The following is a 57,671-nucleotide window of genomic DNA, read 5'->3' on the forward strand; positions in this document are numbered from 1 at the left end:
CCCGTCCCCGGGGCGCCCCCCGCGGGGGGCGCCGCCGCGGGCCCGGGGGGCGGGGGGGGCCCCCCCCCCCCGCCCCCCGCCCGGGGGGGGGGGCGGGGGCCGGGGGGGGCGGGGCCGCCCCCCCCCCCCCCTTCCGTGTGCGACGGAGCAGCCCGCCTACAGCTTCTCGACGGGGGCGTACCGCAGCAGCAGCTTCTTGGGCCGCTCGTCGCCGAAGTCGACGGTGGCCTTCGCCTGGTCGCCGAAGCCGTCCACCGCGGTCACGGTGCCCAGGCCGAACTGGTCGTGCGTGACCCGGTCTCCCACCACCAGCGTGACCACCGGCTTGTCGCCGGTGCGCCGGGTCGCGAAGCCGGAGGGGCCGGAGCGGGCGCGGGACGAGGAGAGCGACGAGGTGATCCCCGAGGTGGGTCCGGCCGAGGCCGCCATCGGCCCCTTCCGCTTCCACTCCAGGTGCTGGTCCGGGATCTCCTCCAGGAACCGCGACGGCGGGTTGTACGAGGGCTGGCCCCAGGCGCTCCGCATGGACGCGCGGGTCAGGTAGAGGCGCTCGCGGGCGCGGGTGATCCCGACGTACGCGAGGCGGCGCTCCTCCTCCAGCTCCTTGACCTGGCCGAGTGCCCGCATGTGCGGGAAGACGCCGTCCTCCATGCCGGTGAGGAAGACGACCGGGAACTCCAGACCCTTGGCGGTGTGCAGCGTCATCAGCGTGATGACGCCGGAGCCGTCCTCGTCCTCGTCGGGGATCTGGTCGGAGTCGGCGACCAGGGCCACCTTCTCCAGGAACTCCGCGAGCGTCCCGGACGGGCCGGCCACGTCCGGGTCGTCGGCGCCGGCCCCGGCAGCGGTACCGGCCCCCACGGCGGCGCCGTCCTCGGCCGCCGCACCGGCGCCCGTGTCGACGCCGTCCGGCTCGGCCGCCGCGCGGGCCTGGTCCTGCTCGAACTCCAGGGCGACGGCGGCGAGTTCCTGGAGGTTCTCGATGCGGGTCTCGTCCTGCGGGTCGGTGGACGCCTGGAGTTCGGCGAGGTAGCCGGTGCGTTCCATGACGGCTTCCAGCACGACCGCGGGGCCCGCGCCGGATTCCACGACGGTGCGCAGCTCTTCCATCAGGGTGTTGAACCGCTTCACGGCGTTCGTCGAGCGGGCCGCCATCCCGTACGCCTCGTCCACACGGCGCAGCGCCTGCGCGAAGGAGATCTTCTCGCGCTGGGAGAGGGCGTCGATCATCGCTTCGGCACGGTCGCCGATGCCGCGCTTGGGCACGTTGAGGATGCGGCGCAGCGGGACGGTGTCCTCGGGATTGGCGAGCACCCGGAGGTAGGCCAGGATGTCCCGGACTTCCTTGCGCTCGTAGAAGCGGACGCCGCCGACGACCTTGTAGGGCAGGCCGACGCGGATGAAGATCTCTTCAAAGACGCGGGACTGGGCGTTGGTGCGGTAGAACACCGCGACGTCGCCCGCCTTGGCGTCGCCCGCGTCGGTGAGCCGGTCGATCTCGTCGGCGACGAACTGCGCCTCGTCGTGCTCGGTGTCGGCGACGTACCCGGCGATGCGGGTGCCGGTTCCGGCGTTGGTCCAGAGGTTCTTGGGCCGGCGGCTCTCGTTGCGCTCGATGACGGCGTTGGCGGCCGAGAGGATTGTCTGCGTGGAGCGGTAATTCTGCTCCAGCAGGATCGTGGTGGCGTCCGGGTAGTCCTCCTCGAACTGGAGGATGTTGCGGATCGTCGCGCCCCGGAAGGCGTAGATCGACTGGTCCGCGTCACCGACGACGCACAGCTCGCCGGGGGCGTCCTGCGCGCCCGCCGGTCCGACCAGCTCGCGCACCAGGGTGTACTGGGCGTGGTTGGTGTCCTGGTACTCGTCGACCAGGACGTGCCGGAAGCGGCGGCGGTAGTGCTCGGCGACGTCGGGGAACGCCTGGAGCAGGTGGACCGTCGTCATGATGATGTCGTCGAAGTCGAGGGCGTTGGCCTCGCGCAGTCGCGCCTGGTAGAGCGCGTACGCCTGGGCGAGGGTCTTCTCGAAGCCGTCGGCGGCCTGGCCGGCGAAGGTCTCCTCGTCGATGAGCTCGTTCTTGAGGTTGGAGACCTTGGCGGTGAAGGACTTCGGCGGGTAGCGCTTGGGGTCGAGGTCCAGGTCACGGCAGACCAGGGCCATCAGTCGCTTGGAGTCGGCCGCGTCGTAGATCGAGAACGACGAGGTGAAGCCGAGCCGCTTCGACTCGCGGCGCAGGATGCGCACGCACGCGCTGTGGAAGGTCATGACCCACATGGCGTTGGCGCGAGGGCCGACGAGTTGCTCGACGCGCTCCTTCATCTCGCCGGCGGCCTTGTTGGTGAAGGTGATCGCCAGGATCTGCCCGGGGTGCACTCCGCGCTCGGCGAGGAGGTGGGCGATGCGGTGGGTGAGCACCCGGGTCTTGCCGGAACCGGCGCCCGCGACGATGAGCAGGGGGGACCCGGCGTGCACCACGGCGGCGCGCTGCTCGGTGTTGAGCCCGTCGAGCAGCGCCGCCGAATCGATGACCGGCCGCGGGGCGCCGTCGCGGTAATAGCCGTCCCGGGGCGGCGGAGGCGCGTCGAAGACGCCTTCGAAGAGGCCCTCGGCCTCCTCCTCGGGCGCGTGGTGCTCGGGGGGCGGCGGGGGCCCCTCCTCCACAGGCTGGAGGCCGGTCAGGAAACTGTCGTCAAAGAGGCTGCTCATCGCTAGTCGAGTTTAGAGGGCCGCGCGGACAGTCCGGGCGGCCTTGGCGGAACCGCGGCCCGTACCGTCACCCGGCGTCAGGGTGCGTACGCGACGCGCGAGGGAAACGTCCCCTCGCGCACCCCTGCGACCAAGGTCACGAAAATGTATCGGGCATATCGCACATTGCTCTTCCCAGTCGCCCCGCGGCTTGGCTACCGTCTCAGCCGGGCGACCCGTATCCCCTGACAGGCGAACCACGCCACACGGACGCCCCCGCCGAATCCGGCCCGCTCTCGGCGGTCCTGAACCGGGGACCCACACGTCCCACCGGGGTGAATCGGGCCGTACTCCGTCCCTACGGATACGGGCCGTAGGGCAGCCTTCCGTTCCGCCCGAACCCGTCAGCTCACTCGTAGGCGGTCCATGGAAGGAGATGCCGGTCGTGGCATCGCATCGCAAACCGCGCACCCCGCTGCGCGTGACGTCCCCCGCTGTGGGGTTCACCACGGTGGCGCTGGCCTCGGTGACCCTGCTCTCGGCGCAGAGCGCGACGGCCGCTCCCTCGGCACCCAAGCCGAGCATCGAGGACGTACGGAAGAAGGTCGACGACCTCTACCGTCAAGCCGGCTCCGCGACCCAGGAGTACAACCGGGCCAAGGACGCGTCGGCCGAGCAGCAGGACAAGGTGGACGCCCTGCTGCAGGAGGCGGCCGAGCGGGCGGAGAAGGTCAACGAGGCCCGGCGCGCGCTCGGGAACTACGCGGCCGCCCAGTACCGCACCGGTGGCCTGGCGTCGTCGTCGATGACATTCTTCCTGGCGGACGACCCGCAGTCGTACTTCGACCAGGACCAGCTGATGAAGCGCCGCAGCGGGCGGCAGGAGAAGGCGGTGGCCGACTTCCGCACCCAGCAGCTGGCGGCCGCCGAGAAGCGCACCGAGGCCACCGAGAGCCTTCAGGCGCTGACCGCGTCGCAGGCGGATCTGCGCAGCAGCAGGAAGACCGTGCAGAACAAGCTGGCCGAGGCGCGCACGCTGCTCTCGGAGCTGACCGCCGAGGAGAAGGCGCGCCTCGCCGAGCTGGAGCGGAAGAAGGAAGCCGAGGCGAAGAAGAAGGCGGAGAAGCTCGCCGCCGAGCAGGCCGAAGCCGCGAAGGCCGCGGCCGACAAGACGGCCGCCGAGGCCGCCTCGGGCACAGCGGCCTCCGGCACCGGCACGACGGGCACCACCGGCACCACGACCGGCTCGACCGGATCGGCCGGCTCGACGGGGTCCGCCTCCACCAAGGGCGCCCAGGCGCTGGCGTTCGCCGAGTCCCAGATCGGCAAGCCGTACGTATGGGGTGCCACCGGCCCCTCGTCGTACGACTGCTCCGGCCTGACGCAGGCGGCCTGGCGGGAGGCGGGCGTCGACCTGCCGCGCACCACCTGGGACCAGGTCGACGCGGGTACGCGGATCGCGACGGCCGACCTCCAGCCCGGCGACCTGATCTTCTTCTACGACGACATCAGCCACGTGGGCATCTACAAGGGCGACGGGATGATGGTGCACGCGCCGAAGCCCGGCGCGTACGTGCGCGAGGAGTCGATCTACTACATGCCGATCTACGGGAGCGTCCGCCCGGCATGAGCGGTGTCCGGCCGGGCGGGTGGTCCGCCGGGCCGGATCAGGTCCAGAGGGTGGCGATGAAGATGTTGGTGACGGTCAGTCCGCCCACGGCGGCGAAGGCGCCCTTCGACACCCTCTCCTCGTCGCGCTTGAGGTAGATGAGGGCCAGGATCACCACGAGGATCAGCAGCTTGATGCCGATCTTGACGTTGTTCACCGGGTTGTCGTCGGCCTGGTGGAAGCCGACGAGGGCGACGCCGGTGACGAGCATGGTGAGGGCGCCGTGCAGCATCGCGGGGACGAACCGGGCGGTGCCGGCACCCATCGCCTTCATCTGCGTCAGGAAGCCGCCCAGCAGGGAGGCGATGCCGATGATGTGCAGGGCGACGAAGACATGGATGAGTACAGACATGTCGGCAGCCTAACGACGGCGGTATCACCCCCTGACGGTCAGGTGGGGCTTACTCGTCAGGTGGGGCTTACTCGTCAGGTGGGGCTTACTCGGTGCCGTCGGCGGCCTTTTCCGAAGCTGCCCGAATATGACCGGGTCACCCTCCACCGCCCCGGTCACGCTCCGAAGGTGAAAGGTCACGGCAGGTCAATTCCGATCATGACGCCTTCTGGGTCTGCCCCGGGGTTAGCGTCCCTCCCAGGTGACCGGCCCGCCTTGCCGCCCCCTGACGGGTGGCACCGGTCACCTGGCCGGAAGATCCCGGTGACGCCCGCCCTCCTTGTGCGGCGCGCGCCGCCGGGGTCCGCCGGGCCCGCCGGTATCCCCCGGGCGGGCAGCCGACAGGAAGGATGCAGCCCTCGTGGCCGCGCACCGGAAATCAGCTCACCGCAAGCCCAGGCAGCGCCTCCTCACCGGCTCTGCTGCCCGTTCCGCCGCCGCCCTGGCCCTCGCCGGGGCGGCCACCGCGACCGCCGCGACCGGTTCCGCCCACGCGGAGCCCCGGCTCACCGCGGCCCAGGTCAAGTCCACGGTGGACCAGCTCTACCGGGAGGCCGAGGTCGCCACCGAGCGGTACGACGGGGCCGAGGAGAAGGCCGGCGATGCCGCCCGTGCCCTGTCGGCGCTGCGGGACGAGGCCGCCCGCCGCACGGATCTCCTCAACGAGTCCCGCCACGCGCTGGGTTCACTCGCCGCCGCGCAGTACCGCTCGGGAGGGCTGGACCCCGCGCTCCAGCTGCTGCTCACCTCCGACCCCGACGAGTACCTGGAGCGCTCCTCTTACGTCGAGAGGGCGGGCGACCGCCAGGCGGGGGCCATCAGCGGCATCCGGCGCCAGATCACCGGGATCGACCAGGTCCGGGACCGCGCCGAGGACGAGTCCGCCGTACTCGCCGCCCGCGAGGCCGAACTCGCGCGGCACAAGAAGAAGATCACCCGCAGCCTCGCCGACGCCCGGCGGCTCCTGCACACCCTCACCGCCGCCGAACGCGCCGCCTACGAACCGGACCGTAGCGGCGGTACCGAAAGCGCTACCGCCTCCGGCGCCGCGAGCGGTGTCCCCGGTGCGGTGGCCGCCCCGAACTCCCGTGCCGCGCAGGCCGTCGCCTTCGCGTACGGGGCGCTCGGCAAGCCGTACGTCTGGGGCGCCACCGGCCCGTCAGGGTACGACTGCTCCGGCCTCACGCAGGCGGCCTGGCAGGCGGCGGGCGTCTCGCTCCCCCGCACCACCTACACCCAGATCAACGCCGGGCAGCGGGTTTCCCGCTCCCAGCTCGCCCCCGGTGACCTGGTGTTCTTCTACTCCGGGATCAGCCACGTCGGCCTCTACGTCGGCGACGGCAAGATGATCCACGCACCGCACCCGGGAGCACCGATCCGGATCGCCCCGATCGACGAGATGCCGTTCGCGGGGGCGACCCGGGTGGCGTGACGGCCGCGGGGGCCGTCAGACCAGGCGGCGGGCCGTCGCCCAGCGGGTCAGCTCGTGACGGTTCGACAACTGGAGCTTGCGCAGCACCGCCGAAACGTGCGACTCCACCGTCTTCACCGAGATGAAGAGCTGCTTCGCGATCTCCTTGTACGCGTAGCCCCGGGCGATCAGCCGGAGCACCTCGCGCTCGCGCTGGGTGAGCCGGTCCAGGTCCTCGTCCACCGGCGGGGCGTCCGTGGAGGCGAAGGCGTCCAGGACGAAGCCGGCCAGGCGGGGCGAGAAGACCGCGTCGCCCTCCTGGACCCGGAAGACGGAGTCGACCAGGTCGGCGCCGGTGATCGTCTTGGTGACGTAGCCGCGGGCGCCGCCGCGGATGACCCCGATGACGTCCTCGGCCGCGTCGGAGACGGAGAGCGCGAGGAAGCGGACCGGGTTCTCGGCGGCCGACATCATCGGCGCGCAGCGGCGCAGCACCTCGACCCCGCCGCCGCCGGGGAGGTGGACGTCGAGGAGGACGACCTCGGGGCGGGTCGCCGTGATGACGGTGACGGCCTGGTCGACGTCGGCGGCCTCGCCGACGACCTCCACGCCGGTCTCCTCGGTGCGGCCGATCTCGGCCTGGACGCCCGTGCGGAACATCCGGTGGTCGTCCACGAGGACGACCCGTACCCGGCGCTCCGGTCCCTGGGTCGTCGCTTCGGTGTTCTCGGTCATTCGCCCGCCCTCTCCATCTCCAGCTCGACTTCCGTGCCGCCGCCGGGCACCGACCGGAGCCGGGCCGTACCGCCGTTGCGCCGCATCCGGCCGACGATCGATTCTCTTACGCCCATGCGGTCTTCGGGGACCGAATCCAGGTCGAACCCGGGCCCCCGGTCGCGTACGGAGACGAAGACCGTCCGGCCCTCGACCTCCGCGTAGACCTGGACCGCGCCGCCCTCGCCACCGTACTTGGCGGCGTTCACCATCGCTTCGCGCGCGGCCTGGAGCTGGGCGGTGATCTTCTCGTCCAGCGGGCAGTCGCCGACCACGACGACCTCCAGCGGGACGCCGTGCTTGTCCTCGACCTCGGCGGCGGCGCGTTTCACGGCCTCGGCGAGGGTGGCCGGTTCGTCGTCGGCGTCCTTGCCGGTGCCGCCGGGGTCGTACAGCCAGTTCCGCAGCTCGCGCTCCTGGGCGCGGGCCAGTCTGCGGACCTCTCCCGCGTCGTCGGCGTTGCGCTGGATCAGGGTGAGGGTGTGCAGCACCGAGTCGTGGACGTGGGCCGCGACCTCGGCGCGTTCCTGGGCGCGGATGCGCATCAGCCGTTCCTCGTTGAGGTCCTGGGTCATCCGTACGAGATAGGGGCCGGCGAGCAGCGCGATGCCGGTGAGGACCGCGATGGCGGCGGTGAGGACGTTGCCGAGCTGGGCGGCCGAGCCGCGTACCACCATGAACGCGGCGAGCCCGAGTCCGACGAGCGCGACCCCGGCGAGTCCGCGCGCCAGGTGCAGCATGCTCCGGCGGCGGCCCACCTCCATCCACTGGGCGCGGCGGGCGTTGTCGGCCTGCCGCCAGACCAGCACGGAGCCGGCGCCGATGAGGAGGATGGGCCAGATGTAGCGGTCGGCGCCGCTGCCCATGTTCACGTTGGCAAGGAAGATCAGAGCGCCGGCGAAGAGCCCGACGAGGGCGAAGACCTGTCCCCGGTCGGGCTTGCGGAGCCGGCGGCTGCCGTCCGGAGCCGTCTCGAAGAGGGAGTGTGAGGTCTCGACGCCACCGACGCCGAGGGGCACGACGATCCAGAACACCGCGTAGAGCACCGCGCCGAGGCCGTCCGCGAGGAAGAGGCCGAGGAAGACGAGCCGCACCCAGACGACCGGCAGCCCGAGGTGACCGGCGAGGCCGCGCGCGACGCCGCCCAGCATGCGCCCCTCGGCGCTGCGATACAGCTTGCGCGCCGGTGGCTCCTCCGGGTCGGTCACCGGTGCACCGGCGGCTCGGGGCGTGGCGGTTGGCATGGACCGATCGTCACACGTCCGGGTGGGCCGGGGCATCAGGGCGGTCCCCTACTTCCATATCAGGGAACGACCAGGGTCGCCGTGGGTGCCCAGGGCGGCCCCGGGCCGTCACCATGGAGCCATGACCGCTTCCCCTTCCGCCGCTCCCCCGGGTGAGGCGCCCCCCGGCGCCCCGACGGGCGCACCCGGACCGCAGCTGCGGCGGAGCCCCCGGCAGAAGGTGGTGGCGGGGGTGTGCGGCGGTCTCGGCCGGTACTTCGACGTCGACCCCGTCATCTTCCGCGTGGTCCTCGGGGTCCTCGCCGTCGCGGGCGGCACCGGCCTGATCCTCTACGGCTTCGCGTGGCTGCTGCTCCCGGTGGACGGCGAGGAGGAGAACGAGTTCCGCAGGCTGCTCTCCGGCCGGGTGGAGGGCGCGTCGCTGGTGGCGCTGCTCTTCGCGCTGGTCGGCTGCGGGCTGTTCCTCTCGATGATCGGCAACAGCGGGGTCCTGGCGTTCGCCGCGATGCTGGTGCTGGCCGTCGCCGGGTTCTCGGTGTGGACGCGGCACGGCCGGCCGGCCTCGACGGACGAGGAGCGCGTGCGGCGTGGCCGCGACGGCCGCGACGGCCGGGACGACATGGCCGCCGGGGATGTCGTCCCGCCCGCGCCGCACACCGCACCGGTCCCGCCGTCCTCCGGACGGGGCTCGGTTCCGCCGGAGGTCAAGGCGCCCCCGGCACCGGCCGGGCCCTCGTGGTGGCGGGACCCGATCGTCAAGGACGGCACGACGGGCCCTGTGGGCGCGGGCTATCTGTGGGGCCCGGCGGACGCGGTGCCCGGCGGGGTGGCCGGCCCGGACGGAGCGGCTGGGGCGGGCAGGGCGCGCGGGAAGCACCTGCCGCCGGTCGCCGCCGATCCGAGGGGGCGGACGCACGGGCCGCACTCGATCGGGGGCCTGGTGCGGTTCCTGGCGGTCGTCGCCGGGGTGGCCGCCGCCTGGCCCGGCTGGGGCGGGCACCCGCTCGGCGAGAGCCTCCAGATCGGGGCCGTCGCGGCGCTCGCCGTACTCGGGGTGGGGCTGCTGGTCGCCTCGTTCGTCGGCAGGACCGGTTTCGGGACGCTGGTGTTCGCGCTGCTCGTCACGGGGGTGCTCGCGGCCTCGACGGTGCTGCCGAAGGACATCGGGACGACCTGGGCGCGGGTGGAGTGGCGTCCCACCACCGCCGCCGCCCTGCGCCCGTCGTACGACATCGGGGCCGGCACCGTCCGGCTCGACCTCTCCGGGCTGCCGGTCCCGCTGGGGACCACCCTCTCCACCCGGGTCGAGGCGGGGGCCGGGCGCGTGGTGGTGGTCGTCCCCCAGGACGCCTCGGTCCGGGTGCGGGCCAAGGTGGGGCTCGGGGACGTGACCCTGCCCGGCGATCCGGCCGGAGAGGACATCGACGTCGCCCCGGACCGGCGGACCACCCGCACGCTCGCGCCCCCCAAGGGCGCGGACCTGGCGGGCACGATCGAGCTGCGCCTGGAAGTCGGTCTCGGACAGGTGGAGGTCACCCGTGCTGCTTCATGAGTTCCGGCCGGGCCGCGCGCTGGCCGGCCTGACCCTGCTGGCCCTGTCGGCCGGGTACGCGGCCGACTGGGCCGGGGCCTGGCAGGCGCCGTGGGTGTTCCTCGTGGCCGTGCTGGGCGGCGGACTCCTCCTCGCCGCCGTGGCCGCCTGGGTCGCCTACAGGCTCCGGCGCCGGCGCGGCGGCAGGAGCGCGCCCAGCGAGAAGGGGCCCGATCCGGCGAGCAGCAGCGGCAGCCAGGCCATGAGGTAGACGAGGTCGTTGCCGGAGTAGTACGGGGTCGCCTGCCAGCTCACGGTGAGCCAGAGGCTCAACGAGATCAGCGCGCCGCCGAGCGCGGCGAGGCGGCCCCAGAGCCCGAGCAGGGTGCCGATGCCCACGGCGAGTTCGCCGACCGCGAGGGCGTACCCGAAGCCGGTCGGGCCGTGCAGCGCCAGGTCGACGAGCCAGGGGGCTCCGGCGGAGTCGCGTACCCCGCGCATCTGGTCGCCGATCGAACCGGCGCCGCTGGACGACAGGAAAACGCTGTCCGTCAGCTTGTCGAGCCCGGCGTAGAGGAAGGTGACGCCGAGGAAGACGCGCAGCGGCAGCAGCGCGTACGTGCGCGCCTGCTCCCGCAGCCCCCTGGGCTCGCCGGGGACGCGTCCGTAACCGTTGTTTCCGTAGCCCTGCATGACCTGCCCCATCTTCCGTGACCCCGTCAACAGACCATACGTAAGAACATATGTACGTGGGGCCCTGGGGCCGGACCTCTGGAAGGTTCTCCCCGGCGGGGGCCGCGCGAGCCACGCGCGACGGGGCTGCTCAGTCCGTCACGTCGATCCGGCAGCTGTTGGTCTCCACCCCGGCGGCCGTGACCACCTGGACGTCCACCGAGCCGGGTTCGACCTCCACCGGGACGGGCACGGTGAGGACGGTGTCGGTCGGGTTGGCGAAGCCGCCGCTGACGGGGATCAGCGGGACGTGGACGTGGACCGTCCCGATCCGCACGACGAGCCGGGCCAGTCCGGCCGGACTGCCCGCACCGGGCGGTACAAAGCCCGCGCCGCGGATCTCGATGTCGTCGCCGGTACGGATCGGGGCGTCCAGGTCGCCGGCCTCGCGGGCCCGGACGACGGAGAGGACCACCGGCCGGCCGCCCTCGGCGTACTTGCCCGCGAAGTAGGTCGCCGCCGAGACCGCCACCAGCAGCGCGAGCCCCCACGGCAGGTCCGGGAGCTGCTCGGGCCTGCGGGCGAGGCGGACCGCCGCGAAGAGCACCGCGACCCCGTTGACCAGCACGTACTGCACATCGGTGAAGCTGCCCCGGCCGGAGTCGTCGGTCAACAGGTCGGCGGCGCGCGGCCGGTCGGCCCTCAGTTTCTGGAGCCGTTGCGCGAGTACGCGTACGGAGACGACCCGGCGGACGACGACGGCGACGGCGCACACCAGCGCCAGCACCGTCAGGACCCCCGCCGAGCGCATCAGGTCCAGCCCCTCGATCAGGGTGTCCCGCTCGTGGTGGTCGGAGGCGCCCGCGAGCTGGAGCGAGAGCACCAGGACCGCGAAGACGGCGAGCAGCACCCAGCAGGCGGCGACGGTCCGCGAGGTGGAGAGCCGGTTGTCCTCACCGATGAGCGGGGCGAGCAGACCGCCGCGCGCCCGGTGGTACGAGGCGGCGACGGCCAGCAGCACGGCGGTGACGAGCCCGGCGATCAGCCCGGCGGTACGGGCGGTGGACCAGCCGGCGCCGATCGCGGTGACGGTCTCCCCGAGGACGAGCGCCACGAGTGCCACGGCGATGACGACCAGGGTCCGCAGCCGCACCCGGTGGAGCCAGGCGTCACCGGCTTCCCGGCCCCGGTCCGCGACCGCGCGGGCGGCCCCGGTCAGCTCGTCGGATACCCACTGCCGGGAGGCCGAGGGCGACTGCCGCACCCCGGCGGGCAGCCCCTTCCCTGCGGCGAGCTCGTCCCGTTTGGCGAGGAAGGCGGCGACCGCGCGCCGATGTCCTTCGCGTGCTCCGTGCGGGCAGTCGCCGCACGTACAGCCCCCGCCGTGCGCCCCGCGTGCCCTCGCATCGTCCAACGCCACGACCTACGCCGCCCTTTCCCGCCCCGGTACAGCCAACTCACTTACGTATTTTGTGAATTGTGCCGTACCGGGAGCCTTCGGACCGCATCGGGTCGACCCGGCCACCCTGATTCGCGCACCTGTGCCCACGGCGAAGGCCGGGACCGGACGGGATACGGCGATGCCGCCGCCTCCACGAGGAGAACGGCGGCATCGTCAGGGTCTCGCAGGGAGGACTACTCCCACTCGATGGTCCCCGGCGGCTTGCTCGTGACGTCGAGGACGACGCGGTTGACGTCGGCGACCTCGTTGGTGATGCGGGTGGAGATCTTCGCCAGCGTCTCGTACGGCAGGCGCGACCAGTCGGCCGTCATGGCGTCCTCGGAGGACACCGGGCGCAGCACGATCGGGTGGCCGTAGGTGCGGCCGTCGCCCTGGACGCCGACCGAGCGGACGTCGGCGAGGAGGACCACCGGGCACTGCCAGATCTCGCGGTCGAGACCGGCGGCCGACAGCTCCTCGCGGGCGATGGCGTCGGCCTCGCGCAGCAGGTCGAGGCGCTCCTTGGTGACGTCACCGACGATACGGATACCGAGGCCGGGGCCGGGGAACGGCTGGCGCTGGACGATCTCCTCCGGCAGGCCGAGCTCCTGGCCGACCATCCGGACCTCGTCCTTGAACAGCTGGCGCAGCGGCTCGATCAGCTCGAACTCGATGTCGTCGGGGAGACCGCCGACGTTGTGGTGCGACTTGATGTTGGCGGTGCCGGTGCCGCCGCCGGACTCGACGACGTCCGGGTAGAGGGTGCCCTGCACGAGGAAGGCGACCTGCTCGCCGTCGGCCGCGCCCTCGGCGATGATCTCGGCCTGGGCCTGCTCGAAGACGCGGATGAACTCGCGGCCGATGATCTTCCGCTTCTGCTCCGGGTCGGAGACCCCGGCGAGCGCGTCGAGGAAGCGCTTCTCGGCGTCGACGACCTTCAGCTGGACGCCGGTGGCGGCCACGAAGTCCTTCTCGACCTGCTCGGTCTCGCCCTTGCGCATCAGACCGTGGTCGACGTACACGCAGGTCAGCTGGGAGCCGATGGCCTTCTGCACGAGGGCCGCGGCGACCGCGGAGTCCACGCCGCCGGAGAGGCCGCAGATGGCGCGCTTGGTGCCGACCTGCTCGCGGATGAGCGCGACCTGCTCCTCGACCACGTTGGTGGTCGTCCAGTTCGGCTCGATGCCCGCGCCGCGGTAGAGGAAGTGCTCCAGGATCTGCTGCCCGTGGGTCGAGTGCATGACCTCGGGGTGGTACTGGACGCCGTAGAGCTTCTTCTCGTCGTTCTCGAAGGCGGCGACCGGGACGACGTCGGTGGACGCGGTCACGGCGAAGCCCTCGGGGGCGGCGGAGCAGGCGTCGCCGTGCGACATCCAGACGGCCTGCTCGTCGGGGGTGCCCTCGAAGAGGGTGGAGCCCGACTTGGTGACGGTGAGCGGGGTGCGGCCGTACTCACGGGCACCGTTGTCGTCGACGGTGCCGCCGAGGGTGGTCGCCATCAGCTGGAAGCCGTAGCACATGCCGAAGACCGGCACCCCGGCCTCGAAGAGCGAGCGGTCGATCGAGGGAGCGCCCTCCGCGTACACCGAGGACGGGCCGCCGGACAGGATGATCGCGCGCGGGTTCTTCGCCAGCATCTCGGCCACCGGCATGGTGGACGGGACGATCTCGCTGTAGACCCGGGCCTCACGGACGCGGCGGGCGATGAGCTGGGCGTACTGCGCGCCGAAGTCGACGACGAGAACCACGTCGGTGGTCATGTCGGGGGCGGCGGGGGGTGCTGCTGGCACGAGGCGGCCTTCCGGCGGTGAGAGGGGTCGGTCCTTCAATGTTACCGGCCGCCGCGAAGATGCCTTCCTCGTCCCGTTTCCGCCTCCGTCTCACCATCCGGGCCCCCACGGGGCGCCGGGCCCGGTGGGTCCATACTGGCTGCCATGCGTCAGCACACGATCTCCGTCTTTAGCTATGACATCCGGCCCGCCGGGTGTCATGGTCGTGCTGCTTGAGCAACTGACGAGCGACCTTCCAGACGCCCCGGGCCGACAGGCCCGGGGCGTCTTGGCGTTCGGGGGCTGTCGGCCCGGGGCCGTACCCGAGCAGGAGTCCGACCATGAGCATCACCACCACCCCCGGCGCCACCACCCCGGAAGCCCCGGAAGCCCCGGAAGCCCCGGAAGCCCCGAAGAATCCGACGACCCCGAAGACCGCGACCGAGGTGACCGGGGCGTGCACCGAGGAGGCCGCCGCGCTGATCGGCGGGGCCCGGACACGCATCGACGAGCTGGACGACCGGATCATCGGCCTCGTGCAGGAGCGGATGGCGGTGTCGGCGGTGATCCAGGAGGCGAGGATCACGTCCGGGGGCCGCCGGGTGAACCTCTCCCGCGAGATGGAGGTGCTCAGCCACTTCCGGGACGCGCTCGGGAAGCCCGGCACCCCGCTCGCGATGACGCTGCTGGAGCTCTGCCGCGGCCGGGTGTGAATCCGGCGCGCGCGGCCGTACGCCCTGCGCGGAGCGGCCCGCGGGGCTGTACGGCCGCACCTCCGTTCGGTCTCCGTCTCACCCGTACGGAGTGTGACCGGTCGGCAGGGGACAGCAGTCCGTCAGCCGTGTGGGGGCCGGCTCCGGGAACGCCCGGGGCCGGCCCCCACGGGTTCGTCCGTACGGCCCCGGGGTCTCAGTCCTTCGGCGCCGGCTTCGGCGGTACGGCCGGGACGCCCAGGAACGGCAGCCTCAGCGCGCCGAACGCCTCCTGGGGGACCACCGGTGCGACGGGCTTCACCGGTGTCAGCCGCTCGTACGCCGCGCCCTGGGCCGGTCGCGGGTCGGGCTCGCCCTTGTTGGGCCAGAACGACATGGCGCGCTCGGCCTGGGCGGTGATCGTCAGCGACGGGTTGACGCCGAGGTTGGCGGAGACCGCCGAGCCGTCCACGACCGAGATGCCGGGGTGGCCGTGCAGCCGGTGGTACGGGTCGATGACGCCCTCCTCCGCGCTCGCCCCGATCGGGCAGCCGCCGAGGAAGTGCGCGGTGAGCGGGGTGCCCATCAGCTCGCCGATGTTGGACCCGGCGAATCCGTTGATCTCCGCCGCGAGCAGCGTGGCGGCCTGCGTGGCCTCGGCGATCTGCGTCGGGTTGGGGGCTCCGTGTCCCTGCCGGGCGGTGAGCAGGCCCTTTCCGATGCCGCTCGGCTTGCGGTAGGCGGTCAGCGAGTTGTCGAGCGACTGCATGACGAGCCCGATGATGGTCCGCTCCGACCACTTCCGGTTGGAGAGCGAGCGGCCCGCGATCGTGGGGTGCTTGACCACGTTGCTGAGCCAGGCGAGCACCCGCCGCTTCGCGTACGGCACCTGGAGGATGGTGAGGCTGCCCATGGCGTTGGAGCCCTTGCCGTAGCGGACCGGCTCGATGTGGGTGCTGGCGTCCGGGTGGATCGACGAGGTGATGGCGACGCCCTTGGTGAAGTCGGGCTTCGTGCCGTGCTTGCGGCGGTAGCGGCGGTCGCTGGTCTGTGCGCCGACCAGTCCCTCGGAGTTGGTACGGGTCAGCTCGCCGAGCCGGTCCGAGAGCCGGGGCAGCCGCCCTTCGTCCTTCATCCGGTGCAGCAGGGTCTGGGTGCCGTAGGTGCCGGCCGCGACGACCACGTGGCGGGCCCGGAGCGTGCGGGGCTTCGCCCTCCGGCGGTGGGTGGGGACGACCTCCACGCGGTGGCCGCCTCCCGGGGCCTGCGGGTCCTCGGTGACGGAGAGCACGGTCGTCATCGGGTGGATGACGGCTCCGGCCTTCTCGGCGAGGTGGAGGTAGTTCTCGGTGAGGGTGTTCTTCGCTCCGTGGCGGCACCCGGTCATGCACTCGCCGCATTCGGTGCAGGCCTTCCGGGCCGGCCCCTCGCCCCCGAAGTACGGGTCGGCGACCGTGCCGCCGGGCTCCGCCTTCGCCGTGCCGTCGGCGTCCCGGCCGTCACCGAAGAACACCCCGACCGGTGCCAGGTGGAAGGTGTCGCCGACGCCCATCGCCTCGGCAGCCGCCTTGAGGTGCGCGTCGGAGGGGGTCGTCGTCGGGTTGAGCCGGACCCCGAGCATCCGGGTGGCCTGGTCGTAGTAGGGCCGCAGCTCGTCCTGCCAGTCGGTGATGCCGGCCCACTGGCGGTCCTCGAAGAACGCGGTGGGCGGGACGTACAGCGTGTTCGCGTAGTTCAGCGAGCCGCCACCGACCCCGGCTCCGGCGAGCACCATGACCTTGCCGAGGAGGTGCACCCGCTGGATGCCGTAGAGGCCGAGGGCGGGGGCCCACAGGTAGTTCTTCAGGTCCCAGGAGTTCTTCGGGAGCGTCCGGGGGGTGAAGCGGCGGCCCGCCTCCAGCACGCCGACCCGGTACCCCTTCTCGGTCAGCCGGAGCGCCGACACCGCGCCGCCGAAGCCCGAGCCGACGACCAGGACGTCGTAGTCGAAGGCGGTGTCGTCGGCGCCGGGGCCTGCGGCCGGTGCTTCGGCGGCCGGTGCGTCCCGGTGCGGGGCATGGCTCTCCTCGGGCATGGCTCTCCTCGTCGCGAACCTCGGTGGAACCCATCGGTGTGGAGCGGGGTGCGGAGCGGGCCGTACCGGATCAGCGGAGCCGGAACGCCTTCATCGCCTTGAGGCTGCGGGTCATGAACGCCGCGTACTTCTCGTCGTCCATGCCGAAGGCCGGGGCGAGCGGGATCAGCCGCTGCTGGGCGACGGTCTGGGCCTCGGTGTACTTGAGGATGCCTTCGGAGCCGTGCCGGCGGCCGAGACCGGAGTCCTTCATGCCGCCCATCGGGGACTGGACGCTGCCGTAGGCGGGGGCGTACCCCTCGTTGATGTTGACCGTGCCGGTGCGCAGCCGGGCGGCGACCTGGTGGCCGCGCCGGGCGTCCTTGGTCCAGACGCTCGCGTTGAGGCCGAACGGGGTGCCGTTGGCGAGGGCGATCGCCTCGTCCTCGTCGCGGAAGCGGTAGACCGAGACGACCGGGCCGAAGGTCTCCTGGGCGCAGACCTCCATGGGCGCCTCGACGCCTTCGAGGATGGTCGGCTCGTAGAAGAGCGGGCCGATGTCGGGGCGTGCCCGCCCGCCCGCGACGAGGGTGGCGCCCTTGGCGACGGCCTCGTCCACGTGCCGGACGACGGCCTCCAGCTGGCGCTCTCCGGCGAGCGAGCCCATGTCGGCGCCGTACGCGAGGGAGCCGCCGAGCCGCATCGCCCTGGTCCGGGCGGCGAAGCGGGCCACGAAGTCGTCGGCGACGGACTCGTGGACGTACAGCCGCTCGATGGAGATGCAGAGCTGCCCGGCCGAGGAGAAGCAGGCGCGGACGGCACCGGCGGCGGCCTTCTCCACGTCGGCGTCGGCCAGCACCAGCATGGCGTTCTTGCCGCCGAGCTCCAGCGAGACGCCGACCAGCCGGGCCGCCGCGCCCTGGGCGACCTCGCGGCCGGTGCGGGTGGAGCCGGTGAAGGAGACGTAGTCCGCGCGCTGGACGACCTCGGGCCCGACGACCGGCCCTTCGCCGAGGACGACCTGGAAGACCTCGGCGGGCAGCCCGGCCTCGATCAGCAGGTCGCGGGCCCAGAGCGCGGTCAGCGCGGTCTCGGTGTCGGGCTTCATCACGACGGCGTTGCCGGCGACGAAGGCGGGCAGCGCGTCGCCGACGGAGAGTTCCAGCGGGTAGTTCCACGGAGCGATCTGGCCGACGACCCCGCGCGGCTGGCGCAGCTCGGTGACCTTGGTCAGGGCCGGTACGACTCCGGTGTGCCGCTTCGGGCGCAGGTACGCGGGGGCCTTGCGCCCGTAGTGGCGGGAGGCGACGGCGACGGCCTGCACCTCCTCGTGGGCGTGCAGCCGGGCCTTGCCGGTCTCCAGCTGGATGAGGTCGAGCACCTCGGCCTGCCGCTGGAGCACGAGGTCGTGGAAGCGGAGCAGCACGGCGGCCCGGTTGCGTACGGGGGTGGCGGCCCAGGCGGGCTGGGCGGCGCGGGCCCGGTCGAAGGCGGTCGCCACGTCCTCGGGGGTGGACTCCGGCAGGTCGGCCAGCTTCTCACCGGTGAGCGGGGCGTGGTTGGCGGTCCGTCCGGAGCCGACGACGCCACGGACCAGCCGGGCGACCAGGTCGGGCGTGACCACGTCGGCCGCCGTGCGCACGCCGGCCGGGGCCGCAGCCACCGGGTTGGTGCCCGGGGCGGCCGTCGCCGCCTGCGGGCCGGGGCCCTGCGAGTCGGCCGTCTGCGGGTCCGCTGCCTTCGAGTCCGTCATGAGGGCGAGGGTAGGTCCCCCGGACGACTTTGGGTACCCGTGGGTAACAGCCTTTTCACACTCCCCACACCCGGCCAGTGATCACTGGCCGTATAACCGCTGATCAGCGCGGTTCCCGGAGCGGGAGGGGAAATCTCACCCGGTCCGCGCGGGCGGGCGCCAGCTCCTCAGCATCGTGTCGAACAGCTGTCGGGTGTCGTCCCAGTCGTCCACCGGGGCGGTCAGATAGAGCGCGTACTCCGGGCCGCCGGTGTCGCCGAAGTACATCTGGTCGATGCCGCGCCGCTCCCCCGGATGGTCCTTCTTCTCCGTCCAGGTGAACTCCCAGAGGGAGCCGGGGTAGTCGCGGAAGGTGTTCTCCTCCAGGGAGACGCGCGCGTACCCGGGCAGCCGGTCCACCAGGTTCTCCTCCATGCGGAGCATGTGGGCGTACGGGGTGTCGAAGTCGGGTGCCCCGTCGACGCTGATGCGGATGCGGTGGCCGCCCTCGTCCGGGGTGTAGTCGATCTGGGTGCCTTCCGTCCGGCGCTCCCAGCCCTCCGGTACGGCGATGCTGAAGCCGGCCGGGTCCTCCACCCGCTTCCACCCGTCCGGTATCGGGGAGTCCGCCGTCCCGCCGGTCCCGCCGGTCTGCGAGGCGTCGGCGTCGGAGGGGCGGGGCGTGGAGCCCGAGGCGTTGCCGTCCGAGGTCGCGTCCGAAGGGACCGCGGTGCCGGACCCATGGGCACCGGCGGTGGGCGTGGGCGGCCTCGCGTCACCGTCCGTACCGCTGCCGGCGTAGTGCATCGCGCCCAGTCCGGCCCCGGTGCCGAGCACCGCCGCGACCACCACGGCCAGCACCGTGTTGCGCCGCCGCGATCCGGCCTTCGGCCCGGTCGGCGCGGTGGTGCCGCCCGGTGGCACTCCGTACGGGGAGCCGGCCGGGGGCGTGGGGGCGCCGAACCCGGGGGTGGGCGAGAACGTCCCCGCCCGCCCGGTCGTGGCGCCGTGGCCGGACGCGGGCGGAGCCTGCCCGGCCCGTGGTCCCACCGGTGCGGTCGGTCCGGTCGTCGATCCCACGGGTCCCGTCGCAGGCCCGGTGCGTCCGGTCGGCGCGGGCGGAGCCTCTTCCCGCCGGGTCTCGCCCGGGTAGTGCCGGGTGTCCACGTAGACCTGCGCGGTGCGCGGGTCGCGGCCGGTCAGCACGGAGCGGAGCATCCGCTCGGTCTCGGCGGCCGAGGGCCGGCCCGCCGGGTCCTTGCACAGAAGTGCGGCGATCACCGGCCCGAGGGTGCCGGCCGACGCGGGTATGGACGGTTCGTCGGTGACGACCGCCTGCATGGTCGCGATCGGGGACGAGCGCCGGAACGGCGACCGGCCGTCGATCGCCGCGTACAGCGTGGCCCCGAGCGACCAGAGGTCGGACGCCGGGCCGGGGTCGTGGCCCTGCACCCGCTCGGGGGCCAGATAGTCGATGGACCCGATGAGTTCGCCGGTCCGGGTGATGGTCGAGTCGCCCTCGATGGCGGCGATGCCGAAGTCGGTGAGGAGGATCTGCCCGTCACGGGCGAGCAGGACGTTGCCGGGCTTGACGTCCCGGTGCAGCACCCCCGCCGCGTGCGCGGCGCCCAGCGCACCGAGCACCCCGAGCCCGATGCGCGCCGCCTCGTGCGGGGTGACCTCGCCGTTCTCCTTGGCGGAGTCGGCGAGTGACGGCCCGTCGACGAACTGCATGACGATCCACGGGCGGTCGTCGTGGTCGAGCACGTCGTGGACCGTGACGACACCGGGGTGGCTGATGCGGGCGGCCGCCCGCGCCTCCTTGCGGGTACGGGCGTGCAGCACGACCCGGTCGGCCTCGGCTACGTACAGCCCGGCGGTCAGTTCCTTGACGGCGACCGTGCGGTGGAGCAGTTGGTCCTCCGCCCGCCATACCTTGCCCATGCCGCCCCGGCCCAGCACGTCCACCAGCCGGTACCGCCCGGCGAGCACCAGGCCGGGCGCCGTCGCGGCCACCCTGCCGGTGCGCCTGCCGCTGTTCGTTGAGTGATCCACGTGTCGTCCCCGCCCCGTTCCTCTGGTGCCAGATTACGGAGGGGCCGCGGGGCGGGGAACCTCGCACCGCCCACGAGACCGCACTGTGATGACCCCGCACGGCGGGGTGACCGCACAGTCCGGACCGTCAGGAGGTGACCTTGTAGGAGGAAATGACCTGCTGGTAGATGCTGGTGACCTGGTCGCGCTCGTTGACCGGACCGATGACCTGGATGATGTGGTACCGGCCGTCGACGATCATCGCGAGGTTGCGGACGTACACCTCACGGCCGTTGACGTCCTGCCAGGTGTACTGCCCCTCGGCCATGGACTGCCGGCCGACGTCGACCCGGCGCAGGCCGGTGGCCGTGGCCCAGGAGGAGTCGCGGAACGGCTGCAACTCCGCTTCCTTGTCGCGCTGGTACGCCAGCGGATCGGCACCGTTGGCCTGCACGGTGTCCCGGCCCGGCACGATGAGCAGGCTGAACCCGTTGCTGCCGTAACGAATCTGCCGGTCCGCGTTGGCGGGGCTGCGCTCCCAGTCCTTCAACACGCCCACCTCGAACCCTTCCGGGTCCTTGCGGAGCGTGTACCCCGGCGGGAGCGCGACGGCGGAGCGGCTCGTCTGCGGGTCCTCGGTACCGGGTGGCTCCGAGGTCTTGCCGGAGGCGGACGGGGACGGCTTCTCGGCGGGCGACCCGGAGCCCGTGGCGGCCGCGGAGTCGCCGGCCGCCGGGGTCGGGGCGGCGCCCGTACGGGTCCCCGCGTCGTCCTTCGGCATGAACGCCACGGCGTAGACCACGGCGCCGACCAGCGCCAGCAGGATGAGCACGAGGAGCAGCCGGCCGAGGCGGCGCGGCGGCCTGTTGCCGTTGTCGCGCAGCACCTTGGGCTCGCGCGGGGTGCGCGGCGGCTTGCGCCCGGGTGCCCCCTGGGGCTGGTGGTACGCGTGCTGCTGCGGGGGCTCCTGGTACGCCCGCTCGTCGGTGTCCGGGTAGGCGCGCAGCCCCAAGGACTCCAGCCCGCCGACGGATTCCCCGGTCTCTGCGGCCTGCCCGGCGTGCCTTTCGTGGGTGCCCTGAGTGCCGTGGGTGCCCTGGCGGTGCCGGCCCTGGGAGGCGGAACGGAAGCGGCCCCGGCGCCTGCGGACGAGTTCGCCCTTGCGGCGGACGATGGGCAGCTTCGTGGCGTCGTCGGCGGGGAGCGGGACGACGTCCGAGCCGGCCTCGGGCTCCGGGGCCGACCGGATCAGGGAGCGCAGCCAGCCGCGCAGTTCCTCGAAGTCGGGCCGCTCGGCGGGGTCCTGGCGCAGCAGGGACTCCACGACGGGCCGCAGCGGACCGCACTCCTCCGCGAAGGCGGGCGGCTCTCCGCACACCATCTGGACGAGCTCGGCAGCATTCTCCTCCGGGTAGGGCGCGTGGCCCTGGACGGCGCGGTAGAGCAGCGCGCCGAGCGCCCAGAGGTCGGTGGAGGGGCCGATGGGCGGGGCGAGCTGCCAGTTCTCGTGGACCGGTCCGGCCTGTTCGGGCGCCCACCGCTCGGTGACGGCCCCGACGACGGCGATACGGGCCTGCCGGGCGCGTTCGGCGGCGAGCGGGGTGGCGGGGCCCCGGTAGACGGGGCCCTGGTCGCCCGCGGCGACGACGGCGTCCCAGCTGCCGGCCGGAACCCGCTCGACGGCGCCCCGGGAACGGGCGGCGGGGAGCATCTCGCGGCGGGAGTCCGCCCGCAGGGCGTCGGCGCCGGACCCACCGGCGGGCACGGGACGGCCGGAGTGGCCGTCCTCCCAGGAACCGGCGAGGTGGACGCGGCGGCCCGGTGCGGCCGGGCCCGGGTCCTCCGGGTCGTCCTCCTCGTCGTCCTCCTCGTCGTAACGGTCGGGGTAGAGGTCGGCGGACGAGCGGCCCCATCCGGTGGGCAGCGGCGGCAGCGCACCGGCGGACGGGCGCGGGGGCGGCAGCAGCCCCGGCCCGTCGGAGTCCTCGGCGAGTCGCTCTTCCTCGGCGCGCAGCGCTTCCTCGGCGAGCCGGTCCTCTTCGGCGCGCCGCCGCTCTTCCGCCAGCCGCTGGTCCGCCGCGAGCCGCTGGTCCTCGGCGCGCTGTTGTTCCTCGGTGACGCGGGCCGAGGCCGCGAGGGCGCCCGCGCGGTAGGCCGCTATCGCGCCGGCCCGGGCGGCCCGCAGCTGGGCCGCGGTCGCGGCGCCGGGATCGGCGGGCGGCAGCGGTTCGGCGGTCGGCGTCTCCTGGCCCGGGGGCCGGTGCTGCGGGGCGGGGGGCGCGGCCGGGCGCGGCACCGGCTCGGGCCGCGGCGCGTACTCCGGACGGTCGGTGTACGGGTCACGGTCGCTGTACGGGTCACGGTCGGTGTACGGGTCGCGGTCGCTGTACGGGTCGCGGTCGCTGTACGGGTCACGGGGCTCGGGCCGCGGGGCGTACGGGTCGGGGGCGGACGGCAGCGCCGGCGGAAGCGCGGCGGGCGGCGCGGGGGCGTACCCGCCGTACCGCTGGTCACCGTCACCGTCGCTACCACTGCCGTCGGGTCCGCCGCCGAACTGGCCTGCGTACCCGTTGTCGCGGCCGTACTCGTCGCCCTCGACCAACTCGCCGTCTTGCTCGTCGTACTCGCCGTGCTGAGCGTGCTCGTCGTGCTCAGCGTGCTCGTCGTGCTCGTCGTGCTCGTCGTCGTGTCGCTGGGGCGGGGCGTCCGGTTCGTCCGGGTCGGGCCGGGGCACGGTGACGTATCCGCAGAGGGCCTCCTCGGCGGCGCCCGCCGCGAGGCCGGTCAGCATCACGCGGCCGTCGTCGCAGACCAGCACCGTCCGCACGGTGATGTTGCGGTGGGTCCAGCCGTGCGCGTGCAGCACCCGCAGGGCGGTGAGCACGTCGGAGCCGATCTCGGCGGCACGGTAGGGGGTGAGGGGGCGTTCGGCGAGGAGCGCGGCGAGGGTGCGCGCGGGGACGAGTTCGCTCACGATCCAGAGCGAGCCCGCCTCGGCGAACACGTCGAAGACCTGGTCCAGTCGCGGATGGTCCGGGACTTGGGCGGCGGCCTGCGCGGCCTCTATCGCCCGGCGCACCGCCGGGTCCGAGGAACGGCGTACCGCCCGGCCGGTGGCCCGGCGTACGGGGGACGGCCGGCCGTCTCCGTCGAGCACCTCGGCGTCCACGACCTCGGGGAGCGGCACCTGCCGGACCAGGACCTCCTGGCCGCTGTAGGTGTCGAACGCCCGGGTCTCGAGGAGTTCGTAGGCGTCGTTCGGCGGCAGCGGAAGGCGGTAGCGGTCGGCGAGTACCCGACCCGCGTAGTCGTCCACGACGCCTCCCCAGAGCGCACGGTTCCCCGGTCACGAGATTCGTACCAGTCGTCACATCTCGGTCATGTGCCTGCATATGACACGCCATCACGGCTGCTCACGGTTCTCCGCCTCTTACGATACGTGGCAGGACGGGGCGGCGTGTCCGGGTCGCGCCAACCCGGGTGGTCCGGGACGGGTGCGGCCCTCGTCGGCCGGTGCGGTGACCACCCGCGGGGGGGCGGTCACCAGTCACCGTCAGCCCCTCGGCGCGAAGGTGGCGAACGCCGTCTCCCGCATGGTGCGGCACTCGTCCTCGTTCCAGCCGGCGGCCGGGCAGCTCACCATGATCGAGTAGCCGTGCGTGGAGTCGGCCCGGAAGCCACGGTTGAGGACGTGGATCCGCTCGCCGTTCTGGGTCCGCTCGAACTCCCAGTCCGCGACGGTCGGGTAGCCGTTGTATTCGACCTTCTTGATGCCGATGTGCTTGTAACCGTTGCTCGTGGCACTCACGCCCGCGACGGCCGCGCTCCACGCGGCGGCCGCGTCCTTGCCGGGGGAGCTGGTGTAGTCGACCTGGACGCGCGGGAAGTCGCCCTTGGACGCGTTGTAGATGCCGCCCGAGTTGCTGCCGGCGATGTCGGTGCGCCGATAGGGCGCGGGCATCGCCATGGTGAAGTGGAAGCGGCTGTCGGTGACCGTCCGGTACCCGTCCGGCAGCGCGGCGCCGCCCTTGTCACCCTTGTCGTCCTTGCCCTTGCCCTTGCCACCCTTGTCGTCCTCGCCCTTCCCGCCGGACGAGGCAGCGGACTCCGACGGGGTGCCGGCCGTCGAAGGGGTGGCGGAGCCGTCGGACTTCCCCTGCCCGTCGGTGCCGTCCTCGCCCTTGCCGGTGTCCTTGTCCTTGCCGGAGGCGTCGGCCCCGCCGGTGGACCCGGCCGCGCTCGCCTGTCCGCCGGTGCCCTTGGCGTCCGTGTCGTCCCCGCCGCCGAGGCTGAGCGCGAGCACGGTGGCGATGACGGCGAGCACCACGATCCCGGCGATGATCGCCAGGGTCCTGCGCGGCACCACGTCGGTGAGCGAGGCGCGGGTGGAGGCGCCGGGCTTGCGGGGCGGCACTCCGCCGGAGGCCGAGGCCGTGGCGGCCCCCGGGGCGACCGGAGCCTTCGCGGTGGCGGCGGGCTTGGTGACCGCGGGCTTGCCGGCGGCGGGCTTGATGACGGCTGCCTTGCCCGCGGCGGACCCGGTGGTGCCGGGCCCGGTGACGGGTGCGCCGGCCGGGGTCGCGGCGGAGGCGCTCGGAGCCCCGGCGGCTCCCGCGGTCGCGGCTCCCGCGGCCCCGGCCCCGGCAGCCGCCGCGGCTGCCTTCGAGTTCCGTGCGGCGCGCAGGGCACCGCGCAGCCGGTCCCGGGTTCCCTCGCCGGTACGCGAGGACACCGAGGTCCTCGCGTCGCCGGGCTTGGTCCGGTCCGAGGGGGCCGGACCCGCCCCGGGGGGCATCGCCATGACCTGGGTGGCGTCGGCGGGCGGGACGGCGGGGGTCTGCGGCGCGTTGATGACGGCGGTGAGCAGGGCCCGCGCACCGGCGTCGTCGAGCCGCAGGTCGGGGTCGCGGGTGAGGAGGCCGTAGATGACGTCCGTCAGCGGACCGGCGTTCTTCGGCGGGTCGAGCGGTTCGGTCATCACGGCCGTCAGCGTGGCGATGGCCGAGCCCTTGTCGTACGGCGGGGTGCCCTCGACGCTCGCGTAGAGCAGACCGCCGAGCGACCAGAGGTCGGCGGGCGGTCCGGGCTTGTGGCCGCGGGCGCGCTCCGGCGAGATGTACGAGGGGGCGCCGACCAGCATGCCCGTGGAGGTCACCGAGGGGTCGCCCTCGACCTGGGCGATGCCGAAGTCGGTGAGGACCACTCGCCCTTCCTGGGATATCAGCACGTTGGACGGCTTCACGTCCCGGTGCAGGATGCCCTCGCGGTGCGCGGAGCGCAGCACGTCGAGGACGGCGAGACCGACCTCCGCCGCCCGCCGGGGCGTCAGCGTGCCGTCCTCACGGATGACTTCGGCGAGGGACTTGCCCTCGACGAGCTCCATGACGATCCACGGCCGGTCGTCCTCGTCCACCACGTCGAACACGGTGATCGCGCTCGTGTTGCGGATGCGCGCGATCGCCTTCGCCTCGCGCAGGGTGCGCGTGATCAGGCGTCGCTTCTCGTCCTCGTCGATGGCCGTGGGGAACCGGAGCTCCTTCACCGCCACGGTGCGGCCCAACGTCTCGTCGTCGGCGCGCCAGACGGTACCCATACCGCCTCGGCCGAGCACCTTCCCGAGCCGGTACCGTCCCGCGAGAAGACGCCCCTCGGTGTCCCCTTGGGGCCCGTTTGCCTGCTCCGCCTCCGACATGCGTCCCCTCTGCGATCAACCCGCCCTGGCAGAGCGTTCATTGTCCCTCACCCCGGGACCGGTTCTGGTTCCGGGTCCGGGGTCGGCCCCGGCGGGGCCGGGGAGGGGCTCCGGCGCACGGCTCCCCGGGCTCCGGTGCCGGGCGGCGCCGGAGTCCGCAGGCGCCCGGCCGTCGCTCCGTCCGGCCCGGCGCGCCACCTGGAAGCGGGTGCCCCTTCGTCGGCCTCCCATGCCTGGGGCGGCCGCGCGGGGGCGCGTACCGCGCCCCCGCGCCGGTGGCGCGACGTCCCGTCAGATCGGCACGATGTCCGGTGCGCCGAGCCGTGCCGCGTCGGCCGTCAGGTCGTCGGGCTGGCGCTGCGACTCCCGTTCGGCCTCGACCCGCTTCTCGTAGTGCTCCACCTCGCGGTCGACCCTGCCCGCGTCCCAGCCCAGCACCGGGGCCATCAGTTCTGCGCAGACACGGGCGCTGAGAATACCCCGGTCGAAGGTCTCGATGGAGATCCGGGTCCGCCGGGTGAGGACGTCGTCCAGGTGGCGGGCGCCCTCGTGCGAGGCGGCGTAGACGATCTCGGCCGCCAGGTAGTCGTCGGCGGCGGGCAGCGGTTCGCCCAGTGCGGGGTTCTCGGCGATCAGCGCGAGGACCTCCTCGGCCAGTGAGCCGTACCGGTTGAGCAGGTGCTCCACCCGGACGACGTGCAGTCCGGTGGCGGCGGCGATCCGGGCTCGGGCGTTCCATCGGGCGCGGTACCCCTCGGCGCCGATCAGCGGTACGTCCTCCGTGACGCACTCGGCGACCCGCTGGTCGAGCCCGTGCACGGCCTCGTCGACGGCGTCCTTCGCCATCACCCGGTACGTCGTGTACTTGCCGCCCGCGACCACGACCAGGCCGGGCACCGGGTGCGCCACCGTGTGCTCGCGGGAGAGCTTGCTGGTCGCGTCGGACTCGCCGGCCAGCAACGGGCGCAGCCCGGCGTAGACGCCCTCGACGTCGTCCCTGGTCAGCGGGGTGGCGAGCACGGAGTTGACGTGTTCGAGGAGGTAGTCGATGTCGGCGCTGGAGGCGGCCGGGTGAGCCTTGTCGAGGCTCCAGTCGGTGTCGGTGGTGCCGACGATCCAGTGGCGGCCCCAGGGGATGACGAAGAGGACGGACTTCTCGGTCCGCAGGATAAGACCGGTCGAGGAGTGGATGCGGTCCTTCGGCACGACGAGGTGGATGCCCTTGGAGGCGCGGACGTGGAACTGTCCGCGTTCGGCGATCAGCGCCTGGGTGTCGTCGGTCCACACGCCGGTCGCGTTCACCACCTGCCGGGCCCTGACCTCGTACCGGCCGCCGGTCTCGACGTCCTCGACCAGGGCGCCGACGACGCGCTCGCCCTCCCGGAGGAATCCGGACACCCGTGCGCGGTTCGCCGCGTGCGCGCCGTAGCTCACGGCGGTGCGCACCAGGGTGGCGGTGAAGCGGGCGTCGTCCATCTGGGCGTCGTAGTACTGCAGGGCCCCGACCAGGGCGTCCTTGCGGAGGGCGGGTGCCACGCGCAGGGCGTGGCGGCGCGAGAGGTGGCGGTGGACGGGGAGCCCGCGACCGTGCCCGGAGGAGAGGGACATCGCGTCGTAGAGGGCCACGCCGGAGCCCGCGTACAGCCGCTCCCACCCCTTGTGTTGCAAGGGGTAGAGGAACGGCACGGGCTTCACCAGGTGGGGGGCGAGGCGTTCGAGGAGCAGTCCGCGTTCCTTGAGCGCCTCGCGGACCAGGGCGAAGTCGAGCATCTCCAGATAGCGCAGGCCGCCGTGGATGAGCTTGCTGGACCGGCTGGAGGTGCCGGAGGCCCAGTCGCGGGCCTCGACGAGGCCGGTGGAGAGCCCTCTGGTGGCGGCGTCCAGCGCCGTCCCGGCGCCGACCACGCCCGCCCCGACGACCAGTACGTCCAGTTCGCGCTCGGCCATCGCGGCGAGCGCCTCGGCGCGCTCGGCGGGTCCCAGTGTCGATGTCCTCAACTCTGCCTCCCGGTGGATCGGGGTGGGCGGGTCCCCGGGCGATGTGTCCGGTTGCCGTCCGGCCGGGCCGGCCGTGCCCACGATCCGATTCTGTCCGCGACGGGCGACTTCAGCCACCGCCTGTGGAGAACGCTGCCCGTCGGCGACGGAACGGCCGGGCGGAGACCGCGCGCGACCGCCCGCGACAACGATCATCGAATACGACATAAATGCCACATTCAGGTCATATTTACGCCTAGTCTGACATCGTGCGGCCCACAGCGGTTGCGCGTTCGGTCCTCATGGTCCTACGGGAAGGACGGCCCTCGCATGCCCGCAGACCTCGCGGTCATCGGCCTCGGACACCTCGGCCTGCCCCTCGCCCAGGCAGCGGTCGCCGCCGGTATCGACACCATCGGGTACGACACCGATCCGCGCCCGTACGCGGACCTCAGCGCGGGCCGCACCCCGGTCGAGGGATCGCTCACCGCGTCCGAGGTCCGCAGGATGCTCTCCCGGGGCTTCCGCCCCACCACCAACGCCACCGAACTCGGCCGGGTGCGCACCGCGGTGATCTGCTCCCCCACCCCCCTCGGAGCCGACCGCACCGTCGACCTGACCGCCCTCGGCGACGCCGCACGCGCCCTGGCAGCCCGGCTGCGGCCGCACACCACGGTGCTGCTGGAATCGGCCGTACCCCCCGGCACCACCGAGAACTTCCTGCGCGGGCTGCTCGAAGAGGGGTCCGGGCTGCGCGCCGGCCGCGACTTCCACCTCGCCTGCTCGCCCGGCCGTCTGGACCCCGGCAACCGCACCCACACCTACGCGAACACCCCCCAGGTCATCGGCGGCCTCACCCCCGCCTGCACCGAGTCCGCCGCCGCGTTCTACGGCCGGCTCACGGACAAGGTGGTGCGTGCCAGGGGCCCGCGCGAGGCCGAGATGACGAAGGTGCTGGAGACCAACTTCCGGCACGTGAACATCGCCCTCGTCAACGAGATGGCGGTGCTCTGCCACGAGCTGGGCGTCGACCTCTGGGACGTCATCCGGTGCGCGGAGACCAAGCCCTTCGGCTTCCAGCCGTTCCGCCCCGGCCCCGGGGTCGGCGGCCACGGCATCCCCCTGGACCCCGGCGGCGTCCCGCACCCCGGCCACGCCCCCGGGCCGCCGCTGCGCCTGGTCTCCATGGCGCAGGAGATCAACGACCGCATGCCGAGCTATGTGATCCGGCGCAGCGCCACCCTGCTGAACGAGCACGGCAAGTCCGTGCGCGGCGCCCGCATCCTCCTCCTCGGCGTCACCTACAAACCGGACAACGCCGACCAGGAGGCGGCCCCGGCCCGCGAGATCGCGAGCCGGCTGATGGATCTGGGCGCCCAGATCGGCTACCACGACCCGCTCGTCCTGGACTGGCGCGTCCGAGACGTCCCTGTCCCCCGCGCCGACTCGCTCTACGAGGCGGCGGCCGCCGCCGACCTGACGCTGCTCCTCCAGCACCACCGGACGTACGACCTCCAGGGCCTCGCGGTGAAGGCGCAGCTGCTCCTCGACACCCGCGGTGCCACCCCGGCGGGGGCCGCGCACCGGCTGTGACGGCGGGGTGTGCCGGCCCGTGAGCGGGGCCGACCGCGGGGGCGTCGGGCAGTGCGGCGGGCGATGTCGCAGAGGGCTGCTAGCCTGCGGCGTCACCTTCGCACTGCCGTGCGTATGTGGCGCACAGTCGTGCGCGCATTCGTCCCAGGGGGGATCTTCACCATGAGTCAGCCCGTGCCGCCGCCCAGTCGGCCCCAGCCGCCCGTCGACGGGCTGCCCGTCGACGGCAACCCGTACGCGGCCGAGCAGCCCAAGACGCCGGCTCCGGCGGCCCCGCCGACCGGGGCGCCCGTGGCAGCGCCGACCGGAGCGCCCGTCGCCCCGCCCACCGGCAACCCGTTCGCGGGGCAGCAGCCCGGACAGCCGGGGCCGCCCACCGGCAACCCCTTCGCCCCCCAGCAGCCGGGCCAGCCGTACGCCCAGTTCCCCGGTGCGCCCGGCGTACCGTTCGCGCCGGTCACCGGCCCGGTCCGCAACAACCTGGCCCTCGGTCTGCTGGCCTCCTTCGGCACCGCTCTCGTGGTCGGCGCGATCTACGGCGGCATCACCGGTGCCAGCGAGCGCGAGTTCGCCTACGCGGCGGTCGTCGTCGGCCTCGTCGTCGGCTGGGTCGCGGGCAAGGCGGGCGGCCGCAACCCCGTGCTGCCGTTCGCCGCCGTGGTGTTCTCGCTCGCCTCGGTCTACTTCGGCCAGCTGCTCGCCGACGCGATCATGGCCTCGAAGCAGTTCCCGGTCACCGTGCCGGAGATGTTCTTCCAGCGCTTCGGCCTGCTCCAGGAGATCTGGAAGGCCGACACCGACTTCATCAGCGTCCTCTTCTTCGGGATCGCCGGGTTCGCCTCGTTCTCCGCCGCCAAGAAGCTCTCCGACTGACGCGGTCACCCATGCGGAAGGGCCCCGACCACGTGATGCACGTGGTCGGGGCCCTTCCGTGTGCGCGGAGCGCGCGGGGCGGGATCAGCGGCGGTGCTGCGAGTCCGCCACCGTCACCTCGACGCGCTGGAACTCCTTGAGGTCGCTGTAGCCGGTGGTGGCCATCGCGCGGCGCAGGGCGCCGAAGATGTTCATCGAGCCGTCCGGGGTGTGCGACGGGCCGGTCAGCACCTCCTCGGTCGTACCGACCGGGCCGAGGTCCACCAGCTTGCCGCGCGGCACGTCCTCGTGGACGGCCTCCATGCCCCAGTGCCGGCCGCGGCCCGGAGCGTCGGAGGCGCGGGCGAGCGGGGAGCCCATCATGACGGCGTCGGCGCCACAGGCGATGGCCTTCGGCAGGTCGCCGGACCAGCCGACGCCACCGTCCGCGATGACGTGCACGTACCGGCCGCCGGACTCGTCCATGTAGTCGCGGCGGGCACCCGCCACGTCCGCCACGGCGGTCGCCATCGGCACCTGGATGCCGAAGACGTTACGGGTGGTGTGCGCGGCGCCACCGCCGAAGCCGACGAGGACACCCGCCGCGCCGGTGCGCATCAGGTGCAGGGCCGCGGTGTAGGTGGCACAGCCGCCGACGATCACCGGGACGTCCAGCTCGTAGATGAACTGCTTGAGGTTGAGCGGCTCGGCGGCACCGGAGACGTGCTCGGCGGAGACGGTCGTGCCCCGGATGACGAAGATGTCCACCCCGGCGTCGACGACGGCCTTGGAGAACTGGGCGGTGCGCTGCGGGGAGAGCGCGGCGGCGGTGACGACACCGGAGTCGCGTACCTCCTTGATGCGCTGCCCGATCAGCTCCTCCTGGATCGGCGCGGAGTAGATCTCCTGGAGGCGCCGGGTCGCGGACTCGACCGGCATCTCGGCGATCTCGTCGAGCAGCGGCTGCGGGTCCTCGTGGCGGGTCCAGAGACCCTCCAGGTTGAGGACGCCGAGCCCACCCAGCTCACCGATGCGGATGGCGTGCTGCGGGGAGACGACGGAGTCCATGGGAGCGGCCAGGAACGGCAGCTCGAAGCGGTAGGCGTCGATCTGCCAGGCGATCGAGACCTCCTTCGGGTCCCGGGTCCTGCGGCTCGGTACGACAGCGATGTCGTCGAATGCGTACGCCCGGCGGCCGCGCTTGCCGCGCCCGATCTCGATCTCAGTCACGATGTGTGGCCTCTTTCCCTCTACGTCTGCGCTGTCCAGTATCCCCGACACACACGGGAGGGGCGGCCCGGGGAACCCCGGCCCGCCCCTCCCGCATCGCGCAGGTGTTACTTCCTGCTGTAGTTCGGTGCCTCGACCGTCATCTGGATGTCATGCGGGTGGCTCTCCTTGAGCCCCGCCGACGTGATGCGTACGAAGCGGCCCTTGCTCTCCATCTGGTCGACGGAGGCGGCGCCCACGTACCCCATGGTCTGGCGGAGCCCGCCGACGAGCTGGTGGAGGACGTTGCCCAGCGGGCCCCGGTAGGGCACCTGGCCCTCGATGCCCTCGGGCACGAGCTTGTCGTCCGAGGCCACCTCGGCCTGGAAGTACCGGTCCTTGGAGTAGGAACGGCCCTGGCCCCGGGACTGCATGGCGCCCAGCGAGCCCATGCCGCGGTACGACTTGAACTGCTTGCCGTTGATGAACATCAGCTCACCCGGCGACTCCTCACAGCCCGCGAGGAGGCTGCCCAGCATCACGCTGTCGGCGCCCGCGGCGAGCGCCTTGCCGATGTCGCCGGAGTACTGGAGGCCGCCGTCACCGATGACCGGCACCCCCGCCGCGCGGGCCGCGAGAGCGGCTTCGTAGATCGCGGTGACCTGCGGGACGCCGATGCCGGCGACGACGCGGGTGGTACAGATCGAGCCGGGTCCGACGCCGACCTTCACGCCGTCGACGCCGGCGTCGATCAGCGCCTGGGCACCGTCGCGGGTGGCGACGTTGCCGCCGATGACGTCTATGGCGACGCTCGACTTGATCTTCGCCATCCAGGAGAGGGCGTTGCTGTTGTGGCCGTGCGAGGTGTCGACGATCAGGAAGTCGACCCCGGCGGCGGCGAGCGCCTGGGCGCGGTCCAGCGCCTCGGGGCTGGCGCCGACGGCCGCGCCGACCAGCAGACGGCCTTCGGCGTCCTTGGCGGCGTTGGGGTACTGCTCGGCCTTCTTGAAGTCCTTGACCGTGATGAGGCCCTTGAGGAGGCCCGCCTCGTCGACCAGCGGCAGCTTCTCGATCTTGTGGCGGCGGAGCAGCTCCATGGCCTCCACGCCGGAGATGCCGACCTTGCCCGTGACGAGCGGCATCGGCGTCATGACCTCGCGCACCTGACGCGAACGGTCGGACTCGAAGGCCATGTCGCGGTTGGTCACGATGCCGAGGAGCTTGCCCGAGGCGTCGGTGACGGGCACGCCGCTGATGCGGAACTTCGCGCAGAGCGCGTCCGCCTCGCCGAGCGTGGCGTCGGGGTGCACGGTGATCGGGTCGGTGACCATCCCGGACTCGGACCGCTTGACCAGGTCGACCTGGTTCACCTGGTCCTCGATCGAGAGGTTGCGGTGCAGGACGCCGACGCCACCCTGACGGGCCATGGCGATGGCCATCCGCGACTCGGTCACCTTGTCCATGGCGGCCGAGAGCAGGGGGATGTTCACGCGCACGTTGCGGGAGATGAGGGACGAGGTGTCGACCGCGTTGGGCAGGACCTCCGACGCGCCCGGCAGCAACAGCACGTCGTCGTATGTCAGCCCGAGCGTCGCGAACTTCTCAGGCACTCCGTCGACGTTTGCAGTCATGACACCTTCCCCAAATGGTCTTGATCGGTGCGGATGTCCATGCTAACGGCCTTCGGAGGTGTCTCATTCCACGAGCAAGATCACTCAGCGCTTCCGTATTTTCCTACGGAAGCCGCGGCGCCCACGGAAGACGGGATCACGCCCCGACGGAGTGGCGCGGGTGCGGCCGACGTCACTGTTCGGCGAGGGCTCGCAGCCGGCTGAGCGCGCGGTGCTGGGCGACCCGTACAGCGCCGGGGGACATGCCCAGCATCTGTCCGGTCTCCTCGGCGGTCAGGCCGACCGCGACCCGCAGGACGAGCAGCTCGCGCTGGTTCTCGGGGAGGTTGGCGAGGAGTTTCTTGGCCCAGGCCGCGTCGCTGCTGAGCAGGGCGCGTTCCTCCGGGCCGAGGGAGTCGTCGGGGCGTTCGGGCATCTCGTCCGACGGGACGGCCGTGGAGCCCGGGTGACGCATGGCGGCGCGCTGGAGGTCGGCGACCTTGTGTCCGGCGATGGCGAAGACGAACGCCTCGAAGGGGCGGCCGGTGTCGCGGTAGCGGGGCAGCGCCATGAGGACGGCGACGCAGACCTCCTGCGCGAGGTCCTCGCCGAAGTGACGAGCGTCACCGGGCAGCCGGTTGAGGCGGGACCGGCAGTACCGCAGGGCGAGGGGGTGGACGCGGGCCAGCAGGTCGTGGGTTGCCTGCGCGTCGCCGTCCACGGCCCGTTGCACCAGGGCAGCGATCACCGTCGTTTCGTCGTCACGCATCGGACCATGGTGCCTTGGTGCCGACCTGTCCGTGCCATCGCGTTCAGAGTTGTGCACCGAAGCGTTACGAGCGGGTGCGCCGGATGTCATGTCCTGCGCCCTCCCCTTCCGCTGGATCCGCTGGTCCGAATCGTCGTTCCCGAGGAACTCCACAGCTCAAGGATGCGTCATCGGCCGGGAAGCGTCACCCATCGCCGCCGAGACCGGTCCGCCACGGGCGGGCCGCCCCTCCCGCACCGCCCCTCGCCCCGTCCGCGCAACCGCGGACGGGGACGATTCCGGCACCGTGGGGGACGACCACGCGATCGGGGCCACCGGCTCTCAGCGCACCAGGCCCCAGCGGAATCCGAGCGCCACGGCGTGGGCACGGTCCGAGGCACCGAGCTTCTTGAAGAGTCTCCGGGCGTGGGTCTTGACCGTGTCCTCGGAGAGGAAGAGCTCGCGCCCGATCTCCGCGTTGGAACGGCCGTGGCTCATGCCTTCGAGCACCTGGATCTCCCGCGCGGTGAGCGTGGGGGCGGCGCCCATCTCCGCGGACCGCAGCCGGCGCGGGGCGAGCCGCCACGTCGGGTCGGCCAGCGCCTGGGTCACGGTGGCCCGCAGTTCGGCGCGCGAGGCGTCCTTGTGCAGGTAGCCGCGGGCACCGGCGGCGACCGCGAGCGCGACACCGTCCAGGTCCTCGGCGACCGTCAGCATGATGATCCGGGCACCGGGGTCGGCGGAGAGCAGCCGCCGGACGGTCTCCACTCCTCCCAGACCGGGCATGCGGACGTCCATCAGAATCAAATCCGAACGGTCGGCCCCCCAGCGGCGGAGTACTTCCTCGCCGTTGGCCGCCGTCGTCACACGCTCGACGCCGGGCACGGTCGCAACCGCGCGACGGAGCGCCTCTCGGGCGAGCGGGGAGTCGTCGCAGACGAGGACGGATGTCATGACCGTCCTCCGCAGCTGATGCGCGTCACCTTGAGCCTCCAGGCTGATACAAGTCGTCACCTGTGCGGTTGACCCCCTCGGACATGTGCCCGAGCCGGTTCGTCGCCAACCGCCTCCGCACTCTCAACGATGGTCACTCGAAAGAGTTACGGGTCGGACCGTAGGGTTCGGCACTCTACGTGAAGGGCCGCATACGGAGCGGATCGACGCGGGCCCTTCACCCTTCAACCGAAACTTCACTGGTTGGCGTGCCCTATTTGGCGGGTTTTCTTCCCTTTTACTGGTGTCTGTGACTAGATTCGCAATCAGTCATATTTACATCTACTACGACCGTAGATGTACGGCAGGCTCGATCACTGAGAACCTGAGGAACCGAGGAACTGAGGATCGACCACCGACGGACGACGACGGACTGCGACTGCCGGGACGACGTCTCCGGCGGAGCACGGTTTCGAGGGGACAAGCAATGGCAGATTTCTCCCGCCTTCCCGGACCCAACGCCGACCTGTGGGACTGGCAGCTGCTCGCGGCCTGCCGAGGGGTCGACAGTTCACTGTTCTTCCACCCCGAGGGCGAACGCGGAGCCGCCCGGAGCGCCCGCGAGACCTCGGCGAAAGAGGTGTGCATGCGCTGCCCCGTACGCGCCGAGTGCGCCGCCCACGCGCTGGCCGTGCGCGAGCCCTACGGAGTGTGGGGCGGCCTGACCGAGGACGAACGCGAGGAGCTGATGGGCCGCGCCCGCAACCGCCTGATCACGGCGGCCCACTCCGCTCCGGGCGACAGCCCCCCGCATGATTGAGGAACACGCACCCCTCCGTACCGCAGGAACGTTTCGGCAACCACGGTCCGTCCCCGCCCGTCCCCCTCCGTCCCCACAGGACTGCGACGGACCGGCGCACGGTCGTGCCGTCAGCGGGCCGCCGCGCGCGACAACTGGTCCAGCGTGGCCGCCACCGCAGGGACCCGCGCCAGGTCCGGCAGGGTCAGTGCCACGATCTCGCGCACGATGGGCGGCTCCACCGTCACGGTCACGGCCCCCTTGGGGCGTACCGACTCGATCGCCAGCGCGGGCAGCACCGCGACGCCCAGCCCGGCGCCCACCAGTCCGATCACGGCGGGATAGTCGTCGGTGGCGAAGTCGATACGGGGGGTGAAGCCGGACTCCTCGCAGACCTCCACGAGCTGTCGGCGGCAGCGCGGGCAGCCCGCGATCCACGGTTCCCCGGCGAGTTCGCCGATGTCGATCGCGTCCGTCCCGGCGAGCCGGTGGTCGTTGGGCAGCAGGCCGACGAGCCGGTCCGCGAGCAGCGGGCGGACCACCAGGTCGTTCCAGTCACCGTCGGCGCCGCCGTCGCCCTTTCCGTCGCCCGCACCGTCGCCGGAGTCTCCGTACCGGAACGCCAGGGCGATGTCGCAGTCCCCGTCGCGCAGCATCTCCACGGACCGGGGCGGTTCGGCCTCCACCAGGGAGACCTGGGTGCCGGGGTGCTCGGCGCGCAGCGCGGCCAGGGCGCCGGGGACCAGGGTGGAGCTGCCGCTGGGGAAGGAGACGAGCCGGACCCGGCCCGCGCGCAGCCCCGCGATGGCGGCGACCTCCTCCTCGGCGGCGGTCAGCCCAGACAGGATGCCCGAGGCGTGCCGTACGAGGGCTTCGCCGGCCTGGGTGAGCCGCATCTCCCTGCCGGTGCGGATCAGGAGGGGCGTACCGACCGATGACTCCAGTGCCTTCATCTGCTGGCTGATGGCCGGCTGGGTGAAGCCGAGTTCGCGGGCGGCGGCGGAGAACGAGCCGGTGGTGGAGACGGCACGCAGGACGCGGAGGTGGCGGGCTTCGATCACCCTCCCACCATAAGCGTTGCTTCTGGCGATTGCGAAAAACTGGCGTGCGGCTTTGATGCCTGCGTTCTAACCTTCCTCCATGCATCTACTGACCGTGAATGTGGGAACCGCCCGTCACTCCGAGCACACCAGCGCCCGTGACGGCCTCACGGGCATCGACAAGCGCCCGGTGGAGGGCCCGGTGCGGGTCACCGACCCGGGGCCGAAGGGCGTCGGCGGCAGCGGTCTGGCCGGGGACGCCGTCTGCGACCTGCGCCACCACGGCGGGAGCGACCAGGCGGTGTACGCGTACGCCCGGGAGGAACTCGACGCCTGGGAGAGGAAGCTCGGCAAGCCGCTGCCCAACGGGGTCTTCGGCGAGAACCTGACGACCCTCGGCCTGGCGGTCAGCGAGGCGCTGGTCGGCGAGCGGTGGCGGATCGGCCCGGATCTGGTCCTGGAGGTGACCGCCGGCCGCATTCCGTGCCGGACGTTCGCCGGACACGTGGAGGAGGAGCGCTGGGTCAAGCGCTTCAGTCAGGAGGCGGTGACCGGCGCGTACCTGCGGGTCATCACTCCTGGTTCCATCAGCGCCGGGGACCCGATCGAGATCGTCCACCGCCCGGACCACGCGGTGACCGCCTCCCTGGAGTTCCGCTCCTTCACCGACCGCACCCTGCTGCCGAGCCTCCTCCCGGCGGGCGAGGCCCTGCACGCGGAGGCGCTGGCGGCGGCGCGGGAGTACGTGGCGGCGCAAGGGGTCTGAGAGGCGGTGGTGCCGGTGGGGCGCTCGGGGGGAAGTCCCGCACAGAGACCGGGCACCCGGGCACCGCGAGCACCCGGAACGGGTCCGGGAACGTCGGAGGAGGGACTCCGCACAGCGCATGTGCGGAGCCCCTCCCCGTCGTCGCGGGTGCGACCGGTGCGGGTCAGACGGCGTCGACGGCGGCCTTCTCGGGCGAGGCGGCCGGACCGGCCTCTCCCTGCTCGGCGGCCGGGCGGGCAAGGCCCGGGATGAACGCGGCGACGGCGGCGGCGACCAGAGCGACCGCGCAACCGATCGTCAGGCCGACGCGGAAGCCGTCTTCGGAGGCGAGGGAGTGGCCGCCGAGGTTGATGGTCATCTGGGCGAGGACCACACCGATGACGGCCGAGCCGATGGTCGTGCCGAGCGAACGCATCAGGGTGTTGAACCCGTTGGCCGCGGCGGTCTCGGAGATCGGGACCGAGCTCATGATCAGGGCGGGCATCGCGCCGTAGGCGAGGCCGACACCACTGTTGATGACGATGCCGACGATCATCAGGCCCCAGGCGGAGCCCATCAGCAGGAGGGAGATGCCGTAGCCGGCGGACATGACGAGGGCGCCGAGGACGAGCGCGATCTTCGGGCCGCGTGCGTTGATCAGTTTTCCGCCGAGCGGGGAGACGATCATCATCATCACGCCGCCGGGGGCCAGGTACAGGCCGCAGGCCAGCATCGACTGGCCCAGTCCGTAGCCGGTGGCCTCCGGGAACTGGAGGAGCTGCGGGGCGATCAGCATGAAGGAGTACATGCCGACGCCGACCAGGATCGAGGAGATGTTGGTCATGAGGACGCGCGGGCGGGCGGTGGTCCGCAGGTCGACCAACGGGTCGCGGGTGCGGAGCTGGTAGTAGCCCCAGGTGCCCAGGGCGATGACCGCCAGAGCGAACAGGCCGAGCGTGGTGCCCGAGCCCCAGCCCCAGTCGGCGCCCTTGGAGATCGCGAGCAGCAGGGAGACCAGGCCGATGGCGAGCCCGATGGCGCCGGGAGCGTCGAAGCGCTGGCCCTTGGCCGCTGCCGGAGCGTCCGGGACGAAGGTGTAGATCAGCGCGGCGACGATCGCCGCGAGGACCGCGGCGCCCCAGAACAGCACGCGCCAGCTGGTGTACTCGGCGACCGCGGCGGAGATCGGCAGGCCGAGAGCACCGCCGATGCCCATGGAGGCGCTGACCAGGGCGATCGAGCCGCTGAGCTTCTCGGCGGGCACCACGTCACGGAGGAGCGCGATGCCGAGCGGCACCATGCCCATGCCCATGCCCTGGAGACCCCGGCCGACGATCATCGGCACGATGGAGGAGGAGAGCGCGCAGACCACCGAGCCGACGATCAGCGGAACGGCGCAGGCGAGAAGCATCCGGCGCTTGCCGAGCAGGTCGCCGAGGCGGCCGGTGACCGGCACACACACGCCCGAGACGAGCAGCGTGATGGTGATGACCCAGGCCGTGTTCGAGGACGAGGTGTGCAGGATCTGCGGGAGTTCCGCGATCAGCGGGGTCACCAGGGTCTGCATGACCGCGGCGACGGTGCCGGCGAGGGCCAGCGTGGTGATCACGCCGCCTGCGCGGGCCGTGGGCTGGGGGGCGTCCATAACGCGATTCCTCGATGTGGGTCGGGACGGGAGGTCCGGGACGAAAATCGGGCGGGCTGGAGCAGGGTGGGGCAAGGGTTGGGGCGCAGGGGCGGGGCACAGGGGCGGGCAAGGATGAGCATCGTACATGCATATTGCATCATGCATGCGATGTGTTTGATGCACACCATGTGACAGGATGAAGTCGGGCCACCCCGGGACCACGGCACACCGGCCCGGCAGGAAGCTGGAGGCACCCCACTCATGGACAAGGCCGTCAAGGACGTCGAGTACGAGCAGATGCTGCTCAGCCGCCACGGGCTCCTGAATCACCGCAAGGGGCGCCGCGAGAACGGCGTCCTGGAGCGCAGCGCCTACATCCTGCTCAGCCGCATCCGCATCCAGGGGCCCATGTCCATCGGGGAGTTGAGCGAGGCCTTCGATCTCGACGCCTCCACGCTCAACCGCCAGACCACGGCCGCGAGGCGCGCCGGCCTCGTCGAACGCATCCCCGACCCGGCGGGCGGGATGGCCCGCAAGTTCCGCATCACCGCCGAGGGCAGCCGGATACTCGACGAGGAGCGGGAGGGGACGGTCGAGTCCCTGGGCCGGGTCATGGTCGGCTGGGCGGCCGAGGACGTCGCCGCCTTCGCCGGCTACCTCCGCCGGTTCAACTCCGACCTCGAACGCCTCGGCGGGCGCCCCTGGCCGCGCCCTTGAGACCCGCCGCCGAGGAGCAGCCGGAGCCCCGCCTGCACCTTCAGCCCTTCGATCCCCCGGCCTCCGGGAAGTCCCTGGCCTTGATCTTCGACATCCGGCCGTCGGGGTGGTGCCAGACGATGCCCTCGCACCCGTCGGCCGAGGCCAGCGCGCGTACACCCGCGCGGATGCCCTCGAAGGTCAGCTCCGTCACCACGAGCCGCTCGGCGGTGGCGTGTTCGACGAGCCGGTGCGAACCGGCGCGCTCCGGGTTCCCGTTGATCTTCGGCCCGATCAGCTCGTACGTCCCCGGGGACCACTCCCGCAGGCCGCACGAAGCGAGTGCCTCTTCGTGGAACTTCGCGAAGGGCGACCGTGCGACCGGCTCCCAGCCGACCGTCTTCCCCGTGGCCGGGTCCGTGGACAGGGGTACGAAGCCCGGGGGCGCCGCCCGCCCGGCCCGCACCTCACGCCGCGCCCACCAGGCCCCCGCCTCGTCCATCCGCGTGCAGGTGCCGTCGTACTTGCGAGTGGCCACGCCCTCTCCGGCGAGCACCCAGCCGCAACCGGGTGCCACCTCGGGAAGCACCCCGGCCGGGCGGGTCGCGAAGTCGCGCAGGAACAGTGTGGGAATCTTCCGCATCCCCCCATCGTCCCGGCCAACGCGCTTTCACGCAGGGGAATTTCGCCAGTGCGGGGTGCCGAGGAAGGCATCACCGGACATCCGGATCACCCTGCGCCGGCGGGCTCCGGTCCCACCCCGCCGTCGATGAGGCGTCGCAGCTTCGCCTTGCCGGGCGTACGGGGCACGCACTCCGGGGAGTTCGGCGGGTGGGCGTAGACGCCGGCCCGTGCGCCGGACATGCTGTCGGCATCCGTCACCAGCACGGCCGGGCCCAGAATGGCCTGATCGCAGTCCACACAGATCAACGGAACCTCCGGTCGGGTGCGTGCCGACCGCCGCGACGGGGCAAAGCCTGCCGGGAAGGGCACGGGTGGTCAACGAGGAATTCCGGGCCCGAACGGCGCCAGGATGAGGCCCGGCGCAGGATGGCCGAAAACCCGTCTTTGCGCGGCGGGCCGCAGTGACGTCGGAACAGGGCCGGAACAGACGGAGAAGGGCACCACCCCCCCCATCGACCACCACGCGGGCCGTTCGCCCCGCCTTCCGCCGAGCCCTCCGCGAAGACGAACGGCGGCGATACTTAATGCGCTTTTCGCTGTCACACCTCGGCCCTACTCTGAGTCCATGCGCACCTCCGACCCTTCGGCCGCCGATCGCGTCAATGCCAAGATCCGCCACCTCATGGACGAGGACCACGACCAGGACCTTCGGGCCGCAGAGTACGAGCGGTTGCTCGTGCAGTGGGCCGACGTCACCCGTGCCGGTGCATTGACCGTCGCAGCCTGACGCCGCCTCTGGTGACCGGACACCCGTCCATTCCAGAGCCCCGAACACCTGTCCACCGAAGCCGGCTGAACCGGATCTCGACCCGATTCGCGACCTCGGACTCTTGGCCGAACACGACAGCGCCCCGCCCGGCAGCCCGGTGCACCAGCCGCGCACCAACACAGCACCCCGGCCACCACGGATCCGGCCCCTCCCGGAGGTCGGCGGCGCTGTCAAGACTGGTGCCCGGAGCCAGACTCGAACCGGCACCGGACAAGCGCCTGACCAGCGGAAACGCTCTAAGCTCGCAAAAGTGCGCCAGGATTGACCCGGACCAGCCCTCCCTACCCCGCCCTGACCCGTCCTACCGGGCCCGGTGCACCGGCTGTCCGGGTGCCACACCCGGAATCCGGAGCCCTGCGGACCGTACGCGAGGGCGCGGTCACCCTCCGGGGGGAGAGATGACCGCGCCGGCCTGTCAGCGGGGAGCTACGCCCCGCTCTCCTCCGCTGCCGGGACGACCCGGTCCACGAGGTGCTTGAGCCGCGCGTCGAACTCTGCTTCGCCGTCCGGGAACAGCGTCGCCAGCGCGACGAATGTCGTCACCGCGACGGGTCTGCTGCGTCCTGGCTGATCAGGTGGATCTCACAGCCGGGGAAGTCGTGCAGCCTTTCCGCAACCCTCAGCAGGACGGCGGCGAGTTCGCCGCCCCTGCCTGGGTGCGCGGTCATGGTCATCAGTTTGCCGATCATGTTCAGACCAGGGTGGTGATGCAGAACGGATGGCCGGCGGGGTCCAGCAGCACTCGCCACCGGTCGGGCTGGGGCTGGCTCGGGGGCTCGACAGCGCCCAGAGCCAGCAGGTGAGCATGCGCGGACTCCAGATCATCGACGCCCAGTTCGATGTGGGCCTGCTTCTCCTGGGAAGGGTCCGGCCAGGTGGGACGCCTGTAGTCGGTCATCCGGTTGAACCCCAGTCGGGCCGAGTCCTCATGGCCGAGCAGGATGAAGTCGTCGCTGGAGTAGGCGACGGGCAGGCCGAGGGCCTCACCGTAGAAGCCGGCCAGTTCGGCGGGGTCCGGACAGTCGAATGTGACGGCCGAGTAGCGGATCGCGGGTGCGGGCGTGTTTCCAGTGCTCATGGGGAGGACGCTATGACGGGACCAGGACAGATTCGGTCCTGGTCGTGCGGGACACTTCGGAGCGTGATCAGCACATCCGCCCGCCTGCTGCGACTGGTCTCCCTGCTGTCCTCGCGGCCATCATGGACCTGCGGCGAGTTGGCCGACCAGATGGTGGTCGCCGAGCGCACGGTGCGGCGGGACATCGCCAGGCTTCGGGAACTCGGCTACGGAGTCGAGTCCGACCCTGGGCCATGGGGCGGTTACCGCCTCCGCGCCGGAACTCGGGTGCCGCCGCTGGTCCTCGATGACGAAGAGGCACTCGCCGTGGCCGTCGGGCTGCGCGAGGCCGCCCTCAGCGGCGTTCTCGGCGGCGACCAGGCCGCACTGTCCGCACTGCTGAAACTGCGTCAGGTTTTGCCACGCCGGATCGCGGACCGGCTGGGCGAGATGGACGCCGCCTTTGTTCACACCACGAGGTCCGACGCGCCGCAGATCGCACCCAGCATGCTGCTGGAACTGGCCGGCGTGTGTCGCCGGGCGGAGCGTTGCCGCCTGTCGTACCGCGATCGGGAGGGGAAGGCCACGGTCCGGGACGTCGACCCGTACCGCCTGGTGCACACGGGACGCCGTTGGTACTTCGTCGCCCGGGACGCTACGCGGGACGAGTGGCGTACCTTCCGGGCCGACAGGGTGGACCGGATACAGCCGACCGGGCGCCCGGTAAAGCTCATCGACCCACCTGACCCGGCTCTGCTTGTCTCCCGCTCCATCGCGACCGGCGCCTATCCGCTTTACGTGACGATCCGCCTCCCGCTTCCCATAGAGCAGGCGCTTCGGCTGATCCCGCCGACGGTCGGTACCCACCGCTCGAAAGGCCCCGACGCCACGATCGTCGACATCGGCGGCCCCGACGCGGACGGGCTCGCCAGGTACCTCCTCAGCCTCGCCACACCGCTGCTGGTCCTGTCACCGGACAACGTGCGGGAAGCTCTGCTGCGCCGCACCCGGGAACTTTTCGAGGACAACGTGAACGGTCAGCCCCAGTAGGGAGCGATTGCACCGGGAACGAACACTCTCCGGTCACCAGGACAGTCCCATCGACACCTACCCCGCCCAGGACGACCCGCCCACCAACACCTCGACTTCCCCTTCCGTACTACCCCACCCCGTACGTCGGCGCCCCGCTGTCCGCCGGTGACCGCGTCCACGATCGCAAGCCCCCGGCCGTCCTCGTCCTGGCCGTCGGTGCCACGGGCGAGGGGGAGGGTGCGGGAGAGAGCCGTCACGCACACCCGCACGCGAAGGACGTCCGTCCTCGGCACGGTCACCCGGATACTGTCTCGCCGAGCGTGAGCGACCGCGTTGGCCACCAACCCGGTTGCGACGAGCCGGGCCGCGTCTTCGAGCTCCCCCAGACCCCAGCCCCCGGACGCCGAGCGCCGAGCGCCGAGGACGCCGGATACCGCGCGTCAGGTGCGGACTCCGCCGTCCTCGGCAGGGTCGTGGCGTAGGCCGGGCTCCCGTCGTAGACCGTCCGCTCCAGGAGCATGCCCGTATCGATCCTCACGAGCCGAACCCCACGACGACGGCCGCCGTGATCCAGCAGGACGGAACGATCGTCGCCGATGCCGAGGACTCCCTGTCCCTGCCGGCCCTCCGGGAGTGGCTCCGGCTGTGGGAGGAAGCAGGGCGCCCGGCCCCCACCGCGTACAGGCCGGCGTTGGTCCCCACCGACCTCGGCTGGAACCTGCGGCTCTCTCTGTAGCCTCTCGTACCTGCCGCCGGCAGGAGAGCAGAAGCCCAGCCGCGCACCCACCCAGCGCCCCGGCCACCACGAAATCCGGCCCCTCCCGGAGGTCGGCGGCGCAATACAAGATTGGTGCCCGGAGCCGGACTCGAACCGGCACGCCCCCGAGGGGCAGCGAGGTTTAAGCTCGCCGTGTCTGCGTTCCACCACCCGGGCTGGCGCGCCTCCGCGTCGGGACTTGACCCTATCGGGGGGTGCCCCCCATCAGCGGCGCAGTGGCGCGATGTTGTCTTATTTTATTGATCGTTTGATGGGGCGTCAGACCGCGTCCCGAGGTCATGACCATGCACCCGACCCGATCATGGTCCTTCTCCCCGGCGTACGGGATTGACGGAAAGTCGCCGCACTCTTCCGGCGGAATGCGCCGGTCGTCCACCACCGTTCGCCAGGGCCTCGCCACCCCTGTGCCGGCCGCACCCCTCCCCCACCCCTCCCTCGGCCGCCGCGCCCGCGCCGCCGGGCCGGCCGGCCGCGCCCGCTCACGCGTCGTTGACGCAGCGCAGCACCGGCTTCCGGGTGAGGGCCTCCGGATCGTCGAGGCGGGCTCCGGTGACGCGGAAGACGGCGGTCTCGCCGGGCAGCAGGGTCCCGAGCATGTCGTCCACCCGGGCCGCCGGGTCGAGGCGGTCCGGGAAGAGCGCGAGGTCGCGCAGGAGGGTGCGGGCGGTCACCCGTACCTCGTAGTCGGCGGGACCATCAGGGTCGTCAGGGCACTCGTCGCGGGTGACGGTAGCCGTCCAGCGGGCCGGGGGCAGGTCCACGGCGGGGTCCTCCGCGTAGAACTCGACGGTCCGCACCTCCCCGAGCCGCACCACCAGCAGCTCGCGCGCCGGATCCAGGGGGGTGGCGACGGTCGGCGGGAGGGGTACGCGGGTGACGTCCCGGGCGGCCGTGGTGACGGGTAGCCGCTCCTCGGCCAGCACCGTGCCGTCGAGCGCGTGCCGGGTCAGGTGCAGGGTGCCGTCCCAGGGGGCGGCGCTGTCGTTGACCAGGTGGACGGTGGCGTCACGGAGGACGGCGAGGCGATCGGCGTACACGGAGCGCAGGGCGTACCAGAGCGGTTTGCGGCGGCCGTCGCCGTCGAGGGCGGACCAGGAGACGACCGGCCAGCAGTCGTTGAGCTGCCAGACGACGGCGCCCATGCAGTACGGCATGTTCGAGCGGAAGTGCCGGATGCCGAAGGCGACGGCCCTGGCCTGGTTGAGCTGGGTGAGCCAGTGCCAGTCGTCGAAGGAGGCCGCGCCGGGGCCGCCACCCGGCTGCGGGAGGTGGTCGCCGAGCCCCCGCAGCAGTTTGGCGTCGCCGTCGTCGGCCTTCTGGTGGTGGCGTACGTACGGGGCGCCGGGCGACAGCTCGCCGCTGATCGCGCGCCGGAGGGTGGCGTACGCGGGCGGGCCCTGGAAGCCGAACTCGGCGACGAAGCGGTGCGCGTGGTCGGCGTAGTGGCGGTAGTCCACCCGGTTCCACACGTCCCAGAGGTGGACCGTTCCCCGCTCCGGTGCGTTCGGCGGGAGTTCGGGTGATCCGGAGTAGGGCGAGCCGGGCCAGTACGGGCGGGTGGGGTCGAGTTCGGCGCAGATCGCGGGGAGCAGCTCGTGGTAGTAGCCGTACCCCCACGAACGGCTGCCGAGTTCCTCGGCCCAGCCCCAGTCGGCGTGGCCCTCCAGGTTCTCGTTGTTGCCGCACCACAGGACGAGCGAGGGGTGCGGGGCGAGGCGGACGACGTTCTCGCGGGCCTCGGCCGCGACCTCGTCGTACAGCGGCTGCTCCTCCGGGTAGGCGGCGCAGGCGAAGAGGAAGTCCTGCCAGACCAACAGGCCCTTCTCGTCGGCGAGTTCGTAGAAGTCGTCGCTCTCGTAGAGGCCGCCGCCCCAGACGCGTACGAGATTGACCCCGGCGGCGACGGCTTCGTCGAGCCGGTCGGAGAGGTGCTGCCGGGTGATCCGGGACGGGAAGCAGTCGTCGGGGATCCAGTTCACGCCCCGGACGAACACCGGCTCGTCGTTGACCGCGATCCGGAACGCCTCGCGCTCCAGCCCGACCGTGCGGAAGCCGGTCCTGCCCTGCCAGGCGTGGTCGCCGAGCCGGACGTCGACGGCGTACAGCGGCTGCTCGCCGTGGCTGTGCGGCCACCAGCGCTCGGCCTGCGGCACGGGCACCACGAGGGTCGCGGTCACGGCGTCCTCGGGGACCGTGAGCGGGTGCCGCTCTCCGGTGATGTCGGCGTACGCGGTGAGCGCTCCCCCGCCGTCGCCGCTCTCGCCCCGCCGGTCGACGGTCAGCGTCGCGGTGAGGCGCGGCACGCCGTCCGGGTCCACGTCGCCGAGGAGCTTCACCCTGGCGATCCGGGGGCCGGTCCAGCTCTCCAGCGCCGCGGGGCGCCAGATGCCGGAGGTGACCAGGGTCGGGCCCCAGTCCCAGCCGAAGTTGCAGGCCATCTTCCGGATGAAGGCGTACGGCTCCGCGTAGGCGCCGGGGCGGTCGCCGAGCCGCTCGCGGAGGGCCTCGGCGTAGGCGTACGGGGCCGTGAAGCGGACCTCCAGGGTGTTGGCGCCCTCGCGGAGCAGGTGTTCGGCGGGGAAGCGGTAGGAGCGGTGCTGGTTGGCGGTGCGGCCGAGCTCCGTGCCGTTCAGGGTGAGGGTGGCGACGGTGTCGAGGCCGTCGAAGCAGAGGTCCGCGGGGCGGCCGGAGAGTTCGGCGGCGGACCGGTGGAAGGTGGTGCGGTACGTCCAGTCGGTGCGGCCGATCCAGCCGAGCCGGTTCTCGTTGTCGTCCAGGTACGGATCCTCGACGATCCCGGCCGCGAGGAGGTCGGTGTGGACGCAGCCGGGGACGGTGGCGGCCACCCCCGCCTCCGGGAGCGGCACGGGGACGGGGCCGGCCGCGTGCAGCGTCCAGCCTTCGGCGAGGGGCAGGCGGTGGAGGGTCACGCGGTGGTCCTTCCGCAGTCGGGGAGTCCGGCGCAGGCCACGAAGTGGTCGGGTTCGGCCCGGTGGAGGTCTGCGGGGTCACTCGGTGCGGTCGCGTCGTGGTACGCGCAGCTCTCCACCGGCTCCGGCGGGTCCCAGGGGGCGTTGAGCCGGGGCACGGCGGCCAGCAGGGTCCGGGTGTACGGGTGCAGGGGGTTGCCGAACACCTTCTGGGTGTCGCCGCGTTCGACGACCCGGCCCCGGCGGAGCACCACGGTCCGCTCGGCGAGGTAGGTGCCGAGGGAGAGGTCGTGGGTGATGTAGAGGACGCCGAGCCCGCGTTCCTTCAGCCCGGCCAGCAGGTTGAGCACATCGATGCGGGTGGAGGCGTCGAGCATGCTGGTGATCTCGTCGGCGACCAGGAAGCTCAGGTCGAGCAGGAGCGCGCGGGCGATGAGGAGGCGCTGCAACTGGCCGCCACTGAGCTGGTGCGGGTAGCGGCCGAGTACCTGCCCCGGGTCGAGGCGGACGTCGCGCACGGCCTTCTCGACGCGCTGGTCCCACTCCCGGTCGGGGACGCCCGGGTGGTAGGCGCGGCGGATCATGTCGAAGACGCGGTCGGCCTTGAAGACGGGGTTGTAACAGGAGAAGGGGTCCTGGAAGACGCCCTGGACGCGGCGGTAGAAGTCCTTCCCCGGGCGGACGGGGGCGCCGTCCAGGGTGAGGCTGCCCCCGGAGATCCCGGTGAGGCCGAGGATCATGCGCCCGATGGTGGACTTGCCGCTGCCGCTCTCGCCGATGAGGGAGACGACCTCGCCGGGCGCCGCGGCGAAGGAGACCCGGTCGACGGCGGTGACGGAACCGCCGCCGAAGGCGCCCGCGCGGTAGGTCTTGGTGACTCGGTCGAGGGTCAGCATCATGCCTTCCAGCACGCGACAAAGTGGCGGGGGGCGATCTCGACGGCCGGCGGCTCCTGGGCGCACCCGGCGTCGGCGAGCGGGCAGCGGTCGCGGAAGCGGCAGCCGGCCGGCGGGTCGAGCAACGAGGGCGGGGAGCCGGCGATGCCGCTGAGCGGGCGGTCGCGGTGGCGTACGCCGACCTCGGGGAGCGAGCCGAGGAGCATTCGGGTGTACGGGTGGCGGGGTTCGGTGGTGAGGACCCGGGTGGGTGCCTTCTCGGCGAGCTTCCCGGCGTACATCACCATGATCGAGTCGGCGATGTGCGAGGTGAGGGCCAGGTCGTGGGTGATGAAGAGCATGCTGGTGACGAGGCCCGCGTCGCGCAGTCCGGTGAGCGCGGTGACGACCGCCTTCTGGGTGGAGACGTCGAGTGCGGAGGTGACCTCGTCGGCGATCAGGACGGCCGGGTCGAGGAGGGTGGAGATCACCATGACGGTGCGCTGCTTCATGCCGCCGGACAGCTCGATCGGGTAGCGGTCGAGGACGTCCCGGTCCAGGCCCACCAGGTCGAGCCTGCGGTGGAGTTCGGCGGTGTCCACGCCGACCCCGCGCGAGGCGAGGAGTTCGCGGATCATGCGGCCGATGCGCCGGGTCGGGTTGAGGGCGCTCATCGAGTACTGCGGTACGAGGGAGATCCGGTGGAAGCGGAAGGCGTTCATCGCCCGGTCGTCGGCGATCGGTACGTCCTCGCCGTCGAGGGTGACGGTGCCGCCGGCGTGCCGCATCCGGCCGTCCAGCCGGATGAGGGACTTGCCGAGGGTGGTCTTGCCGCAGCCGGACTCGCCCGCCAGGCCCAGGATCTCGCCGTCGGCCACGTCGAAGCCGACGCCGTCCAGCGCCCGGACCTCGCCGCGCAGGGTGCGGTAGTGGACCCGCAGGTCGGTGACGGTCAGCGTCATGTGCTCAGGACTCCCTCAGCTTCGGGTTGAAGACCTCGTCGAGGCCGACGTTGGCGACGTACAGGGCGCCGACGATGGCGGTGATCCCGGCGCCCGGCGGGACGAACCACCACCACATGCCGAGGCTGAGCGCGCTCCACTGCTGGGCGCTCTGGAGCATCAGGCCGAGCGAGACGCCGCCGGTGGGTCCGAGGCCGATGAAGTCGAGCGAGGAGGCGATGAGGACGGAACCGCCGAAGAGCAGGATGAACATCATGAAGAGGTAGGAACTCATGTTGGGCGCGATCTCGCGGAACACGATCCGCCAGGTGCCGTTGCCGCTGAGCCGGGCCAGGTCCACGAACTCGCGGGTGCGCAGGGTGAAGGTCTGCGCCCGGATGGCGCGGGCCGCCCAGGGCCAGGAGGTGAGCCCGATGAACACTCCCTGCACGGGCACGGAGCGCACCCCGAGGTACGCGTTGATGATGAGCAGCACCGCGAGGGCCGGGATCACCAGCACCACGTTGGTGACCATGGTGAGGAGTTCGTCCAGGACACCGCCCCGGTAGCCGGCGAAGAAGCCGACGAGCATCGCGACGACGGCGGCGATGACCCCGCCGACCGCGCCCACCAGGAAGGTGGCGCGCAGCCCGTACACGAACTGCGCGTAGACGTCCTGGCCGAAGGTGGTGGTGCCCATCCAGTACGTGGAGTCGGGCGGGGCGGCCTGCGGGCCTCCGTAGGCGTTCGGGTCGGTGGTGTCGAGCAGCGGCGGGCCGAACAGGCCGACGGCGAGGAGGAGGACGACGACGGTGAGGCCGATGAGCAGCTTCGGGTTGCGGACGGCGTAGTGCAGGGTCTCGCGGGCGGGCCCGACGGCCTTGGTGGGGGCGGTGGGCAGGGGTGTGGCGGCGGGTCCGGTGTCGTTCCCGGCCGGTCCGGGCGGTGCGCTCATGACTGGCCTCCTGCCATGCCGGTACGCGTCCGGGGGTCCACGAGGACGTAGACGACGTCGATGACGAAGTTGGCGATCAGCACGCCGATGACGATGAAGAGGAACGCCCCCTGGAGCAGGAAGAAGTCCTGGTTCTGGATGGCGGCGAGGATGAGCGAGCCGAGCCCGGGATAGGCGAAGACGATCTCGGTGACCAGCGCCCCGGCGACCAGCACGCCCAATTGCAGTGCCAGTCCGGTGACTTGCGGGAGCACGGCGTTGCGGAACGCGTACCGCCGGATGAGCCGCTGGGGTGCGCCGAGGGCGGAGAGGTACGAGGAGTAGTCCGACTCCAGCTCGTAGATGATCATGTTCCGCATGCCGATGGCCCAGCCGCCGAGCGCGACGAGGAAGAGCGAGAGGAACGGCAGCACCCAGTGGTGCGCCAGGTCGGCCACGAAGTCGAGGCTCCAGCTGGGCTGGATGTCCAGGCTGTAGCCGCCGGAGATCGGGAACCATCCGGCCTTCGAGCCGAGGGCCCAGGCGAGGATCACGGCGATCCACATGTACGGCATCGCGGTCAGCAGGTAGCCCGCCGGGAGCACGGTGTTGTCGAGCACCTTGCGGCGGGCGGCGAGCGCGCCGGCCCAGTTGCCGACGAACCAGCTGAGCAGGACCGCCGGGATCATCAGCCCCAGGGTGTACGGCAGGGCGTCGAGCAGTACGTCGGAGACGGGCGTCGGGAACACCCAGACGGAGATGCCGAAGTCGCCCTGGAAGAGGGCGCCCCAGAAGTGCAGGTACTGCTGCCAGACGGGTTCGTCGAAGCCGAAGAGGTTGTTGTAGTAGCCGCGCATCGCCTCGGCGGCCTCCGGCTGGGAGACGCGGGCGCGGGAGACCATGGAGGCCACCGGGTCGCCCGGCATGAAGCGCGGGATCATCCAGTTGACGGTGACGGCGACGACGAAGGTCAGCGCGTAGACCAGCAGTTTTCGGGCGAAGTAGCGGCGCAAGGGAGCTCCCGTCGAGGTGCCCCGCCGGGCGCGCGCGTGTCAGGGCGGCGCGCCCGGCGGGACGGTCAAAGGCCGGGCGGCGGCGTGGGCGGCCGGGCGGCGCGAGGGTGGGGCGGACGTCCGCGCGGACGGGGGCCGGTACGGGCGGCCGTGGGGGCGTCCCGTACCGGTCCCGCAGCGGGACAGCCCTTACTTCGCCGGCTTGAGCCGGGTCAGCATCTCGAAGCCGCCCATCTCCAGCCAGTTGCGCCAGAGCGCCGGGGCGTAGGTGGGCGCTCCCGGCTTGTCCGAGGGCCAGTTGGTCCAGGTGCCGGTGGTGGACTGCGACCAGAGGCCGTTGTACCAGAGCGGGATGATCGGCATCTCGTCCAGCTGGATCTTCTGGAGCTTGCTCGTCACCGCCTTCATCCCGGCGGCGTCGTCGGTGGGCACCGCACCGAGCTGCTGGACCAGCTTCCACGCCTCCTCGTTCTCGTAGCGGCCGAAGTTCACCGTGTTCTGCTGCTTCTGGACGGGGAGTTGGAACATGTACTCGTAGTACGTCCACGGAGTGTTGGACAGCTGGCGGTCGTTGTTGATGACGAGGTCGAAGTCGCCCTTCGCGCGCTGCTCGCTGAGCGCGTTCTGGTCGGGGAAGTCCGTGGTGACGGAGATGCCCGCGGCCTTGGCCCCGGCGGCGATGACCTTGGCGGCCTCCATCCAGTCGGTCCAGCCGGTGGGCACGGCCAGCTTGAGGCTGATCTTCGACCCGTCCTTGTTCTCGACGAGTCCGTCACCGTTGGTGTCGCGGTACCCGGCGCCGGCGAGGATCTCCTTCGCGTGGGCGGTGTCGTAGGAGAACCCGTCCGACGCCACCACGCCCTTGTCGACGTAGTCGTCCCACTGCGGGAGCAGACCGGTCGGGTCGGCCTTCTTGACCAGGTCTCCGTAGACGCCCTTCACGATCTTGTCGATGTCGACGGAGGCGGCGAGCGCCTTGCGGAAGGCGGCGTCGGCGAGCGGCTTGCGGGTGGTGTTGGGCACCAGCCAGGCGGTGTTGGCGGAGAGCATGTAGGGCGGCTCGTCGTAGTACGAGACGACCTTCTTGGACTTGACCAGTGAGGAGGCGCCGGGCAGGAAGTTGTTGCTCAGGTCCAGCTGCCCCTGTCCGAGCTGGCCGATGACGACCTCGTTGCTCGGGTTGGAGACGTCCACGATGTAGCGCGGCGCTGGTGTCATGCCGAGCGCCTTCGTGCCCCACCAGTCGTCGCGGCGCTGCCAGACCACCCGGTCCTGGGACTTGCTCTTGAGGGTGTACGCCCCGCTGCCGACCGGCTTGTCGTTGACCCCGTTGAGGATCTCCTCCTCGGAGCGGCCGCTCCACACGTGCTCGGGGACGATCGGCTGGCCGTAGAGGGTGAAGTCCCACTCCTGGTAGTGGGACTCCTTGAAGGTGAAGCGGACGGTCGTGTCGTCGACCGCCTCGGCGCCGGAGAGCCAGCTCCACAGGGAGTGGAAGGAGGATGCCTCGATCTTGCCGAGGCCGTAGGAGTAGGCGACGTCCTTCGCGGTGAGCGGCTTGCCGTCGGCCCAGGTGATCCCGGACCGCAGCTTCAGCTCGTAGGTCTTCGCGTCCTTCCAGCCGCCGGACTCGGCGAGCCAGGGGGTCAGTTTCCCGGCGTTCGGGTCGAAGTGGAACAGCGTCTCGTAGACCAGCCCCTTGGTGCCGGTCGCATGGTCCCAGCTGCGCAGCGGGTTGTAGTTGGCCGGCGGCCCCCACTGCGTACCGGTCGTGTAGAGCGTCTCGTTGCGCGGTAACGCCCCGCCCTGCGCGCCGCCCGGACCCTTGCCCGTCGCCGGGCTCCCTCCGGTGCACGCGGTGGCGGTGAGCGCGATCACGGCGAGTGCGGTGGCGAACCGCACCCGGATCCCCGTACGCATAGCCCTTCCTCTCCCCGCCGTCCCTGCGAGCGGAGTCACTGAACCGGGTAAGTGCCGTGAAGGTATGGGGGCTCCGAAGCCGTGTCAAGGGTTGCGGGAGCGCTCCCACTCCTTGCCGTGCACGGGCGTTGGCGGTACGTTCGAGCCGGAGTAGAGGGCTGCGGGGTGCTCACCGGTGGCTCTGGCAGAGCGCCACAGAGGGGATCACGGGCTACGATGCCGGTTGACGCGAACCGGTTAAGCGAGGTCCCCTTGGTCAAGAACCGCCCGACGATCGCCGACATCGCGCTGCGCGCCGGGGTCTCGAAGGTCGCGGTCTCCTACGCGCTCAACGACCGCCCGGGGGTCTCCCCCACCACGCGCGCGACGATCAAGGCCATCGCCGAGGAGATCGGCTGGCAGCCCAACAGCGCGGCCCGCGCGCTCACCCGCGCCCACGCGGGCACGGTCGGCCTCGCGCTCTCCCGCCCCGCCCGGATGCTCGGGGTGGAGCCGTTCTTCATGGAGCTGATCAGCGGCATCGAGAGCGAACTCTCCGCCCGGGGCTGCGCGTTGCTGCTCCAGATGGTGAGCGGTCCGGCGCAGGAGCTGGAGGTGTACCGGCGCTGGTGGGGCGAGGGCCGGGTGGACGGCGTCTTCCTCGCCGATCTGCGCGAGCCGCACCCCGGCGAACCCGACCCGCGGGTCACCGGGGTCGCCGGACTCGGCCTGCCGGCCGTCGCGATCGGGCACCCGTCGGCGGCCGGCCCGCTGACACCGGTGTGGTCCGACGACGCGGCGGCGCTCCGCGACACCCTGTCGTACCTCCACGCGCTCGGCCACCGCCGGGTGGCCCGCGTCGCCGGGCTGGCGGACTTGACGCACACCCGGCTGCGCGACCGGGCGCAGCGGGAGATCTGTGAGGGACTCGGTCTCGGCGCCCCGGTGGTGGTGCACACCGACTACTCCGGGGACGAGGGTGCGCACGCGACCCGCCGGCTCGTCAGTACCCCGGACCGGCCGACCGCGATCATCTACGACAACGACATCATGGCCGTGGCGGGGCTCTCCGTGGCCCAGGAGATGGGGCTCGACGTGCCCGCCGATCTCTCGCTGGTCGCCTGGGACGACTCGCAGCTCTCGCAGGTGGTCCGGCCACCGCTGACCGCGTTGAGCCGGGACATCCCGGCGTACGGGGCGCTGGCCGCGCGGACCCTGCTGACGCTGGTGGCGGAGGGCGCGGCCGAGGGCCGGGAGGACGCCACCGCCCGCCTCGTCCCGCGCGGCTCGACGGCGCCCCCGCGCTGACCGGCGGCGGTGACGGCGTACGGGGAGCCGGCCGCTCGGGGAGCCGGTCGCTCGGGGTGGGTCCGGGCGGGTGTCATACCGGAGGAGGAGGCGGCCCCGCCCCGGTGCGACTCAAGAGGGCCGATGAACGGGCACGGGGGCTGACGACCGGGGCGCCGGGGCCGCGGAGGATGGAGTGGCCCCCTGAAACCGTCCCGTACCGTCGCCCCTTCCGGTCGCGGGTGGGTCCGGGGGCGTCCGGCCCCGGGAAGTCCCCCGGCTTTCCGTCCCCGCGCCCCTCAGGAGTGTCCCGATGACCACCGCACCCCCCGTCCACCGTGCCACCGGCACCGCCGCGCGCGCCACGGAGCTGTCGAAGGTCTACGGCCAGGGCGAGACCCAGGTGGTCGCCCTGGACCGGGTCTCCGTGGACTTCCCACAGGGCGAGTACACCGCGATCATGGGACCGTCCGGCTCCGGCAAGTCCACGCTGATGCACTGCGTGGCCGGGCTCGACACCTTCAGCTCCGGGTCGGTGCGCATCGGCGAGACGGAACTCGGCTCGCTCAAGGACAAGCAGCTCACCCAGCTCCGCCGGGACAAGATCGGGTTCATCTTCCAGGCCTTCAACCTGCTGCCGACGCTGACGGCGCTGGAGAACATCACGCTGCCGATGGACATCGCGGGCCGCAAGCCGGACGCCGCCTGGCTCCAGCGGGTCATCGACATGGTCGGCCTCTCCGACCGGCTGAAGCACCGCCCCACCCAGCTCTCCGGCGGCCAGCAGCAGCGTGTGGCGGTCGCCCGTGCGCTGGCCTCGCAGCCCGAGATCATCTTCGGTGACGAACCGACCGGCAACCTCGACTCGCGGTCCGGCGCGGAAGTCCTGGGCTTCCTGCGCAACTCCGTGCGCGAGCTGGGCCAGACCGTGGTGATGGTGACCCACGACCCGGTCGCCGCGTCCTACGCGGACCGGGTGATCTTCCTCGCGGACGGCGCGGTCGTCGACGAGATGGCGCGGCCCACGGCGGACGGCGTGCTCGACCGGATGAAGGCGTTCGACGCCAAGGGCCGCACCAGCTGACACGCGGCCGGCCCGGCCCCCAGCCCGTATCGCCCCGTCCCCCGGGCGCACAACGCCCTCCTCCGGACCTCATCCCAGGACACACACATGTTCCGTACCGCCCTGCGCAATGTGCTCGCGCACAAGGCCAGGCTGTTGATGACCGTGCTCGCGGTCATGCTCGGCGTCGCCTTCGTCTCCGGCACGCTGGTCTTCACCGACACCCTCGGCAACGCCTTCCGCCACCAGTCCGCCAAGAACTACGAGGACGTCGCCGTCGCGGTCTCGACCTCGGCGGGCCGCCACGACACCGACACCTCCGGCATCTCCGACGCCACCCTGGACGAGATCCGGGCGCTGGACGGCGTGGCCGGGGTGACCGGCCGGGTCTCCGGCTTCGCCGGGGCCGCCGACCGGGACGGCAAGCTCATCGGCGAGGGCTGGTCCACCAGCGGCGGCAACTTCGCTCCCGGCAAGGACGGTGACGACCCCTCGTACACCTTCACCTCCGGTGGCGGACCGGTGAAGGACGGCCAGATCGCCCTGGACCGCGCCTCCGCCGACAAGGGCGGGTACCACGTCGGCGACACGGTGCGCGTGGCGACCAACGGGCCGGTGAAGGAGTACGCCCTCACCGGCGTCTTCACCACCGAGGACGGCGCGGTCAACGCCGGCGGCAGCCTGGTCCTCTTCGAGGAGACCACCGCGCAGCGGCTGTTCCTGCGGACCGGTGAGTTCCAGGAGGCCACGGTCACCGCGGCGCCCGGCGCCTCGGACACCGCGCTGCTGGCCGAGGTGAAGGGCCTGCTGCCCCGGGACGCGGAGGCCCGCACCGGACAGGCCCTCGCCGACGAGCAGGCGAAGCAGATCGAGGACGGGCTGGGCAATCTCGACACGATCCTCCTGGTCTTCGCCGGTATCGCGCTCTTCGTGGGCGTCTTCCTGATCGCCAACACCTTCAGCATGCTGATCGCCCAGCGCACCCGTGAGCTGGCCCTGATGCGTGCCGTCGGCGCCTCCCGCCGGCAGGTCAAGTGGTCGGTGCTGATGGAGGCGGCCGTGGTCGGGCTCATCGCCTCGGCGATCGGCTTCGCGCTGGGCGTCGGCCTCGCCGCCGCGCTGCGCTCCGCGATGGGTGTGATCGGCGGCAAGATCCCGGCGGGCCCGCTGGTCGTCGAGCCGCTCACGGTGCTCGCCGCGTTCGGTGTGGGCGTCGTGATCACGGTCCTCGCCGCCTGGCTGCCCGCCCGCCGGGCCGCGAAGATCGCGCCGGTGGCCGCCATGAGCAGTGTGCACGCCGTGGCGAGCACCCGTTCGCTGGTCGTACGGAACTCGATCGGCGGTGCCCTCACCCTGCTGGGAACCGCCGGGATCGTCGGCGGCGCGGCGACGGGAGGCACGGACGGCCGGGTGCTGATCGCGGTCGGCGCCTTCCTGGCGCTGATCGGGATCATCGTGTTGATCCCGCTGCTGTCGCGACCGGCCATCGCTCTCGTCCGCCCGCTGCTGACCAGGGTGTTCGGGGTCTCCGGGAAGCTGGCCGCCCAGAACGCGGTGCGCAACCCGCGCCGTACCGGGGCCACCGCCTCCGCCCTGGCGATCGGGCTGACCCTGGTCACCGGCATCTCGGTGCTGGGCGTCACGCTCGGCCAGGCCGTCGACCGGATGACGACGGACAACATCAAGGCCGACTACCTGGTCTCGATGGCGAGCGGCGACTCGCTGGACGCGTCCGCCCTGGAGGCGCTGCGGAAGGCGGACGGCGTCACCGCCGTCTCCCCGCAGCAGTCGAACTGGCTGACGGTCGGCGGCGAACAGCACGCGGCGTCCGGTGTCACTCCGGGCGACATCGGGCGGGTCTTCGCGCTCAAGACGGTCACCGGTTCGCTGGACTCGCTCGCCGAGGGCCGGATCGCGGTCGATGCCGACACCGCGCGGTCGAACCACTGGAAGACCGGTGACACCCTGCCCGTGACCTTCGAGGACGAGAAGAAGGGCGAGGTGACGATCGGGGCGACCTACGAGTCGAACGAGTTCCTCTCCTCCCCCGTCCTGCTCCCGGAGGATCTCGCGAACGCCCACACCGAGGTCCCCGACATCCGGGAGATCTGGCTGACGACGGACGGCGGCGCCTCCGCGGCGAACGAGCGGGTGGTCGTGGACGCGCTGGGCGACAACCCGGCGATGAGCATCATGGACCGGCAGGACATGCGGGACGAGTTCGGCGGCTTCGTGAACCTGGCGCTGAACATCATGTACGGCCTGCTGGCGATGGCACTCCTCATCGCGGTGCTCGGGGTGGTCAACACCCTGGCGATGTCGGTCTTCGAGCGCAAGCAGGAAATCGGGATGCTGCGGGCGATCGGCCTGGACCGGGGCCGGATCAAGCGCATGATCCGGCTGGAGGCCGTGGTCATCTCGCTCTTCGGCGCGGTGGTCGGCGTGCTCCTGGGGACGTTCCTGGGCTGGGCGATCGGCCGCACGATCGCCTCCGCGATCCCCCACTACGTGTTGGTGATCCCGTGGGCGCGCATCGGGATCTTCCTGGTGCTGGCCGCGCTGGTGGGCGTACTCGCCTCACTCTGGCCGGCCCGCAGCGCCGCGCGGCTGAACATGCTGACGGCGATCAAGACGGAGTGACGGGGCGGCCGTTGGGGAAACGACGGCCGTCGTGGAACCAGGGGCCGTCGTGGAACCAGGGGCCGTCGTGGAACCAGGGGCCGTCGTGGAACCAGGGGCCGTCGTGGAACCAGGGGCCGGAGACCGCGTGGGAAGCGGTCTCCGGCCCCT

44 protein-coding genes, 1 tRNA gene and 1 riboswitch are annotated in these 57,671 nt (G+C 72.1%); of the genes, 15 read left to right on the forward strand and 30 right to left on the reverse strand.

Going from position 1 to position 57,671, the window contains the following annotated elements; translation table 11 throughout:
• Positions 1 to 156: 156 nt before the first annotated feature.
• Positions 157 to 2,706 carry an ATP-dependent DNA helicase gene (locus ACFYPN_RS08800; RefSeq protein ID WP_358765209.1) on the reverse strand — a complete coding sequence of 850 codons (2,550 nt, stop codon included), beginning with the start codon at positions 2,704 to 2,706 and terminating at the stop codon, positions 157 to 159.
• Between the two features lie 246 nt (positions 2,707 to 2,952).
• A riboswitch (cyclic di-AMP (ydaO/yuaA leader) is annotated at positions 2,953 to 3,123 on the forward strand.
• On the opposite strand from ACFYPN_RS08800, the gene ACFYPN_RS08805 reads away from it, so the two are divergent.
• A complete protein-coding gene (locus tag ACFYPN_RS08805; RefSeq protein ID WP_358765208.1) occupies positions 3,122 to 4,315 on the forward strand; it encodes an NlpC/P60 family protein in 1,194 nt (397 codons plus the stop codon). Its footprint overlaps the riboswitch before it by 2 nt.
• 37 nt (positions 4,316 to 4,352) lie before the next feature.
• Here ACFYPN_RS08805 and ACFYPN_RS08810 read toward each other — a convergent pair whose 3' ends face one another.
• Positions 4,353 to 4,706, reverse strand: a complete 354-nt coding sequence (locus tag ACFYPN_RS08810) for a hypothetical protein (RefSeq protein WP_358765206.1) — start codon at positions 4,704 to 4,706, stop codon at positions 4,353 to 4,355.
• 400 nt (positions 4,707 to 5,106) lie between these two features.
• Between ACFYPN_RS08810 and ACFYPN_RS08815 the strand changes: the two genes are divergently transcribed.
• Positions 5,107 to 6,177, forward strand: a complete 1,071-nt coding sequence (locus tag ACFYPN_RS08815) for a C40 family peptidase (RefSeq protein ID WP_358765204.1) — start codon at positions 5,107 to 5,109, stop codon at positions 6,175 to 6,177.
• 15 nt (positions 6,178 to 6,192) lie between these two features.
• Here the strand turns inward: ACFYPN_RS08815 and ACFYPN_RS08820 are convergent, their stop codons facing one another.
• Together ACFYPN_RS08820 and ACFYPN_RS08825 are read right to left on the reverse strand one after the other, a co-directional pair.
• Positions 6,193 to 6,891: a response regulator transcription factor gene (locus ACFYPN_RS08820; protein ID WP_358765202.1), complete on the reverse strand. Its 699-nt coding sequence runs from the start codon at positions 6,889 to 6,891 to the stop codon at positions 6,193 to 6,195.
• Positions 6,888 to 8,174, reverse strand: coding sequence for a PspC domain-containing protein (locus tag ACFYPN_RS08825; RefSeq protein WP_358765200.1), 1,287 nt, complete (start codon positions 8,172 to 8,174; stop codon positions 6,888 to 6,890). The genes ACFYPN_RS08820 and ACFYPN_RS08825 overlap by 4 nt, the downstream gene beginning before the upstream one ends.
• 121 nt (positions 8,175 to 8,295) lie before the next feature.
• Here ACFYPN_RS08825 and ACFYPN_RS08830 point away from each other — a divergent pair, with 121 nt between their 5' ends.
• Positions 8,296 to 9,726, forward strand: a complete 1,431-nt coding sequence (locus tag ACFYPN_RS08830) for a PspC domain-containing protein (RefSeq protein WP_389297416.1) — start codon at positions 8,296 to 8,298, stop codon at positions 9,724 to 9,726.
• A 156-nt stretch (positions 9,727 to 9,882) separates the two neighbouring features.
• On the opposite strand, the gene ACFYPN_RS08835 is transcribed toward ACFYPN_RS08830, so the two are convergent.
• The 3 genes from ACFYPN_RS08835 to guaA form a co-directional block, all read right to left on the reverse strand.
• The gene (locus tag ACFYPN_RS08835) at positions 9,883 to 10,398 is read right to left on the reverse strand and encodes a DoxX family protein (protein WP_389297418.1); all 516 of its coding nucleotides are present in this window, start codon (positions 10,396 to 10,398) and stop codon (positions 9,883 to 9,885) included.
• A 130-nt stretch (positions 10,399 to 10,528) separates the two neighbouring features.
• Positions 10,529 to 11,797: a hypothetical protein gene (locus ACFYPN_RS08840; RefSeq protein ID WP_389297419.1), complete on the reverse strand. Its 1,269-nt coding sequence runs from the start codon at positions 11,795 to 11,797 to the stop codon at positions 10,529 to 10,531.
• Between the two features lie 215 nt (positions 11,798 to 12,012).
• Positions 12,013 to 13,608: a glutamine-hydrolyzing GMP synthase gene (gene guaA, locus ACFYPN_RS08845; protein WP_358765193.1), complete on the reverse strand. Its 1,596-nt coding sequence runs from the start codon at positions 13,606 to 13,608 to the stop codon at positions 12,013 to 12,015.
• Between the two features lie 326 nt (positions 13,609 to 13,934).
• Between guaA and ACFYPN_RS08850 the strand changes: the two genes are divergently transcribed.
• Positions 13,935 to 14,300 (forward strand): chorismate mutase, encoded by a 366-nt coding sequence (locus ACFYPN_RS08850; RefSeq protein WP_389297611.1) that lies wholly within the window; start codon positions 13,935 to 13,937, stop codon positions 14,298 to 14,300.
• Positions 14,301 to 14,496: 196 nt separating this feature from the next.
• Here ACFYPN_RS08850 and ACFYPN_RS08855 read toward each other — a convergent pair whose 3' ends face one another.
• The 6 genes from ACFYPN_RS08855 to ACFYPN_RS08880 form a co-directional block, all read right to left on the reverse strand.
• A complete protein-coding gene (locus tag ACFYPN_RS08855) occupies positions 14,497 to 16,353 on the reverse strand; it encodes a GMC family oxidoreductase (RefSeq protein WP_358765189.1) in 1,857 nt (618 codons plus the stop codon).
• A 70-nt stretch (positions 16,354 to 16,423) separates the two neighbouring features.
• On the reverse strand, positions 16,424 to 18,085 hold the full coding sequence (locus ACFYPN_RS08860) for a succinic semialdehyde dehydrogenase (protein ID WP_358765187.1): 1,662 nt from the start codon (positions 18,083 to 18,085) through the stop codon (positions 16,424 to 16,426).
• A 135-nt stretch (positions 18,086 to 18,220) separates the two neighbouring features.
• Complete coding sequence (locus ACFYPN_RS08865) at positions 18,221 to 20,056, reverse strand: protein kinase (protein WP_389297613.1); 1,836 nt, start codon at positions 20,054 to 20,056, stop codon at positions 18,221 to 18,223.
• 190 nt (positions 20,057 to 20,246) lie between these two features.
• A complete protein-coding gene (locus ACFYPN_RS08870) occupies positions 20,247 to 23,414 on the reverse strand; it encodes a protein kinase (protein ID WP_389297422.1) in 3,168 nt (1,055 codons plus the stop codon).
• A 237-nt stretch (positions 23,415 to 23,651) separates the two neighbouring features.
• On the reverse strand, positions 23,652 to 25,790 hold the full coding sequence (locus tag ACFYPN_RS08875) for a protein kinase (RefSeq protein ID WP_389297423.1): 2,139 nt from the start codon (positions 25,788 to 25,790) through the stop codon (positions 23,652 to 23,654).
• 291 nt (positions 25,791 to 26,081) lie between these two features.
• On the reverse strand, positions 26,082 to 27,788 hold the full coding sequence (locus tag ACFYPN_RS08880) for a glycerol-3-phosphate dehydrogenase/oxidase (protein ID WP_389297425.1): 1,707 nt from the start codon (positions 27,786 to 27,788) through the stop codon (positions 26,082 to 26,084).
• Between the two features lie 309 nt (positions 27,789 to 28,097).
• Between ACFYPN_RS08880 and ACFYPN_RS08885 the strand changes: the two genes are divergently transcribed.
• Together ACFYPN_RS08885 and ACFYPN_RS08890 are read left to right on the forward strand one after the other, a co-directional pair.
• The gene (locus ACFYPN_RS08885; protein WP_358765180.1) at positions 28,098 to 29,360 is read left to right on the forward strand and encodes a nucleotide sugar dehydrogenase; all 1,263 of its coding nucleotides are present in this window, start codon (positions 28,098 to 28,100) and stop codon (positions 29,358 to 29,360) included.
• 162 nt (positions 29,361 to 29,522) lie between these two features.
• A complete protein-coding gene (locus ACFYPN_RS08890) occupies positions 29,523 to 30,233 on the forward strand; it encodes a hypothetical protein (RefSeq protein ID WP_358765178.1) in 711 nt (236 codons plus the stop codon).
• A gap of 84 nt (positions 30,234 to 30,317) precedes the next feature.
• Here the strand turns inward: ACFYPN_RS08890 and ACFYPN_RS08895 are convergent, their stop codons facing one another.
• From ACFYPN_RS08895 to ACFYPN_RS08910, 4 genes are all read right to left on the reverse strand, one after another.
• Positions 30,318 to 31,442, reverse strand: coding sequence for a GuaB3 family IMP dehydrogenase-related protein (locus ACFYPN_RS08895; protein ID WP_358760887.1), 1,125 nt, complete (start codon positions 31,440 to 31,442; stop codon positions 30,318 to 30,320).
• A 107-nt stretch (positions 31,443 to 31,549) separates the two neighbouring features.
• Entirely contained in the window at positions 31,550 to 33,052 is a 1,503-nt protein-coding gene (gene guaB, locus ACFYPN_RS08900) for an IMP dehydrogenase (protein WP_358760886.1), read from the reverse strand.
• A 172-nt stretch (positions 33,053 to 33,224) separates the two neighbouring features.
• The gene (locus ACFYPN_RS08905; protein WP_328719855.1) at positions 33,225 to 33,800 is read right to left on the reverse strand and encodes a sigma-70 family RNA polymerase sigma factor; all 576 of its coding nucleotides are present in this window, start codon (positions 33,798 to 33,800) and stop codon (positions 33,225 to 33,227) included.
• A 321-nt stretch (positions 33,801 to 34,121) separates the two neighbouring features.
• Positions 34,122 to 34,733 carry a response regulator transcription factor gene (locus ACFYPN_RS08910; RefSeq protein WP_003948568.1) on the reverse strand — a complete coding sequence of 204 codons (612 nt, stop codon included), beginning with the start codon at positions 34,731 to 34,733 and terminating at the stop codon, positions 34,122 to 34,124.
• A gap of 466 nt (positions 34,734 to 35,199) precedes the next feature.
• Here ACFYPN_RS08910 and ACFYPN_RS08915 point away from each other — a divergent pair, with 466 nt between their 5' ends.
• On the forward strand, positions 35,200 to 35,532 hold the full coding sequence (locus tag ACFYPN_RS08915; protein ID WP_358760885.1) for a WhiB family transcriptional regulator: 333 nt from the start codon (positions 35,200 to 35,202) through the stop codon (positions 35,530 to 35,532).
• Between the two features lie 110 nt (positions 35,533 to 35,642).
• Here ACFYPN_RS08915 and ACFYPN_RS08920 read toward each other — a convergent pair whose 3' ends face one another.
• The gene (locus tag ACFYPN_RS08920; RefSeq protein ID WP_358760884.1) at positions 35,643 to 36,572 is read right to left on the reverse strand and encodes a LysR family transcriptional regulator; all 930 of its coding nucleotides are present in this window, start codon (positions 36,570 to 36,572) and stop codon (positions 35,643 to 35,645) included.
• A 79-nt stretch (positions 36,573 to 36,651) separates the two neighbouring features.
• On the opposite strand from ACFYPN_RS08920, the gene ACFYPN_RS08925 reads away from it, so the two are divergent.
• A complete protein-coding gene (locus tag ACFYPN_RS08925) occupies positions 36,652 to 37,317 on the forward strand; it encodes an MOSC domain-containing protein (RefSeq protein ID WP_389297428.1) in 666 nt (221 codons plus the stop codon).
• A 163-nt stretch (positions 37,318 to 37,480) separates the two neighbouring features.
• Here ACFYPN_RS08925 and ACFYPN_RS08930 read toward each other — a convergent pair whose 3' ends face one another.
• Positions 37,481 to 38,941: an MFS transporter gene (locus ACFYPN_RS08930; RefSeq protein WP_358760882.1), complete on the reverse strand. Its 1,461-nt coding sequence runs from the start codon at positions 38,939 to 38,941 to the stop codon at positions 37,481 to 37,483.
• A gap of 243 nt (positions 38,942 to 39,184) precedes the next feature.
• On the opposite strand from ACFYPN_RS08930, the gene ACFYPN_RS08935 reads away from it, so the two are divergent.
• Positions 39,185 to 39,640: a MarR family transcriptional regulator gene (locus ACFYPN_RS08935; protein ID WP_358760881.1), complete on the forward strand. Its 456-nt coding sequence runs from the start codon at positions 39,185 to 39,187 to the stop codon at positions 39,638 to 39,640.
• A gap of 40 nt (positions 39,641 to 39,680) precedes the next feature.
• Here the strand turns inward: ACFYPN_RS08935 and ACFYPN_RS08940 are convergent, their stop codons facing one another.
• Together ACFYPN_RS08940 and ACFYPN_RS08945 are read right to left on the reverse strand one after the other, a co-directional pair.
• Entirely contained in the window at positions 39,681 to 40,262 is a 582-nt protein-coding gene (locus ACFYPN_RS08940) for a DUF5565 family protein (RefSeq protein ID WP_358760880.1), read from the reverse strand.
• Positions 40,263 to 40,348: 86 nt separating this feature from the next.
• The gene (locus tag ACFYPN_RS08945) at positions 40,349 to 40,540 is read right to left on the reverse strand and encodes a hypothetical protein (protein ID WP_358760879.1); all 192 of its coding nucleotides are present in this window, start codon (positions 40,538 to 40,540) and stop codon (positions 40,349 to 40,351) included.
• A gap of 328 nt (positions 40,541 to 40,868) precedes the next feature.
• Here ACFYPN_RS08945 and ACFYPN_RS08950 point away from each other — a divergent pair, with 328 nt between their 5' ends.
• Complete coding sequence (locus ACFYPN_RS08950) at positions 40,869 to 41,030, forward strand: hypothetical protein (RefSeq protein WP_358760878.1); 162 nt, start codon at positions 40,869 to 40,871, stop codon at positions 41,028 to 41,030.
• A 581-nt stretch (positions 41,031 to 41,611) separates the two neighbouring features.
• On the opposite strand, the gene ACFYPN_RS08955 is transcribed toward ACFYPN_RS08950, so the two are convergent.
• Complete coding sequence (locus tag ACFYPN_RS08955) at positions 41,612 to 41,740, reverse strand: hypothetical protein (protein ID WP_358760877.1); 129 nt, start codon at positions 41,738 to 41,740, stop codon at positions 41,612 to 41,614.
• A 23-nt stretch (positions 41,741 to 41,763) separates the two neighbouring features.
• On the reverse strand, positions 41,764 to 42,150 hold the full coding sequence (locus ACFYPN_RS08960) for a VOC family protein (RefSeq protein ID WP_358760876.1): 387 nt from the start codon (positions 42,148 to 42,150) through the stop codon (positions 41,764 to 41,766).
• Between the two features lie 63 nt (positions 42,151 to 42,213).
• On the opposite strand from ACFYPN_RS08960, the gene ACFYPN_RS08965 reads away from it, so the two are divergent.
• Complete coding sequence (locus ACFYPN_RS08965; protein WP_358760875.1) at positions 42,214 to 43,179, forward strand: WYL domain-containing protein; 966 nt, start codon at positions 42,214 to 42,216, stop codon at positions 43,177 to 43,179.
• Positions 43,180 to 43,726: 547 nt separating this feature from the next.
• Positions 43,727 to 43,897, forward strand: coding sequence for a hypothetical protein (locus tag ACFYPN_RS08970; RefSeq protein ID WP_358760874.1), 171 nt, complete (start codon positions 43,727 to 43,729; stop codon positions 43,895 to 43,897).
• Positions 43,898 to 44,009: 112 nt separating this feature from the next.
• On the opposite strand, the gene ACFYPN_RS08975 is transcribed toward ACFYPN_RS08970, so the two are convergent.
• From ACFYPN_RS08975 to ACFYPN_RS09005, 7 genes are all read right to left on the reverse strand, one after another.
• A tRNA-Leu gene (locus ACFYPN_RS08975) sits at positions 44,010 to 44,095 on the reverse strand.
• A gap of 323 nt (positions 44,096 to 44,418) precedes the next feature.
• On the reverse strand, positions 44,419 to 46,869 hold the full coding sequence (locus tag ACFYPN_RS08980) for a glycoside hydrolase family 2 protein (RefSeq protein ID WP_358760873.1): 2,451 nt from the start codon (positions 46,867 to 46,869) through the stop codon (positions 44,419 to 44,421).
• The gene (locus ACFYPN_RS08985) at positions 46,866 to 47,780 is read right to left on the reverse strand and encodes an ATP-binding cassette domain-containing protein (protein WP_358760872.1); all 915 of its coding nucleotides are present in this window, start codon (positions 47,778 to 47,780) and stop codon (positions 46,866 to 46,868) included. Before ACFYPN_RS08985 ends, ACFYPN_RS08980 begins: the two co-directional genes overlap by 4 nt.
• On the reverse strand, positions 47,765 to 48,706 hold the full coding sequence (locus ACFYPN_RS08990; RefSeq protein WP_358760871.1) for an ABC transporter ATP-binding protein: 942 nt from the start codon (positions 48,704 to 48,706) through the stop codon (positions 47,765 to 47,767). Before ACFYPN_RS08990 ends, ACFYPN_RS08985 begins: the two co-directional genes overlap by 16 nt.
• Positions 48,707 to 48,710: 4 nt before the next feature.
• Positions 48,711 to 49,640, reverse strand: a complete 930-nt coding sequence (locus tag ACFYPN_RS08995) for an ABC transporter permease (protein ID WP_358760870.1) — start codon at positions 49,638 to 49,640, stop codon at positions 48,711 to 48,713.
• Positions 49,637 to 50,632, reverse strand: coding sequence for an ABC transporter permease (locus ACFYPN_RS09000; RefSeq protein WP_358760869.1), 996 nt, complete (start codon positions 50,630 to 50,632; stop codon positions 49,637 to 49,639). The genes ACFYPN_RS08995 and ACFYPN_RS09000 overlap by 4 nt, the downstream gene beginning before the upstream one ends.
• Positions 50,633 to 50,821: 189 nt before the next feature.
• Positions 50,822 to 52,552 (reverse strand): ABC transporter substrate-binding protein, encoded by a 1,731-nt coding sequence (locus ACFYPN_RS09005; protein WP_358760868.1) that lies wholly within the window; start codon positions 52,550 to 52,552, stop codon positions 50,822 to 50,824.
• A 252-nt stretch (positions 52,553 to 52,804) separates the two neighbouring features.
• Between ACFYPN_RS09005 and ACFYPN_RS09010 the strand changes: the two genes are divergently transcribed.
• The 3 genes from ACFYPN_RS09010 to ACFYPN_RS09020 all read left to right on the forward strand — a co-directional run bounded on the left by ACFYPN_RS09010 (position 52,805) and on the right by ACFYPN_RS09020 (position 57,521).
• A complete protein-coding gene (locus tag ACFYPN_RS09010) occupies positions 52,805 to 53,839 on the forward strand; it encodes a LacI family DNA-binding transcriptional regulator (protein ID WP_358760867.1) in 1,035 nt (344 codons plus the stop codon).
• Between the two features lie 292 nt (positions 53,840 to 54,131).
• Positions 54,132 to 54,902, forward strand: coding sequence for an ABC transporter ATP-binding protein (locus ACFYPN_RS09015; RefSeq protein ID WP_389297435.1), 771 nt, complete (start codon positions 54,132 to 54,134; stop codon positions 54,900 to 54,902).
• Between the two features lie 87 nt (positions 54,903 to 54,989).
• Positions 54,990 to 57,521, forward strand: a complete 2,532-nt coding sequence (locus ACFYPN_RS09020) for an ABC transporter permease (RefSeq protein ID WP_389297436.1) — start codon at positions 54,990 to 54,992, stop codon at positions 57,519 to 57,521.
• The last annotated feature ends 150 nt before the right edge of the window (positions 57,522 to 57,671 follow it).

This window comes from Streptomyces sp. NPDC005576 (assembly GCF_042871745.1).
Taxonomy (GTDB): domain Bacteria; phylum Actinomycetota; class Actinomycetes; order Streptomycetales; family Streptomycetaceae; genus Streptomyces.

Bases quoted from the DNA above. Each gene is read 5' to 3' on its own strand.
- ACFYPN_RS08825 (WP_358765200.1), bottom strand. From the start codon at position 8,174: ATGCCAACCGCCACGCCCCGAGCCGCCGGTGCACCGGTGACCGACCCG.
- ACFYPN_RS08950 (WP_358760878.1), top strand. From the start codon at position 40,869: ATGCGCACCTCCGACCCTTCGGCCGCCGATCGCGTCAATGCCAAGATC.
- guaB (WP_358760886.1), bottom strand. From the start codon at position 33,052: ATGACTGCAAACGTCGACGGAGTGCCTGAGAAGTTCGCGACGCTCGGG.
- ACFYPN_RS09020 (WP_389297436.1), top strand. From the start codon at position 54,990: ATGTTCCGTACCGCCCTGCGCAATGTGCTCGCGCACAAGGCCAGGCTG.
- ACFYPN_RS08955 (WP_358760877.1), bottom strand. From the start codon at position 41,740: ATGACCGCGCACCCAGGCAGGGGCGGCGAACTCGCCGCCGTCCTGCTG.
- ACFYPN_RS09015 (WP_389297435.1), top strand. From the start codon at position 54,132: ATGACCACCGCACCCCCCGTCCACCGTGCCACCGGCACCGCCGCGCGC.
- ACFYPN_RS08860 (WP_358765187.1), bottom strand. From the start codon at position 18,085: ATGACGGACTCGAAGGCAGCGGACCCGCAGACGGCCGACTCGCAGGGC.
- ACFYPN_RS08905 (WP_328719855.1), bottom strand. From the start codon at position 33,800: ATGCGTGACGACGAAACGACGGTGATCGCTGCCCTGGTGCAACGGGCC.
- ACFYPN_RS08830 (WP_389297416.1), top strand. From the start codon at position 8,296: ATGACCGCTTCCCCTTCCGCCGCTCCCCCGGGTGAGGCGCCCCCCGGC.
- ACFYPN_RS08820 (WP_358765202.1), bottom strand. From the start codon at position 6,891: ATGACCGAGAACACCGAAGCGACGACCCAGGGACCGGAGCGCCGGGTA.
- ACFYPN_RS08810 (WP_358765206.1), bottom strand. From the start codon at position 4,706: ATGTCTGTACTCATCCATGTCTTCGTCGCCCTGCACATCATCGGCATC.
- ACFYPN_RS08940 (WP_358760880.1), bottom strand. From the start codon at position 40,262: ATGCGGAAGATTCCCACACTGTTCCTGCGCGACTTCGCGACCCGCCCG.
- ACFYPN_RS08995 (WP_358760870.1), bottom strand. From the start codon at position 49,640: ATGAGCGCACCGCCCGGACCGGCCGGGAACGACACCGGACCCGCCGCC.
- ACFYPN_RS08910 (WP_003948568.1), bottom strand. From the start codon at position 34,733: ATGACATCCGTCCTCGTCTGCGACGACTCCCCGCTCGCCCGAGAGGCG.
- ACFYPN_RS09005 (WP_358760868.1), bottom strand. From the start codon at position 52,552: ATGCGTACGGGGATCCGGGTGCGGTTCGCCACCGCACTCGCCGTGATC.
- ACFYPN_RS08915 (WP_358760885.1), top strand. From the start codon at position 35,200: ATGGCAGATTTCTCCCGCCTTCCCGGACCCAACGCCGACCTGTGGGAC.
- ACFYPN_RS08805 (WP_358765208.1), top strand. From the start codon at position 3,122: ATGCCGGTCGTGGCATCGCATCGCAAACCGCGCACCCCGCTGCGCGTG.
- ACFYPN_RS08990 (WP_358760871.1), bottom strand. From the start codon at position 48,706: ATGACGCTGACCGTCACCGACCTGCGGGTCCACTACCGCACCCTGCGC.
- ACFYPN_RS08960 (WP_358760876.1), bottom strand. From the start codon at position 42,150: ATGAGCACTGGAAACACGCCCGCACCCGCGATCCGCTACTCGGCCGTC.
- ACFYPN_RS08835 (WP_389297418.1), bottom strand. From the start codon at position 10,398: ATGCAGGGCTACGGAAACAACGGTTACGGACGCGTCCCCGGCGAGCCC.
- ACFYPN_RS08890 (WP_358765178.1), top strand. From the start codon at position 29,523: ATGAGTCAGCCCGTGCCGCCGCCCAGTCGGCCCCAGCCGCCCGTCGAC.
- ACFYPN_RS08930 (WP_358760882.1), bottom strand. From the start codon at position 38,941: ATGGACGCCCCCCAGCCCACGGCCCGCGCAGGCGGCGTGATCACCACG.
- ACFYPN_RS08875 (WP_389297423.1), bottom strand. From the start codon at position 25,790: ATGTCGGAGGCGGAGCAGGCAAACGGGCCCCAAGGGGACACCGAGGGG.
- ACFYPN_RS08800 (WP_358765209.1), bottom strand. From the start codon at position 2,706: ATGAGCAGCCTCTTTGACGACAGTTTCCTGACCGGCCTCCAGCCTGTG.
- ACFYPN_RS08855 (WP_358765189.1), bottom strand. From the start codon at position 16,353: ATGCCCGAGGAGAGCCATGCCCCGCACCGGGACGCACCGGCCGCCGAA.
- ACFYPN_RS08885 (WP_358765180.1), top strand. From the start codon at position 28,098: ATGCCCGCAGACCTCGCGGTCATCGGCCTCGGACACCTCGGCCTGCCC.
- ACFYPN_RS08935 (WP_358760881.1), top strand. From the start codon at position 39,185: ATGGACAAGGCCGTCAAGGACGTCGAGTACGAGCAGATGCTGCTCAGC.
- ACFYPN_RS08925 (WP_389297428.1), top strand. From the start codon at position 36,652: ATGCATCTACTGACCGTGAATGTGGGAACCGCCCGTCACTCCGAGCAC.